General features: G+C 71.9%; 37 protein-coding genes, 1 tRNA gene and 1 riboswitch (1 of these 39 only partly in view). Of the genes, 31 read left to right on the top strand and 7 right to left on the bottom strand.

What is annotated here, in order from left to right; genetic code table 11:
• The 4 genes from ACZ37P_RS03950 to ACZ37P_RS03935 all read right to left on the bottom strand — a co-directional run.
• Window positions 1-2,524 carry the 5' portion of an SUKH-4 family immunity protein gene (locus tag ACZ37P_RS03950; protein WP_467344740.1) on the bottom strand. It extends 233 nt beyond the left edge of the window, so the window shows 2,524 of its 2,757 coding nt (coding positions 1-2,524); it begins with the start codon at window positions 2,522-2,524; its stop codon lies beyond the left edge, outside the window.
• An 8-nt stretch (window positions 2,525-2,532) separates the two neighbouring features.
• A complete protein-coding gene (locus ACZ37P_RS03945) occupies window positions 2,533-3,546 on the bottom strand; it encodes an HNH endonuclease (RefSeq protein ID WP_355346841.1) in 1,014 nt (337 codons plus the stop codon).
• A 107-nt stretch (window positions 3,547-3,653) separates the two neighbouring features.
• A complete protein-coding gene (locus ACZ37P_RS03940) occupies window positions 3,654-4,457 on the bottom strand; it encodes a hypothetical protein (RefSeq protein WP_391162305.1) in 804 nt (267 codons plus the stop codon).
• 176 nt (window positions 4,458-4,633) lie between these two features.
• Window positions 4,634-5,395 (bottom strand): hypothetical protein, encoded by a 762-nt coding sequence (locus ACZ37P_RS03935; protein WP_355346847.1) that lies wholly within the window; start codon window positions 5,393-5,395, stop codon window positions 4,634-4,636.
• A 426-nt stretch (window positions 5,396-5,821) separates the two neighbouring features.
• On the opposite strand from ACZ37P_RS03935, the gene ACZ37P_RS03930 reads away from it, so the two are divergent.
• From ACZ37P_RS03930 to ACZ37P_RS03900, 7 genes are all read left to right on the top strand, one after another.
• Window positions 5,822-6,331, top strand: a complete 510-nt coding sequence (locus tag ACZ37P_RS03930; protein WP_355346850.1) for a YwqJ-related putative deaminase — start codon at window positions 5,822-5,824, stop codon at window positions 6,329-6,331.
• Entirely contained in the window at window positions 6,328-6,825 is a 498-nt protein-coding gene (locus ACZ37P_RS03925; RefSeq protein WP_355346853.1) for an SUKH-3 domain-containing protein, read from the top strand. Before ACZ37P_RS03930 ends, ACZ37P_RS03925 begins: the two co-directional genes overlap by 4 nt.
• A gap of 440 nt (window positions 6,826-7,265) precedes the next feature.
• Window positions 7,266-8,054, top strand: coding sequence for an ABC transporter ATP-binding protein (locus tag ACZ37P_RS03920; RefSeq protein ID WP_188285264.1), 789 nt, complete (start codon window positions 7,266-7,268; stop codon window positions 8,052-8,054).
• A complete protein-coding gene (locus ACZ37P_RS03915) occupies window positions 8,051-10,618 on the top strand; it encodes an ABC transporter permease (protein ID WP_467344737.1) in 2,568 nt (855 codons plus the stop codon). The genes ACZ37P_RS03920 and ACZ37P_RS03915 overlap by 4 nt, the downstream gene beginning before the upstream one ends.
• Window positions 10,619-10,880: 262 nt before the next feature.
• Entirely contained in the window at window positions 10,881-14,420 is a 3,540-nt protein-coding gene (mfd, locus tag ACZ37P_RS03910; RefSeq protein ID WP_355346860.1) for a transcription-repair coupling factor, read from the top strand.
• A gap of 121 nt (window positions 14,421-14,541) precedes the next feature.
• Complete coding sequence (locus ACZ37P_RS03905) at window positions 14,542-15,636, top strand: glycoside hydrolase family 19 protein (protein WP_355346863.1); 1,095 nt, start codon at window positions 14,542-14,544, stop codon at window positions 15,634-15,636.
• A 125-nt stretch (window positions 15,637-15,761) separates the two neighbouring features.
• Complete coding sequence (locus ACZ37P_RS03900) at window positions 15,762-16,670, top strand: TolB family protein (RefSeq protein ID WP_467344733.1); 909 nt, start codon at window positions 15,762-15,764, stop codon at window positions 16,668-16,670.
• Window positions 16,671-16,695: 25 nt separating this feature from the next.
• Here the strand turns inward: ACZ37P_RS03900 and ACZ37P_RS03895 are convergent, their stop codons facing one another.
• Window positions 16,696-18,369, bottom strand: a complete 1,674-nt coding sequence (locus tag ACZ37P_RS03895; RefSeq protein ID WP_467344732.1) for a DUF2079 domain-containing protein — start codon at window positions 18,367-18,369, stop codon at window positions 16,696-16,698.
• A gap of 260 nt (window positions 18,370-18,629) precedes the next feature.
• Here ACZ37P_RS03895 and ACZ37P_RS03890 point away from each other — a divergent pair, with 260 nt between their 5' ends.
• The 18 genes from ACZ37P_RS03890 (at window position 18,630) to ACZ37P_RS03805 (ending at window position 45,333) form a co-directional block, all read left to right on the top strand.
• Window positions 18,630-19,202, top strand: a complete 573-nt coding sequence (locus tag ACZ37P_RS03890) for a hypothetical protein (RefSeq protein ID WP_467344730.1) — start codon at window positions 18,630-18,632, stop codon at window positions 19,200-19,202.
• 279 nt (window positions 19,203-19,481) lie between these two features.
• A complete protein-coding gene (locus ACZ37P_RS03885; RefSeq protein WP_467344728.1) occupies window positions 19,482-30,374 on the top strand; it encodes a LamG-like jellyroll fold domain-containing protein in 10,893 nt (3,630 codons plus the stop codon).
• Window positions 30,375-30,385: 11 nt separating this feature from the next.
• Complete coding sequence (locus ACZ37P_RS03880) at window positions 30,386-30,634, top strand: hypothetical protein (protein ID WP_467344726.1); 249 nt, start codon at window positions 30,386-30,388, stop codon at window positions 30,632-30,634.
• Between the two features lie 416 nt (window positions 30,635-31,050).
• Window positions 31,051-31,731 carry a hypothetical protein gene (locus ACZ37P_RS03875; RefSeq protein WP_467344725.1) on the top strand — a complete coding sequence of 227 codons (681 nt, stop codon included), beginning with the start codon at window positions 31,051-31,053 and terminating at the stop codon, window positions 31,729-31,731.
• An 11-nt stretch (window positions 31,732-31,742) separates the two neighbouring features.
• Complete coding sequence (locus ACZ37P_RS03870; protein WP_391162296.1) at window positions 31,743-32,108, top strand: hypothetical protein; 366 nt, start codon at window positions 31,743-31,745, stop codon at window positions 32,106-32,108.
• 193 nt (window positions 32,109-32,301) lie between these two features.
• Entirely contained in the window at window positions 32,302-32,826 is a 525-nt protein-coding gene (locus tag ACZ37P_RS03865; RefSeq protein ID WP_467344724.1) for a hypothetical protein, read from the top strand.
• A 98-nt stretch (window positions 32,827-32,924) separates the two neighbouring features.
• Window positions 32,925-33,707, top strand: coding sequence for an HNH endonuclease family protein (locus ACZ37P_RS03860; RefSeq protein WP_355346890.1), 783 nt, complete (start codon window positions 32,925-32,927; stop codon window positions 33,705-33,707).
• A gap of 466 nt (window positions 33,708-34,173) precedes the next feature.
• Complete coding sequence (locus tag ACZ37P_RS03855; protein ID WP_401310687.1) at window positions 34,174-34,935, top strand: glycoside hydrolase domain-containing protein; 762 nt, start codon at window positions 34,174-34,176, stop codon at window positions 34,933-34,935.
• A gap of 181 nt (window positions 34,936-35,116) precedes the next feature.
• The gene (locus ACZ37P_RS03850) at window positions 35,117-35,785 is read left to right on the top strand and encodes a SurA N-terminal domain-containing protein (RefSeq protein WP_355346893.1); all 669 of its coding nucleotides are present in this window, start codon (window positions 35,117-35,119) and stop codon (window positions 35,783-35,785) included.
• 72 nt (window positions 35,786-35,857) lie between these two features.
• Window positions 35,858-36,931, top strand: coding sequence for a nucleoside triphosphate pyrophosphohydrolase (locus tag ACZ37P_RS03845; RefSeq protein ID WP_467344723.1), 1,074 nt, complete (start codon window positions 35,858-35,860; stop codon window positions 36,929-36,931).
• A 5-nt stretch (window positions 36,932-36,936) separates the two neighbouring features.
• Window positions 36,937-37,647 carry an endonuclease V gene (locus ACZ37P_RS03840; protein WP_467344722.1) on the top strand — a complete coding sequence of 237 codons (711 nt, stop codon included), beginning with the start codon at window positions 36,937-36,939 and terminating at the stop codon, window positions 37,645-37,647.
• Window positions 37,648-37,739: 92 nt separating this feature from the next.
• The gene (locus ACZ37P_RS03835; protein WP_402710792.1) at window positions 37,740-39,041 is read left to right on the top strand and encodes a cytochrome P450 family protein; all 1,302 of its coding nucleotides are present in this window, start codon (window positions 37,740-37,742) and stop codon (window positions 39,039-39,041) included.
• 297 nt (window positions 39,042-39,338) lie between these two features.
• Entirely contained in the window at window positions 39,339-40,391 is a 1,053-nt protein-coding gene (locus tag ACZ37P_RS03830) for a transglycosylase family protein (protein ID WP_355346905.1), read from the top strand.
• 305 nt (window positions 40,392-40,696) lie between these two features.
• Window positions 40,697-40,880, top strand: a riboswitch (cyclic di-AMP (ydaO/yuaA leader).
• 3 nt (window positions 40,881-40,883) lie between these two features.
• Complete coding sequence (locus ACZ37P_RS03825; protein ID WP_401716118.1) at window positions 40,884-41,606, top strand: transglycosylase family protein; 723 nt, start codon at window positions 40,884-40,886, stop codon at window positions 41,604-41,606.
• A gap of 168 nt (window positions 41,607-41,774) precedes the next feature.
• Window positions 41,775-43,055, top strand: a complete 1,281-nt coding sequence (gene eno, locus ACZ37P_RS03820; protein WP_355346911.1) for a phosphopyruvate hydratase — start codon at window positions 41,775-41,777, stop codon at window positions 43,053-43,055.
• A 138-nt stretch (window positions 43,056-43,193) separates the two neighbouring features.
• Complete coding sequence (locus tag ACZ37P_RS03815) at window positions 43,194-43,688, top strand: FtsB family cell division protein (RefSeq protein WP_355346914.1); 495 nt, start codon at window positions 43,194-43,196, stop codon at window positions 43,686-43,688.
• A 41-nt stretch (window positions 43,689-43,729) separates the two neighbouring features.
• Window positions 43,730-44,326, top strand: coding sequence for a DUF501 domain-containing protein (locus ACZ37P_RS03810; protein ID WP_467344721.1), 597 nt, complete (start codon window positions 43,730-43,732; stop codon window positions 44,324-44,326).
• A complete protein-coding gene (locus ACZ37P_RS03805) occupies window positions 44,323-45,333 on the top strand; it encodes a Ppx/GppA phosphatase family protein (RefSeq protein ID WP_355346920.1) in 1,011 nt (336 codons plus the stop codon). The genes ACZ37P_RS03810 and ACZ37P_RS03805 overlap by 4 nt, the downstream gene beginning before the upstream one ends.
• On the opposite strand, the gene ACZ37P_RS03800 is transcribed toward ACZ37P_RS03805, so the two are convergent.
• On the bottom strand, window positions 45,330-46,091 hold the full coding sequence (locus ACZ37P_RS03800) for a class I SAM-dependent methyltransferase (RefSeq protein WP_467344718.1): 762 nt from the start codon (window positions 46,089-46,091) through the stop codon (window positions 45,330-45,332). The two genes, ACZ37P_RS03805 and ACZ37P_RS03800, sit on opposite strands and share 4 nt — an antisense overlap.
• Before the next feature lie 432 nt (window positions 46,092-46,523).
• On the opposite strand from ACZ37P_RS03800, the gene ACZ37P_RS03795 reads away from it, so the two are divergent.
• The 4 genes from ACZ37P_RS03795 to ACZ37P_RS03780 all read left to right on the top strand — a co-directional run bounded on the left by ACZ37P_RS03795 (window position 46,524) and on the right by ACZ37P_RS03780 (window position 53,023).
• Window positions 46,524-49,265 carry an NACHT domain-containing protein gene (locus tag ACZ37P_RS03795; protein WP_355346926.1) on the top strand — a complete coding sequence of 914 codons (2,742 nt, stop codon included), beginning with the start codon at window positions 46,524-46,526 and terminating at the stop codon, window positions 49,263-49,265.
• Between the two features lie 333 nt (window positions 49,266-49,598).
• Window positions 49,599-50,987, top strand: coding sequence for an NAD(P)/FAD-dependent oxidoreductase (locus ACZ37P_RS03790; RefSeq protein ID WP_355346929.1), 1,389 nt, complete (start codon window positions 49,599-49,601; stop codon window positions 50,985-50,987).
• A gap of 310 nt (window positions 50,988-51,297) precedes the next feature.
• A complete protein-coding gene (locus tag ACZ37P_RS03785) occupies window positions 51,298-52,617 on the top strand; it encodes a class I SAM-dependent methyltransferase (protein WP_467344716.1) in 1,320 nt (439 codons plus the stop codon).
• A gap of 320 nt (window positions 52,618-52,937) precedes the next feature.
• Window positions 52,938-53,023: transfer RNA gene (locus tag ACZ37P_RS03780), tRNA-Leu, on the top strand.
• A gap of 400 nt (window positions 53,024-53,423) precedes the next feature.
• Here the strand turns inward: ACZ37P_RS03780 and ACZ37P_RS03775 are convergent.
• Complete coding sequence (locus ACZ37P_RS03775) at window positions 53,424-54,293, bottom strand: bifunctional DNA primase/polymerase (RefSeq protein ID WP_355346935.1); 870 nt, start codon at window positions 54,291-54,293, stop codon at window positions 53,424-53,426.
• A 231-nt stretch (window positions 54,294-54,524) separates the two neighbouring features.
• On the opposite strand from ACZ37P_RS03775, the gene ACZ37P_RS03770 reads away from it, so the two are divergent.
• Both ACZ37P_RS03770 and ACZ37P_RS03765 read left to right on the top strand, forming a co-directional pair.
• Complete coding sequence (locus tag ACZ37P_RS03770) at window positions 54,525-56,504, top strand: tetratricopeptide repeat protein (protein WP_467344714.1); 1,980 nt, start codon at window positions 54,525-54,527, stop codon at window positions 56,502-56,504.
• Between the two features lie 106 nt (window positions 56,505-56,610).
• Window positions 56,611-57,513, top strand: a complete 903-nt coding sequence (locus ACZ37P_RS03765; protein ID WP_467344712.1) for a Bax inhibitor-1/YccA family protein — start codon at window positions 56,611-56,613, stop codon at window positions 57,511-57,513.
• The last annotated feature ends 158 nt before the right edge of the window (window positions 57,514-57,671 follow it).

The raw sequence follows: 57,671 nt of genomic DNA, 5'->3' as shown, positions 1-57,671 counted from the left end.
CCGGACCGGCCTCCAACGGCACCGCCACGATGTGCGCGGTGCCGTACTGCACACAGAGCTGACGGCCGAAGTCATTGCCCATCACCAGATACGAGCCCGCGTCCGACGCCGCCTGCACGCCGCGCTGCTGGGCCAGCTCCGCCAGCGTCGGCACCGGCTGGCCCGGCTGGGCCTGCGCCCAGAAGAACGGGCCGAAGTCCACCGGCAGCCCGGCCCACACCAGGGTCTGCGCCACGATGTCGGGCACGCCCTGCCGGGACACCGCCCGCTGGTCGAAGCGGAACAAGCCCTGCGGCCCGAAGGCCGACGCCAGTTCCTGGCCGATCACGTCGAGCGGCACCGGCGGCACCCGCAGCACACTGTGCGGGTCGGGCATCGGGACCCGCTGCGGCTGCGGGCGCGCGGGCGCGCCCGCCACCTGGTGCAGCTCGCCCTGGTGCGTCAGCAGATGCTGGACGCCCTGCTGGCGGCTGGCGTGGTCCCTGCCGTACGGCGCGGTGTGGCTGATCCGCACCTGCGGCCAGGTCTCGCGGATCATCCGCGTGCAGTAACCGCCGGGCAGATCGCACGACTCCAGCTCGGTGTGCAGTTCGAGCACCTGCTCGGGCCGCACGCCCATCGAGCGCAGCTCGTGCAGGATCTGCCACTCCGGGTGCGGAGTGCCGGGCGCCGAACGCCGGATGAGCTGCTGCTCGCTGCCGTCCTGGCCGCGGTAGCGGAGCACCGCCATGTAGCCGGGGCCGACCGTGGGCACCGCCGTCGGCTGCGGGTAGCCGTAGCCGTAGCCGGGCGGCGGGGGCGGGGCCATGCCGCCGCCACCGGGCGGGGGCGGCGGACCCATGGGCGCGCCGCCGGGACCCGCGAGCATCGTCGCCGCGTAGTGCGGGTCGTTGCCGCCGGTCCGGCCGGGCGCGCCGGGGCCCGCGCCGGGCGCCTGGGGTCCGGGCGGACCCGAAGGCCCTGCCAGCATCGTGGCCGCGTAGTGCGGGTCGTTGTTCCCCGCGGGCGGCGGGGGCGGCGACATGCCGGGGCCGGGCGGCGGCGGGGGCGGTCCCGTCGGACCGGTGGGTCCGGGAGGTCCGGGCGGGCCGCCGGGGCCCGCGAGCATGGTCGCCGCGTAGTGCGGGTCGTTGCCGCCGGGACGACCGGCGGCGGGCGGCGGCGGTCCCTGCGGTCCCTGCGGGCTCTGACCACCCGGCGGATTCTGCGGTACGAGCTGCGTCGGGAGGTAACCGCCCGCCGGAGCGGCGGCTCCCGGTGGGGGCGGCGGCGCGTCCGGGCTGCGGACCGGACCGCCCGAGGGCGGCGGCACATGGCCGCGGGCGGCCTTCGCCGTCTCCAGGTCGGCGATGTCGGCGGCACCGCGACCGGGGCCACCGGGCGGAGGCACGGATCCGGCGCCGAGGCCGCCGGGCGGCGGCAGCGGCACCGCGGGTCCGCCGGGCGGCGGGAATTCCGAACCCCCCACGGTGTGCGGCACGCCGGGCCTGGCGGGCGGCACGGGAGCCTGCGGCTCCACGGGCGGGGCGATCCGGGTCTTGGGCAACCCGCTGCCGCTCGGCAGCAGTTCGGTGCGGGCCTGCTCGGCCTCGGGGTCCTGCGCGAGGTCCACCTGGTCGGAGCCGCTGATCGGCGGCGCGAAGACGGTCGCGGGCACCGGGACCGACTGGCCCTCGCCGCTGTCGCTGGTCGTCTTGCCCGCCCAACTGCCGCCGGGCACGGCCGGTTCCGCGGGCGCCGAGGGCGTCGCGGGCGCGTCGGCCGCCGGGGCCGGGCGCCGGTAGTCGATCCCGCCGGACGCGGCCGGTGCGACGGGAGCGCTGTCAGCGGGCGCGGGGGAGGGCGTCGAGGCACCGGACGACCCGGAGGAGGCGGGCCGCCGGTAGTCGATACCGCCGGAGCCGGAGCCGGAGCCGGAGCCGGGCGCGGAGCCCGTACCGTCGCCCGGTCCCGAGGCGGGTCCCGAGGCGGGTCCCGAGGCGGGACCCGAGGCCGCCGCCAGGCCGTACCCGCCGTCGGCGTCGGCCGCCGGGGCACGGTCGGCCGGGGCGCCGTCGGATCCGGGGGCGGCGGCGTGCCACGCGGGAGCGTCGGCGCCCGCGCCTGCGGCGATACCGGCACCGTTGGTCCGGCTCGACCGGCGGTTGTCGGGGATGCCCATCTTGTCGGCCGCGTCCTGGAGCCACTGCGGCGGGCTCAACAGGAAGGACGTGGCCTCCAGGTCGATGCGTTGCGGCGGGTCGGGCACCGCGTCGTTCGGCACCGGGCCGTACTCCTCCTCGTAACGCCTGATGAGTTCGCCGACGGGCAGGCCGGGCCACAAGGTGGCCTCGCCGCTGTCCTTGGCTATGACGACGCGGACGTCGCCGCCGTCGCCCGCGGACGGGCCGCCCTCGCGCGGCTCCGACCAGACGACGAAGCCGAGGTCGAATTCGCGGACCCGGATCTCCCGGGCCTCGTACGCGGGGACGTCGCCGTTGATCCAGCGCTCCGCCCGCTCCTGGGCCTGCGCGAAAGTGACCATGTCCGGCCTCATCCCTCCACCGGGACGGCGCTGGCGAAGCCCCCGTCCACCATCAGGTTCGCGACGGTCTCCAATTCCGGCGGATTGCCCGCGAGCCGGAGCAGGAACGCGTCGAGTGACTCACCGCAGGGCAGCAGCAGTTCGGCGACCCGGTCGGCGGGGGCGGCCCAGCGGTCGCCGTCGCGGACGTCGTCGTACGCGCAGAACCAGACCGAGCCGGTCCGCTCGCCCTTGACCTTGACCGCGAGCAGGCCGCCCTGGAGGTAGGAGATCGCCAGAAAGTCCTTGGTCAGGTGGTCGCGCAGGCACTTGTTCACGTACACCAGGTCGTTGACCGCGGCGTCGTCGCGGACGGTGAAGAACGGCTGGTCGATCAGCAGGCCGAGGTCCGGGTCGAGCGCGACGCCGCTCGGGGCGCAGCCGCCCGCCGCCTTCAGGAAGGTGCGGTAGCCGCCGGGCAGCCGGTAGCCCAGCTCCTCCTCGACGTCACGGACCTGCGACTCGGTGACCGCGACCGGGTCCTTCGGCAGTCCGAAGTGCACCGGGCGGGTCTCCTGGAGCGGCCGGGTGCCGCGCTTGGCGTGGTCGGCGGAGGAGGCGGCGAGGCCCCCGTGGTGCCGCAGCAGCGCCTTGACCTCGACCGGTATCAGCTCCATCCGGCGGGTCCCGATGACGTGGTGCCAGGTCCAGCCGTGCGGGGTCGCGACGGGGGAGAGGCTGCCCCACAGCTCGTGGCCCGAGGCGTGCAGCGCCGCGTTCGCCGACACGTAGTCGGTCAGCCGCAGCTCGTCTATCCCGAAGCCCTCGGGGGGCTCGGCGATCTCCGCCACCGCCCGCGCGTACGGCGCGAAGTCCGGAATCCCGTTGTCGTCCACCCAGACACCCTGGGGATGGCGGGCGGCGCGTACGGGGTCGGGAAAATGCACGACCTGTCCGGCGTAGGCCGCGTTCGGCGGCGGCACGATACGTCCCCCGGCCCGCGGACCGGGAGGTGCGCCCAGCCCTTGCCGACCTGTCGTCATGGCGGTTGCCCCCTGCTGCGTCTGGCTGATGACCACAGCCTAGGGCCTCACCACCAGGGCAGAGCCAGGGCCTGTGGATAACTTGCCTGATCCGCCCGCCGCCGGGCTCAGTCGCCGGTCGCCGCCGCCCGCAGCTTCTCCGCCTGCTTCAGCGCGATCGCCGCCCGCAGCGTCGCCGTCTTGTGGTCGGCGCGCACCGTCTCGTACGCGGCCGTGGCGCCGCCGGACCTGACCACGGTGACCAGGACGACGCCCGCCGCGCCGCGCGCGGTGTCGGCGATCGTGTACGCCACCTCCTGGTCGCCCAGCGCGGGCCGGCCCGCGGGCGGCGCCACCGGGCGGACGGTGTAGGAGGTGACCCCGCCGTCGCGGGTGGCCTTGAAACCGCGGCAGGTCTTCAGCGCCGTGGTCAGCTCGTCCAGCACGGTCTCGGCGGTGCCGGGAGCGTAGGAGGCGATCACCTCCAGGCTGATCGCCTTCGCGTTCTTGTCCTTGTCCGCGGTGTCGGTGACCATCGCGCCGGTGTACACCTGCCGCGTGTGCTTGGGCCGGCTGCTCCACTGGTCGGCGACCGGCTGGCAGGCCGCGTTGTCGACCGTCGTGGCCGGACCGAGGAGCTGCGTCTTGCTGCCCGCGGGCAGCACCTGGACGTGGGGGACGTCGGAGGACGTGAGCAGCGCGGAGGTGAGCTTGGCCGTCGACACCGCGCCGGACGCGCGGACCGGGCCCGGCTCCTTCTTCGCCTTGTCGTCGCCGCCCCCGCCGCCCCCGCAGGCCGCGGTGAGCGCGAGCACCGGCACCAGGGCGGCGGCCGCCAGCACGGCGGTCCGCGTGTGCGGGCCGCCGCGTCGCAGGTCAGCGGCCGACTCCCGGCTACCGGTCAGTAGGCGACTGCGTGCACGTATCGGCATCTGGTGTTCCCCTGTGTTGTGTCCGTCCCCGGGATCGCACGGGCGACGGTCCGTTGCCGCGCGACTTTACGGCACCAGGGGCGCGATTTCGCCTGTGGGGCCGCTCACAAAGAGGCGCGCGAAAGCGGCCCCGGGGCGTGCCCCGAGACGGTCCCCGCAGGCCCTTCAGCGGACGGTCACTTCGCCTGCGCCGCCTTCAGCTTCTCGCTCTGCTTGCGCGCGACGTCGATGGGCAGGGTGCCCGCGCCGCCCGCCGACTTCACCGACAGGTACGCGGTGATGGTGTCGCCGGTCCGCACCACGCTCACCAGGGCCGCGCCGGACTTCTTGTCCGCGGTGTCGGCCATCACATAGGAGACGGCCTCGTCGCCGGTCGGCACCGCGGGGCCCTTGGCGATGGTGAACGGCGTCTTGGTGCCGGTGTTGTCCGTCGCGGTGAAGCTCTTGCAGGTGCCCAACGCCGTCTTCACCGACTCGATGACCTTCTCGGCGTCACCGGGCGCGTGACTGGCGACCAGCATCTGGTTGATCGCGTCGGGGGTGGCGCTCGACGTCGTCTTCGCGAAGGCCGCGCCGACGAACGCCTTGCGCGGGATCTTCGGCTTGCTGCTGGTGATGTCGGCGAGCGGCTGGCAGGCGGGCTTGTCCGCGGTGAGCGTGGAGGTGTCGGCGGAGTCGTCGGTCTGCGAGACCTGGATCGTCCAGCCGGGCACGTCGGCCTCGGCGATCAGCGCCTTGGTGAGCTGCGCCTTGGTGAGCGCCGAACCGTCCGACGGACTGTCGGCGCCGCTCGTCGGAGCGGAGGCCGAGGCGGAGCCCGTGGCCTTGCCGCCCTTGCCGTCGGCGTCCTTGGAGCCGTCGGACGAGCCGGAGCAGGCCGCGGCGAGGACGAGGGCGGGGAGCACGGCGGCGGCCAGGCGGAGCCGGGTCTTGCGCATGGGGGGTCACGTTCCCTGATCGGCGGCAGCGGGTCCGCGGGCGCGGACCGACTGCCGATACTCCCGCCATGTCGGGCGCGCGTCCATGCCGCGCCGAAGCTGTGTCGCGGCTGTGCGTGCCTGACGCCCCCGCGGTGCGCGCCCCCGCCGCCGACATGTGTTCGGGAAGCGCCCGCCGGGGACCGGCCGTCACCCTGCGTCGACCGTCCGCGCCCGTACGACGATCGCCCGCGACCGTATGGCGGCCGGTTTTGTGCACATGCTGTGCCCGTGCTGCCGACGCTCCGTCACACGACGGTGACATGGCCCACACACGATGGGCGCGGTGCCGCGTCCGGCTTCCCGTCGCATGGCCTGTTTGGCACTCTGAACGACATACGGGGGATCGCCCGCCCAGGCGGGCGGATGGAGGGACGCACACAGATCATGACAAGTCAGACCCAGGCGGCGGGGGCCGCCGATCCGCGCTTGAGCTGGAGCGGTTCGGACGATCCGGTGGGCCCGCCGGTGCTGCGGCACCGCAGGGACGGCATCATGCCCGCGGTCGCCGCGGCGCTGCTGATCCGCGACGACGTGCTGACCTGCACCGGTGCCAAAGGTGAGCAACCGCCCGTACTGCACCCGATCGTTCAGGACTTCCTGGACGCGCTGCCGGTCGCGCAGCGGGAACGGTTCGCCGGGCGCTGTCCCGAACCGGTGCTCATTTCACGCCACTTGACGGCAGTCGAGGCAAACCGGGGCAAGCGTGCGTCCCGCAAGCCGCTCACCCAGGGTGAGGCCCGCAAGGCGCTGCGCGGGGCGAAGCTCACCTCGCGGCGCATCCGGGAGGACGGCGACCCGACGCACGGCGCGTACGCCCCGCCCTGCCGCTCGTGCGCGCCGCTGCTGTCGCACCTGGGGGTCAAGCCGGTGGATCCGGCGGCCGAAGGAGTATGAGCATCCCGATGGCGGGCACCACCCGTTTCCCGGTCGGCGTCGACGCCGCGCTGCGCGCCGCGGGCTGGCGGCCGGGGCGCTGGGACATCAAGCAGGCCGAGTTCTGGGCGGACCGGCTGCGGGCGTACGAGTCGCCGGGCGGCCACCGGCACGCCGTCTTCCCCGCCGCGGTCGAGGCGTGGGCGGAGTTCGGCGGCCTGCTGATCCCCGGCGCCTCGGGTCCCGGCCGGCAGATCGCCCCCACGGCCATCGCCGTCGACCCGCTGCGCGGCCTGCACCTGGCGCGGACCTTCGGCGATCTCGGCCGCGCCCTGGAGACCGACATCAGCCCGCTCGGCGAGGAGCCCGCGTCCGGCGCGCTGCTCGCCATCGACGCCGAGGGCCGCGTCTACACCGTCGACCACACCGGCGACTGGTACGTGGGCCCCGACATCGACCGCGCGCTGACCGCCCTGATCGGCGGCGTACGCCCGGTGCGCCTCACGATGCACTGACCTTCGGCGGGTTGAGCCGCGATGCACTGACCTTCGCCGGGTTGAGCCGCGAAAGACCGGCTCACGGCGAACCCGTCCACGACGGACCGCCCGCGTCCGCGGCCGTGGACGCGGGTGTTCCCCCGGCCATGACGACCCCTCAACTCCCGTACGTGTAAAGGACACCTTCGCGCGGTCGCGGCGACGTCCCCGACACGGGGATGAGCCTCAGGTAGCAGACCCCTAGGGGGAGGTACCTACTTTTGGTGGCCATCGGTTCGTACCGGCGGATGACGATCCCGGGCCGTCCGTTCCATACGGTCATGAGGCGGGGTGGGGACAGCCCCACCCACAAGACGGAGACCTCCCCCATCGTGCCGGGGGACGCCGCTCCGACAAGCTGAGCACACCGGCTCAACAGGGCCTGGTCAGGGCCCGCATCGACCTCACAGGAGATTCACGTGACAACGGCAGTGACGATTCCCAAGTCCGGGGGCAGCGGAGAGCGTCCGGCCGTTGCCGCAGCAGGCCGAGCGGTGACGAAGGCGTACGGCAGCGGCGAGACGCGCGTCCTGGCGCTCGACGCGGTGGACGTCGACATCGCGCGCGGCCGGTTCACCGCGATCATGGGCCCCTCGGGCTCCGGCAAGTCCACGCTGATGCACTGCCTGGCCGGGCTGGACACCGTGTCCGAGGGCCGGATCTGGATCGGCGACACCGAGATCACCACCCTCAAGGACAAGAAGCTCACCCAGCTCCGCCGGGACAAGATCGGCTTCATCTTCCAGTCCTTCAACCTGCTGCCGACGCTCAACGCGGCGGAGAACATCACGCTGCCCATGGACATCGCGGGCCGCAAGGTGGACCGCGACTGGTTCGACCGGGTGGTGGAGACCGTCGGTCTCGCCGGGCGCCTCAAGCACCGCCCCACGCAGCTCTCCGGCGGCCAGCAGCAGCGCGTCGCGGTCGCCCGCGCCCTCGCCGCCCGCCCCGAGATCATCTTCGGTGACGAGCCGACCGGAAACCTCGACTCCCGCGCCGGCGCCGAAGTCCTCGGCTTCCTGCGCAAGTCGGTGGACGAGCTGGGCCAGACCATCGTGATGGTCACCCACGACCCGGTCGCCGCCTCCTACTCCGACCGCGTGCTGTACCTGGCGGACGGCCGGATCGTCGACGAGATGCAGAACCCGACCGCCGACGGCGTCCTGGAGCGCATGAAGTCCTTCGACGGTCGCGGGAGGACCTCGTGACCGTCCTGAAGACATCAGTGCGCAACTTCCTCGCGCACAAGGGACGCATGGCGCTGTCCGCCGTCGCCGTCCTGCTCTCGGTGGCGTTCGTGTGCGGCACGCTCGTGTTCACCGACACCATGACCGCCACCTTCGACAAGCTCTTCGGCTCCACCGCCTCCGACGTCACCATCAGCGCCAAGAAGGTCGACGACGCGCAGGAGACCGGACGGCCCGACACCGTGCCCGCCTCGCTCCAGCAGACCCTGCTCAAGGTGCCGGGCGTCGCCAAGTCCTACCCCGACGTCACCAGCGACCAGGTGACGGTCGCCGACGCGAACAACAAGAGCATCAGCCCGACCAGCGGCGCCCCGACCATCGTCAGCAACTGGGACCCGTCCGAGACCAAGGCCGTCGAGCTGTCCTCGGGCAACACCCCGCGCGGGCCCACCGACGCGGTGATCGACGCCGACACCGCCGACAAGCACCACCTGAAGATCGGCGATACGCTGCGCGTCATCGCCGCCCCCGGCGACTTCCACGTCACGATCTCCGGCATCGTCACCTTCAAGACCACCAACCCCGGCGCGGCCGTCATCTACATCGAGACCGCCACCGCCCAGGCCAAGCTGCTCGGTGACAGCCACGCGTACACCGGCTACGGCCTGACCGCGGCCAAGGGCGTCACCGACGACCGCCTCAAGGCGGACGTCACGACGGCCATCGGCGCGGGCAAGTACACCGTCGACACCGCCGCCGAGACCAAGAAGAAGGACAAGGACGACGTCGGCAGCTTCCTGAACTTCATGAAGTACGCGATGCTCGGCTTCGCGGGCATCTCGGTCCTGGTCGGCATCTTCCTGATCGTCAACACCTTCTCCATGCTGGTCGCCCAGCGCACCCGCGAGATCGGCCTGATGCGGGCCCTCGGCTCCAGCCGCAAGCAGGTCAACCGGTCGGTGCTGGTCGAGGCGGTGCTGCTCGGCGTCGTCGGCTCGGTGCTCGGCATCGGCGGCGGCATCGGCCTGGCCATCGCCCTGATGAAGCTCATGGGCCAGGCGGGCATGAAGCTCGACACCTCCGAGCTGACCATCAAGGCCACCACCCCGATCGTCGGCCTGGCCATCGGCGTCATCGTCACCGTGATCTCCGCCTACATCCCGGCCCGCAGGGCCGGACGGATCTCCCCGATGGCGGCGCTGCGCGACGCGGGCACCCCCACCGACGCGAAGTCCGGCCGGATCCGCGCCGCGATCGGCGTCCTGGTCTGCGCGATCGGCGCCGTGGCGCTGGTCGGCGCGGGACAGTCGGACAAGGCGTCCTCCGGCGGCGGACTGCTGGGCCTGGGCGTGCTGTTCAGCCTGGTCGGCTTCGTGATCATCGGCCCGCTGCTGGCCGGTGTGATCGTACGAGCGGTCAGCGCGGTCATCCTGCGGTTCTTCGGACCGATGGGCCGCCTCGCGGAGCGCAACGCGCTGCGCAACCCGCGCCGTACCGGTGCCACCGCCTCCGCGCTGATGATCGGCCTCGCGCTGGTCGCCGGCATGTCGGTGGTCGGCTCGTCCATGGTGGCCTCCGCCGACGACCAGCTCGACAAGTCGGTCGGCGCGGACTTCATCCTCCAGCCCGACGGCGGCCAGCCGCTGACCCCCGCCCTGGTGGCGGCGATCAAGTCGGCCTCCCACATGGAGCACTTCACCGAGTACGCGGGCGTCAACGCCAAGGTCACGCTGCCCGACGGCAAGACGGTCACCAAGCAGTTCAGCGCGGTCAGCCCGACCTACGCCGACGACCTGCGGCTCAAGACCGTCAAGGGCAATCTGAAGGACGCGTACGCGAAGAACGGCATGTCCGTCAACGAGGCGTACGCCAAGGACCACCACATCAAGATCGGTGACGAGCTGCCGGTGACGATGATCGGCGGCACGCCGACCAAGCTCCGTGTCAACGTCATCACCAGCGACGACACCACGGTCGATCACGGCGCCTGGTACACCAACCTGGCCACCGCCAAGCAGTACCTCCCGGCGGACAAGCAGCCGCTCGACCAGATCATGTTCGCCAAGGCCGTCGACGGCCAGGCCAAGGAGGCGGGCGCCTCGCTCACCGCGGCCGTCAAGGACTACCCGCAGCTCAAGGTCCGCGACCAGTCCGACTTCAAGGACCTCATCCACAAGCAGGTCAACCAGCTCCTGTACATGATCTACGGGCTGCTCGGCCTCGCGATCATCGTCGCCATCCTGGGCGTGGTGAACACCCTCGCCCTGTCGGTGGTCGAGCGCACCCGGGAGATCGGCCTGATGCGGGCGATCGGCACCTCCCGGCGCCAGCTGCGCCGGATGATCCGCCTCGAATCGGTGGTCATCGCGCTCTTCGGCGCGCTGGTCGGCCTCGGTCTCGGCCTGGGCTGGGGCACCACGGGACAGAAGGTGCTGGCCTCCCAGGGCCTCGGCGTCCTCCAGATCCCGTGGACGACGATCATCCTGGTCTTCATCGGCTCCGCGGTCGTCGGCCTGCTGGCCGCGCTGCTCCCGGCCTTCCGGGCCGGGCGGATGAATGTACTGAACGCGATCGCCACGGACTGACGCCGCCGGTCACACCGGCCGGTGGCGCAGGTCACCACAGACGCGGCCCCGGAAGCGCAACCCCCCGCGCTCCGGGGCCGCCCGCGCGTCCCGCACCCCGGTCCGCCCCCCGCCGGGCGTCCCCGCCCACGGGCTCCGCGGCCCCGCGCCTCACGCGATGGCCTGTGGCTGTCGGCGGTACGTCGTACGCTGGAGGTACCCCCGGCCCGTGACACGTGTCGGGTGCTTCGCGTTGCCTCTGCCCCGGGACGGAAAACCCCTCATGAGTCTGAACGGTCTGGTCGACGTCGTCGTCGAGGACGCCGCCCTCGCGGAAGCGGTGGAGGCCGCCGCCTCCGGCGCCCGGCCGATGGTGGACCTGGTGGGGCCGCCCGCCGCGCGTCCGCTGGCCATCGCGGCGCTCGCGGCCCGCGCGCACCGCACCGTACTGGCGGTCACGGCGACCGGCCGCGAGGCGGAGGACCTGGCCGCCGCGCTGCGCACCCTGCTGCCGCCGGACGCCGTCGCCGAGTACCCGGCGTGGGAGACGCTGCCGCACGAGCGGCTGTCCCCGCGCAGCGACACCGTCGGCCGCCGCCTGGCCGTCCTGCGCCGCCTGGCGCACCCGCGGGCCGACGACGCGGCGACCGGACCCGTACAGGTCGTGGTCGCCCCCATCAGGTCCGTGCTGCAACCGCAGGTCAAGGGCCTGGGCGACCTGGAGCCCGTCGCCTTGCGGACCGGGCAGAGCGCCGACCTGGGCACCGTCACCGAGGGCCTGGCGGCAGCCGCGTACTCCCGCGTCGAGCTGGTCGAGAAGCGCGGCGAATTCGCGGTGCGCGGCGGCATCCTCGACGTCTTCCCGCCGACCGAGGAGCACCCGCTGCGGGTGGAGTTCTGGGGCGACGACGTCGAGGAGATCCGCTACTTCAAGGTCGCCGACCAGCGCTCCCTCGAAGTCGCCGAGCACGGCCTGTGGGCGCCGCCCTGCCGCGAGCTGCTCCTCACCGACCAGGTGAAGGAGCGGGCCGCGGCGCTGTCGGTCGCCCACCCCGAGCTGCACGAGCTGCTGGACAAGATCGCCGAGGGCATCGCGGTGGAGGGCATGGAGTCCCTGGCCCCGGTGCTGGTCGACGACATGGAGCTGCTGCTCGACGTGCTCCCGGCGGGCAGCATGGCCGTGGTGTGCGACCCGGAGCGGGTCCGTACCCGCGCCGCCGACCTGGTGGCGACCTCCCGCGAATTCCTGGAGGCGTCCTGGGCGGCGTCGGCCGGCGGCGGCGAGGCGCCGATCGACCTGGGCGCGGCCTCGCTGTGGTCGATCGCCGACGTCCGCGACCGGGCCCGCGAGCTGGGCGTCCCCTGGTGGTCGGTGAGCCCCTTCGCGGCCGACGAGGCCGACGACCTGGCCGCCGACACCCTCAAGCTGGGCATGCACGCGCCCGAGCTGTACCGCGGCGACACCGCACGCGCGCTCGCCGACACCAAGGGCTGGCTGGCCGACGGCTGGCGCACCGTCTACGTCACCGAGGGCCAGGGCCCGGCCGCCCGCGTGGTGGAGGTGCTGGGCGGCGAGGGCATCGCGGCCCGCCTCGACATCGAGCTGGCCGACCTCGCGGCGTCCGTGGTCCACGTGGCAACCGGCTCCATCGAGCACGGCTTCATCGACCCGGCGCTCAAGCTCGCGGTGCTCACCGAGACCGACCTGTCGGGGCAGCGCTCGTCCACCAAGGACATGGGCCGGATGCCGTCCCGGCGGCGCAAGACCATCGACCCGCTCACCCTCCAGGCGGGCGACTACATCGTGCACGAGCAGCACGGCGTCGGCCGCTATGTGGAGATGGTGCAGCGCACCGTGCAGGGCGCCACCCGCGAGTACCTGCTGGTCGAGTACGCGCCCGCCAAGCGCGGCCAGCCGGGCGACCGGCTCTTCGTCCCCACCGACCAGCTCGAACAGGTCACCAAGTACGTCGGCGGCGAGGCCCCCTCGCTGCACCGGCTCGGCGGCGCGGACTGGACGAAGACCAAGGCGCGGGCGAAGAAGGCGGTCAAGGAGATCGCCGCCGACCTGATCAAGCTGTACTCGGCGCGGATGGCCGCCCCCGGCTACACCTTCGGGCCCGACACCCCCTGGCAGCGCGAGCTGGAGGACGCCTTCCCGTACGCGGAGACGCCCGACCAGCTCACCACCATCGCCGAGGTCAAGGAGGACATGGAGAAGTCCGTCCCCATGGACCGGCTGATCTGCGGCGACGTCGGCTACGGCAAGACCGAGATCGCCGTGAGGGCGGCCTTCAAGGCCGTGCAGGACGGCAAGCAGGTCGCCGTGCTGGTGCCGACCACGCTGCTGGTGCAGCAGCACATGGGCACCTTCGCCGAGCGGTACGCGCAGTTCCCGGTCAAGGTGCGGGCGCTGTCGCGGTTCCAGACCGACAGCGAGGCCAAGGCCACCATCGAGGGGCTGCGGGACGGCACCGTGGACCTGGTGATCGGCACCCACCGGCTCTTCTCCTCCGAGACGAAGTTCAAGGACCTGGGCCTGGTCATCGTCGACGAGGAGCAGCGCTTCGGCGTCGAGCACAAGGAGCAGCTCAAGAAGCTGCGGGCCAACGTGGACGTGCTGACCATGTCCGCCACCCCGATCCCGCGCACCCTGGAGATGGCGGTCACCGGCATCCGCGAGATGTCCACCATCACCACCCCGCCGGAGGAGCGGCACCCGGTGCTGACCTTCGTCGGCCCGTACGAGGAGCGGCAGATCGGCGCCGCGATCCGGCGTGAACTGCTGCGCGAGGGCCAGGTCTTCTACATCCACAACCGGGTGGAGTCGATCGACCGGGCGGCGGCGCGGCTGCGCGCCATCGTGCCGGAGGCGCGGATCGCCACCGCGCACGGGCAGATGGGGGAGTCTCAGCTCGAACAGGTCGTGGTCGACTTCTGGGAGAAGCGGTTCGACGTGCTGGTGTCCACCACGATCGTGGAGTCGGGCATCGACATCGCCAACGCCAACACCCTGATCGTGGAGCGCGGCGACACCTTCGGGCTCAGCCAGCTCCACCAGTTGCGCGGGCGCGTCGGCCGCTCGCGCGAACGCGGCTACGCGTATTTCCTGTACCCGCCGGAGAAGCCGCTGACCGAGACCGCGCACGAGCGGCTCGCCACCATCGCCCAGCACACCGAGATGGGCGCGGGCATGTACGTCGCCATGAAGGACCTGGAGATCCGCGGCGCGGGCAATCTGCTGGGCGGCGAGCAGTCCGGGCACATCGCGGGCGTCGGATTCGACCTGTACGTACGGATGGTGGGCGAGGCCGTCGCCGACTACCGCTCGGCGCTGGAGAGCGGCGGCGAGCCGGAGGAGACGCTGCTCGACGTCAAGATCGAACTGCCGGTGGACGCGCACGTCCCGCACGACTACGCGCCGGGCGAGCGGCTGCGGCTCCAGGCGTACCGGGCCATCGCGGCGGCCAACACGGCCGAGGACATCGCGGCGGTCCGCGAGGAGCTGACCGACCGCTACGGCAAGCTGCCGGAGCCGGTGGAGAATCTGCTGCTGGTGGCGGGGCTGCGGATGCTGGCCCGCAAGGTCGGCGTCAGCGACATCACCCTCCAGGGCGTCAACGTCCGCTTCGGCCCGGTGGAGTTGCGCGAGTCGCAGGAGCTGCGGCTGAACCGGCTCTACCCGCGCACGGTGCTCAAGCACGCGACGAAGCAGATCCTCGTCCCGCGTCCGACGACGGCGCGGATCGGCGGCAAGCCGGTGGTGGGCCGCGAACTGCTGGAGTGGACGGCGGAGTTCCTGACGACGGTGCTGGACAACTAGGGCTGTTCCAGCCGGTTTCCCACCGCCCGGCGGACGTTCAATGGTCTGGACCTTGACAGGTCCAGACCATTCCGCTTGAGTCTGTCCCGACCCCACTCGAACCCCCACAAGGAGTGGTCACGTGTCGAGACAACGGCTCATAGCGTTCCTCACCGCACTCGCGGTCGCGATAGGAATCGCCATCCTCGTACCGCTGGCGTCCACCGCCTCCGCCGCGGGCTGCTCCACCGCGTGGAACTCGTCGTCGGTGTACACCGGCGGCATGGGCGCGTCGTACAACAGCCACAACTGGCTGGCGAAGTGGTGGACCCAGGGCGAGACGCCCGGCGCCGCCGACGTCTGGTCGGACCAGGGCGCCTGTACCGGCGGTTCGGGCGGCACCGGCGGCACCACGGGCGGCACCGGCGGGACCTGCAACTACCCGGCGTGGGTCCAGGGCCACAACTACGTCGCCGGTGACATCGTCAAGTACAGCAACGGCAACTACTACAAGGCCTCCCACGACAACCCGGGCTACGACCCCACCATCAGCACCTGGTACTGGGACCCGTTCGGCTGCAACGGCGGCGGTACGACCACCCCGCCCGGCAACCCGAGCGGATTCGTCGTCACCGAGGCCCAGTTCAACCAGATGTTCCCGAACCGGAACTCCTTCTACACCTACAGCGGCCTGACCGCAGCGCTCAGCGCGTACCCCGGTTTCGCGAACACCGGCAGCGACACGGTGAAGAAGCAGGAGGCCGCGGCCTTCCTCGCCAACGTCAGCCATGAGACCGGCGGCCTCGTCTACATCGTCGAGCAGAACACCGCGAACTACTCGCACTACTGCGACACGAGCCAGTCCTACGGCTGCCCGGCCGGACAGTCCGCGTACTACGGCCGCGGGCCGATCCAGTTGAGCTGGAACTTCAATTACAAGGCCGCGGGCGACGCGCTCGGCATCGACCTGTTGCACAACCCCAACCTGGTGCAGACCGACTCGGCCGTCGCCTGGAAGACCGGCCTGTGGTACTGGAACACCCAGACCGGCCCCGGCACCATGACCCCGCACAACGCCATGGTCAACGGCGCCGGATTCGGTGAGACCATCCGCAGCATCAACGGCAGCATCGAGTGCAACGGCGGCAACCCCGCGCAGGTGCAGAGCCGGGTCAACTCCTACCAGAGCTTCGTCTCGATCCTCGGAGTCCCGGCGGGCAACAACCTGAGCTGCTGACCCGGCGTCGTCCCACGGACGCACGCAAGGCCGTACGCGGGTAAGGCCGTACGCGCCAGCCTGTACGCACGCTTCATCCGACGCGCCCCGCTCACCACGAGCGGGGCGCGTTAGTGTGAGCGGCTGTGACGATCACCGGAGCGGGGACGAACGTACGGCCGCTGGCGGCGGGACAGCGCGCGCGGCTGCTGGTCGGGGACATCGACGGCGGCGAGCCGCGCCTGGTGTACGAGATGGCGGACAGCGCACTGGAGGCGCCGAACTGGTCGCCGGACGGCCGCTGGCTGGTCTTCAACCAGGACGGGCTGCTGCTGCGGATCGCCCCCGACGGCGGGGCGCCCGAGGTCATCGACACCGGCGGCATCACGGACGCCAACAACGACCATGTGCTCTCGCCGGACGGCGGCACGGTCTATCTGTCGGCGGGCGACGGGCACATCCACGCCGTGCCGTTCGAGGGCGGACCCGCGCGCCGGGTCACCAACGACCGCGGCCCCGGACCCTTCCGGCACTTCCTGCACGGCGTCTCGCCCGACGGCCGCACGCTGGCGTACGTGGGCGTCGAGCCGTACGGCGGCGACGAGTGGGGCTACCGCAACATCTTCACCGTCCCCGCGGCCGGCGGCCCCGACACCCGGCTGACGGACTCTCCCGCTCCCGCGGACGGCCCGGAGTTCAGCCCAGACGGCGCCTGGATCTACTTCAACTCCGAGCACGGCGCGACCGTCCCCGGCCACGCCCAGCTCTTCCGGATGCGGCCGGACGGCACCGAGTTGACGCGGCTCACCTCGGACGCCCGCGTCAACTGGTTCCCGCACCTGTCACCCGATGGACGACACGTCCTCTACATCAGCTTCCCGCCCGGCACCGAGGGGCACCCGGCCGACCGCGACGTCGTCCTGCGCGTCATGGACCCGGACGGCGGCGCCCCGCGTGACGTCCTGGCCTTCCCCGGCGGCCAGGGCAGCCTCAACGTCAACAGCTGGGCCCCGGACAGCCGCCGCTTCGCCTACGTCGACTACCCGACGGCCTGAGCCGGTCCCGCTGCGCCCGGCCCGCCTAGCCGTTCGGCGGACTCGTCCGGTGCATGATCACATAGCCCTCGGCGTTGACGATCTGCTGATATTCGGCGTTCGGGTGGAGCTGCTTGGCGTAGGTGAGCGGATCGGGCACCCAGCCGGAGGAGTTGTCGATCACGATGTAGTCCGGGCTGATGCCCTGCGTGTCGCCGACCCAGTACACCGTGGTCCGGTGGACGAGACGGCTGATCGGCCCGACGTTCGCCTCCACCGAGGAGCCGCTGGGCACCGTTTCGAGCAGCTTCTCCACGGCCTTGGTGTGCGCGTCGACCTTGTAGGTGTCGGAGTGGCTGAGCGAGGCCAGCGGCATCGTCAAGGTGAGCGCCAGCGCGGCGCCCGCCGCCGCCGCGGGCAGCCCCGAGGCGTACGAGCGCAGCCAGGGCCGCGGGCTCCTGCGGGAGAGCGCCGCCGCGTCCACGAGGGCGAGGAAGACCACCGGCATCAGCACCGCGCTGTAGTGCCAGTCGGTGCCCCAGTAGTGGTCGTCGTGCGAGATGAACCGCCAGCCGATGGTCGGCAGCGCGGCCAGCAGCAGCGGCGAACGCAGCGCCAGCAGGCCGGTGGTCGGCAGCAGAATCCACAGCAGGGTGTGCACGGCGGTGCCGAACGGGATGTGCCCCGGCATCGGCGCCCCGTTGCCGTTCAGCTTGTTCCAGTAGTCGTATCCGCCCGCGCTGTTGAACGCCGGGATGATCACCGCGAAGGCGAGCGCGGAGGCCAGCACCCCGAGGCTGACCAGCCCCAGCGCGTACGGCCCGTACCGCATGCCGTCGCTGAGCCGCGACGGCTCCTCGGCCCGCGTCCCGCTCCCGTCGGCCTCCGGGGCCTCGCCGCCGTCGGCGCGCGGCGCCGGGACGACGTCCTCGCCCCGCGCGGCCCCGGACCCGCCGACGGCCCCGGACCCGCCGACCGACCCCGCCCCTGCCGACGCCCCGGACATGGCCTCGGACCCGGCGTCCGGCTCGGTCTCCTTGCGGGTGCGCAGCCACACGATCGCGCCGATCGCGGCGGCCGTGACGCCCATGTCCTCCTTGACGAAGATCAGCGGGAGCGCCCACCACATCGCCGGCGCCCACTTCCTGCGCAGCACCGCCTCCAGCGAGAACGCCAGCAGCGGCATCGCGAAGGCGATCTCGTGGAAGTCGAACTCGACCGCCCGCTGCACGCCCCACGACAGCCCGTACGCCACGCCGACGGCCAGTCCGCGCCCGCGGCCCAGCAGATGGGCGGCGCCCCGGGTCACGGGCACGATCGACAGCGCGAACAGCAGCGCCTGCGCGACCAGCAGCGTCACCGGGCTCGGGAACACCCGGTAGAAGGGGGCGATCAGGGCGGTGATCGGACTGAAGTGGTCACCGAGGATGTTGAAGCCGGGGCCCTTGAGGTCGGCGACCGGCGCGTGGAAGTGCGCGTAGGAGCCGACCGCCTGCTCGAAGATGCCCAGGTCCCACGACATCGTGAGCATCCGCCGGTAGCGGGTGACCGACAGCGCGAGGAACGCCGCGAAGAAGACCGTGGCCAGCAGATACGGGTCGACGCGCGGCCCGATGCCGCCGAGCCCGAAGCCGGTCGTCGGCGCGTCGTCGACCGTGGTGCCGCCGGGCGCGGCGGCTCTGGTGTCCTGCGCCGGTATGACGGCCTCGGCCCTGTCCATCGTCGGTCCTCCCGCGGAAGCTGGGTCGGGGTCTGCCGGAAAAGATACGGGACGCGGCTGTGCCGGGGGCACTCCTGAACCCGCCATCCCCACTCACCTCCGCCACTCGCGTCCCGGCACCACGGGCCCGCCGCTCCCGGCGGACCGGCGCGGCCCCGCGGTGTCCGTCCCGTATACACCGTTATGCGGTGCTTCACCGCGAGAAAGATACCCCTCGGCCGCCGCTGTCCCGGCGGCCCGCGCCGCATATGCTGCCCGCCGTGAAAACGTGGACGAACGCGCATCGGCTCTGGATACTCCTCGCGGGCGCCGCGGCCGTGGCGGTGGCCGCCACCGTGACCGCCCTGGTCCTGACGTCCTCCGGCCCCGGCAAGGAGCGGGCCCTGCCGCCGGCCCGGGCGCGTACGTACACCGACCAGCAGGCGTGTCTGCTCACCGGGGAGCGCGGTCTGGCGGACCCGGCGGCGGCGCCGGTGTGGGCGGGGATGCGGGACGCCTCGGCCGCGACGCACGCGAAGGTCAGCTATCTGGCGATGGCGGGGGAGCAGAGCGCGGCGGCGGCCGGGCCCTATCTGGCGACCCTGGCCGACCGCAAGTGCACGGTCGTCCTGACGGTCGGCGCGGCCCCCGACGGCGCGGTCCCGGCGGCGGGACCGAAGTTCCCCGGCACGCGTTTCGTCGTCGTGGGGGAGAAGGCCGTGGGGAAGAAGGCGGGCGGTACGGGCGGTACGGCTGACGCGCCCGGTGCGAATGTCACCGCCGTGCCCGGGGGCTCCGCCGCGAGCACGCGCAAGGCGGTCGAGGCCGCCGTGACCGACGCGCTGCGTCACTGAGGCGTCGCTGAGGCGTCGCTGAGACGTCGTCGAGGGGGTCCGCCGGGAGGCCCGCGCGGGCTTGACCTCTCTTGCCCAAAAGCAGGGCGAAAGGCGGACCAAACCCCTCCATCGTAAAGATCGTTCCCGGAACGAACCGGGACAGGGGTCACAAGTCGCCGCGCTTGATGATGTACAGGCAAAGAGTGTCCCCGGATCGTCCCCACGATCTATCCGCGGGTGAGGAAAACGGTCACGATCGGCAAGTTTTCTGTGTCGATCCTGTCAGGAGCCTGTGCCGTGCGCGCATCCTTCGCCCGTCGTTCGTCCCGGAGAACAACCCTCCGTCGCCGGTGGCTGCGTGCCACCGCGATGCTGTCGCTGATCGCGCTGGCACTGGTGCTGACCACGGAGCAGGCGGCGGCGGACGGGGCGACCCTGCCCGCGCTGTCGATGCCCAGCCTCGCCTCGCTCACCGCGTGGCTGAAGCACCCGCACTGGGGGCGCGTGCCGCAGCAGGAGAGCGGCACCGCCGCCGGGCACAGCCACCGGGCGACCGCGGACTCCACCCGCGCGCACGTCGGCGCGGGGCACAGGCCCGGCAAGGCGCCCGGCGAACTCGACGCCTACCACCCGTTCCGCAAGGCGTCCACGTCCGGCCGCAGCGGTGTCGTCGGCGGCTACTCCGCCCGCACCAGCAAGCGGAACGCGGCGAAGTCGACCGACACCGTCACGGTGTTCGACAACGCGGACGGCACGCACACCCGCCGCGTGTCGCAGACGCCGGTCAACTACCGGGACGCGCACGGCGTCTGGCAGCCGATCGACACCAGCGTGCACCGCCGGGCCGACGGCCGCCTCCACGAGGCGGCCAACTCCCTCGGCGTCGACTTCGCGCCGCGCTCCTCCGCGCCGGACCTCGCCACCTTGCGCACCGACGCCGCGCACTCCGTCGCGTACGGCCTGTCCGGCGCGGCCGACGTCACCGCCGCCGTGTCGGGCGACCAGGTCACGTACCCGGACGCCCTGCCGCGCACCGACCTGGTCGTCGCCCCGTCCGCGACCGGCGTCAAGGAAGCCGTCGTCCTGCACGCGGCGAGCGCCGCCAACTCCTGGCTCTTCCCGCTCAGGCTCCAGGGCCTGACCCCCGTCCAGGTCAAGGACGGCTCGGTCGAACTGCGCGACGCCGCGGGCAAGGTGACCGCCCGGATACCGCGCGCCTACGCCTACGACTCCAAGGTCGACCGCCGCTCCGGCGAGCCGACGACGACCTACGCGGTCGACTACCGGCTGGTCGCCGACCACGGCGGCACCGCCCTGAAGGTCACCCTCGACCCGGCGTGGCTGCACGACCCCGCGCGGGTCTTCCCCGTCACCGTCGACCCCAGCATCGTCGACGGCTGGACCACCACCTACGCCGAGTCCGGCAACCCCGCGGGCGACCACTCCTTCGAGCAGACCGTCAAGATCGGCTCGTACGACTCCGGCACGCACTCCGCCAACACCTTCGTCAACCACTGGTACGGCGGCTGGGACGGCTCCAAGGTCACCGTGACCGCCGCGTCGCTGCACCTGTTCGAGACCTGGGCCTCCACCTGCACCGCCGAGCGCTTCGACGTCGCGCTGATCACCGCGCCGTGGACCCCGACCGGCGTCACCACCTACCCCGGCCCCTCGCACGGCGCGTCCATCGGCAACCTCACGCCCAGCGTCCCCATCGCCTGCGCCAACACCGCCGCCGACCCCACCAAGGGCAACGCGGTGGAGGTGCCGCTCACCACCGCCTCCATCCAGGGCTGGATGAACGGCACCACCCCCGACTACGGCCTCGCGGTCTACGCGGCCACCACCGACGCCCTGCACTGGAAGCAGTTCGGCTCCTTCGCCGACGCGGGCAAGGGCCCGTACATCGACGTCACGTACACCGGCACCACCCCGCCGCAGGTCTACCAGCAGTACCCCAACGACAACGAGGTGGAGTACACCACCACCCCCCAACTGACCGCCTGGTCCGGCGGCGCCAACTCGCAGGCGAACACCACCACCAAGTACGACTTCCAGATCTACGACAACACCAACACCAAGGTCGTCGACTCCGGACTGCTCACCACCGGCTCCTGGACGGTCCCGGCGGGCAAGCTCAAGTGGGGCCAGAGCTACTCCTGGACGGTGCAGTCGCAGGACGCGGGGCTGTACTCCGGCGCCACCTGGTACCAGATGGCGATCCAGGTCCCGCAGCCGCTGATCACCTCGGGGCTGTCCCAGAACAGCAGCGACCACGGCTACGACCCGTCGATCGGCAACTACACCACCTCCGACACCGACGCGACCGTCTCCACCGTCGGCCCGAGCCTCGACGTCGACCGCGACTACAACTCCCGTGACCCGCGCTGGACCGGGGCGTTCGGCGCGGGCTGGTCGAGCATCTTCGACGCCCGCGCCACCGAGCAGTACAACCCGGCGGGCGCCGTCGTCTCCAGCGTCGTCACCTACCCGGACGGCTCCCAGGTCGGCTTCGGCAAGAACGGCGACGGCAGCTACTCGCCGCCCGCGGGCCGCTTCGCCACCTTCAAGGCCGTCACCGGCGGCTACACGCTGACCGACAAGAACGCCACCGTCTACGCCTTCACCCAGTCGCTGGGCTCCGGCGCGTACGGCATCACCTCGGTCACCGACGCCAACGGCCGCGCCGTCACCTTCACCTGGACCAGCGGCCACGTCACCACCATGACCTCGGTGACCTCCGCCCGCGCCCTGCACCTGACCTGGCAGACACCCACCGGCGCGAGCGCCGCGCACGTCGCCACCGTCGTCACCGACCCGGTCACCGCGGCCGACCCGAACTCCGCGCAGACCTGGACGTACGGCTACACCAACGACCAGCTCACGAAGGTCTGTTCGCCGATCTCCAGCACGCAGTGCACCGCGTACAACTACACCGCGGGATCGCAGTACCAGAATGCCGCGCTCGACCTCGACCCGCGGGCGGTGTGGCCGATGTCCGAGGCGTCGGGCACCGTCGGCAAGGACGCGGTCCTCGCCAACCAGGGCACCAAGAACCTCGCGTACAGCGGCGTCACCTACGGCCAGGCGGGCCCGCTCACCGGGTCGGCCGCCACCGCCATCGGGTTCAACGGCACCAGCTCGTACGCCACCCTCCCGTTCGACATGGGCAACAACACCGACTCCGGCGCCCTGTCGCTGTGGTTCAAGACCTCCGCCGGGCCCGGCGTGCTCTACTCCTACGCCTCGCAGCCGGTCACCGCGGGCGACTCGCCCGGCGGCTACACCCCGGCCGCCTACGTCGGCACCGACGGCAAACTGAAGGCCGAATTCTGGTACAGCGGCGGCATCGCGCCGATCAGCACCACCGCCTCGGTCGCCGACGGCAAGTGGCACCACATGGTGCTGTCCGCCGCGGGCAACAGCCAGACCCTCTTCCTGGACGGCGCCAAGGTCGGCTCGGTGTCCGGCTCGATCTCCATCCAGCCCGGCATCGCCTTCGGCAAGAACCAGCCGTACAACACCCTGGGCGCGGGCTTCCTCGGCGGGGCCTGGCCCGACCAGCCGCACTCCAGCACCACCGACAAGACCGGCTACGCCACGTACTTCAACGGCGCGATCGCCGACGCCGCCTGGTACGACCGCCCGCTGGTCGCCGCCGACGCGAGCGCGCTGCGCACCTACGGCACCCACGCCGCGAGCCTGCTGAGCACGGTCACCCGGCCGTCCGCCAAGACGTACCACGCCATGACGTACGACCCGGCGACCACGGCGCTGACCCAGCTCACCGACGAGAACGGCGGCGTCTGGAAGCTCGGCGCGCCGACCGTCACCGGCTCCAGCCAGACCTACCGCGGCGCGGTGCTCGGCGGCGCGCCCGCCACGTACTTCCGGCTGGGCGAACCCGCGGGCGCCACCACGGCGCTGGACGAGACGCGCGGCGGGACCGGTACGTACAACGCGGTGACGCTCGGCGCGACCGGGCCGTTCAGCGACCAGAAGGCCGCCACGTTCAACGGGACCAGCTCCTGGGTGAAGGTGCCCGACACCGTGACCGGGGACACCGCGGCCTCCGCCGAACTGTGGTTCAGCACCACCCACGGCGGCGCGATCCTGCTCAACACGCAGAGCGCCGCGATCGGTTCGACCGTCTCCTCCACGACACCGCAACTGTGGATCGGCAGCGACGGCAAGCTCTACGGCGGCTTCTACACCACGTCCGGCTCGGTGCAGATGGGCACCACGGGCACCGTCACCGACGGCAAATGGCACCATGTGCTGCTCAGCGCCGGAGCCACCAGCCAGACCCTGTACCTCGACGGCGCGCAGGCCGCGACCAAGACGGCCACGGCCGCGCTGTCCAACAGCGCCAGGACCACCGCCTACATCGGCGCGGGCACCACCGGCTCCGGCTGGACCGGCCTGACCAACGGCACCGTCGCCTACTTCAACGGCACGCTCGCCGACGTCGCCACCTACCGCACCGCGCTGACCGCGCAGGACGCCGAGAGCCACTTCCAGGCGGGCAAGAACTCCACCGGCCTGCTGCCGGTGGAGACCGTCAAGGTCACCTCCCCGGCGAACAAGGTGACGACGTACACCTACGACGTCGTCAACAACGAACGCCAGCTCACCGAGACCGACGGCCTCGGCAACAGGACCAGCTTCGGCTACGACACCGGCGGCTACGAGCACACGGTCACCGACCCCAACGGCGCGATGACCGTCACCGGCCACGACGTCCGCGGCAACGTCGTCTCCTCGACCACCTGCCAGAATCAGGCGGCCAAGGTCTGCTCCACCGAGTACTACACGTACTTCCCCGACGACACGACGGAACAGCTCACCACCGCCGACCCGCGCAACGACGTGCTGCTCACCGAGCGGGACGGCCGCTCCTCCTCGGCGACCGACCCCACGTACCTGACGTCGTACACCTACGACGCGTTCGGCGACGAGACCGCGGTGACCGGACCGCCGGTCGCGGGCTTCCCCAACGGGCGCGCCTCGTCCACCGTGTTCAGCGACGGCACCGCCACCTATCCCGCCGCCGACAGCGGGAACGTGCCCAAGGGCCTGCCGGTGCGGTCGGTCTCGCCCGGCGGCGCGGTCAACTCCGTGTCCTACTTCCACAACGGCGACGTGGCCTCCTCCACCGACGCGGTGGGCCTGGTCACCAGCTACACCTACGACGGCCTCGGGCAGGTGCTCACCAAGAAGGCCGTCTCCGACACCTACCCCGCAGGTCTGACCACGTCCTACACGTACGACAAGGCCGGGCAGATCACCGAGGAGGACGACCCGCAGCTCACCGACCGGGTCACCGGCGCCACCCACGCGGCGGCCACCACCACGGTCTTCGACGCCGACGGCGACATCACCTCGCAGACGGTCAAGGACCTCAGCGGCGGCGACGCGCCCCGGACCGAGACCCAGACCTACGACGCGTACGACCACGTCCTCACCCAGACCGACGCCAACGCCAACGCGGGCGGCACCAACGGCGGGACGACGACGTACACGTACGACACGTCGGGCAACAAGACGCAGGAAGTGTCCAAGTCGGGCACGGTCACCAACTACACGTACGACGACAACGGGCACCTGCTGACCCAGACGCTCCAGTACACCGGCGACCCGGTCAGCCCGCAGGCCGCCACCACGCTGACGGAGTCCTCGCGGGCGTACGACCCGGCGGGCCGGCTGGCGTCGGTGACCGACTCGATGGGCGCCACGACGTCGTACACCTACACCGACAACGGCCTGGCGGTCACCGCGAGCAAGAAGAGCGCCGACGGCACGGCCTCGACGGTGCTCCAGACCACCACGTACGACGCGGCCGGGAACCAGTTGTCGCAGACCACCGACAACGGGCAGACGGTCGTCAACTTCACGGTGGACGCGGCCTCCAGGACCACGAGCACCACCGTGGACCCGACCGGCGTCGACCGGGTGACCAGCGTGTCCTTCACCCCGGACGACCAGGTCGCCACCCAGAACGAGCACGACTCCTCGGGCTTCGACCGCACCACCTCCTCCACCTACGACGCGGCGGGCAACACCCTGACCGAGACGCTGCACGGCGACGCCTCGGGACACCCCTCCGCCTGGTGGAAGCTCGACCAGACCACCGGCTCCACCGTCACCGACACCTCGGGCAGCGGCTACACCGGCGCCGCCTCGGGCGTCACCTGGGGCGGCGACGCGGCGACCTTCGCGGGCACCTCGGGCCAGCAGATCGCCACCAACGGCCCGGTGCTCAACACCGCCGGGTCCTACACGGTCTCCGCCTGGGTCAACATGGCGTCGCTGCCGACCCACAACGCGACGATCGTCGCCCAGGGCGGCACCACGGCCAGCGCCTTCTACCTCCAGTACAACTACGCGCACACCAGCGCGCCGCTGTGGAGCATGGAGCAGACCAGCGCCGACACGGCCGCGCCGACCTTCCCGTCCGCGTACTCCACCGCCGTGCCCAAGACCAACACCTGGACGCACGTGGTCGGCGTGTACAACGTCGCCAACGGCGCCAGCCAGATCTACGTCAACGGCGCGCTGTCCGGCAGCGGCACCAACACCGCGCCGTGGTCCGCGAACGGCCCGCTGACCATCGGCGCGGGCAAGTACAACGGGGCGCCGACCGACTTCCTGCCCGGCGCGGTCTCCAACGTGCAGGTCTACCCGCGCGCGCTGACCGGCACCGAGGTCAACACGCTGTACGGCAACGGCCGTACCGGCGGCACCGTCGGTTCCTCCACCGAGCAGACCACCCGCTACACGTACGACAAGCGCGGGCTGCCGAAGTCGATGACCGACGCGGACAACTTCACCACCGACTACTCCTACGACGAGGCGGGGAATCTGGCGGTCACCACCGCACCCGCCGTCCAGGTCGAGACCGGCGGCGGCCAGCCGGTCACCCAACGGCCGGTCACCACCAGCGGATTCGACACCTTCGGCGAGGCCGTCGAAGAGGTCGATCCGACCGGCAACCAGACCACCACGGTCTACGACGCCAACGGCAACAAGGTCTCCGAGACCCTGCCGCCGTACACCCCGGCGGGCGCGTCCGCCCCGCTGGCGGCCACGTCGACCTGGTCGTACGACTCCGACGGCAACCAGATCTCCTCCACCACTCCGGGCGGGAAGACCACCGGCTTCCTGTACGACCAGCTCGGCGACCTCGCGCAGGTCACCGAGCCGGACGGCACCAAGCTGCACACCACGTACGACACCAACGGCGACCAACTGTCGGTGACGGACGGCACCGGGGCCGTCACCCAGGCCACCTGGGACTACCTCGGCCGGCAGGTCACCGCGACCACGCTGGAGCGCTTCCCCTCCAACCGGGTGCTGACCACCACCAACTCGTACGCGGTGACCACCGGGAATCCGTACGGCGCGAATCTGGCGTCGACCACGACGCCCGCCGGGGTCACCACCACCTACGGGTACGACCGGGCCAGCGAGGTCACCTCGGTCACCGACGGCGCGGGCAACACCACCAAGTACACGTACGACTTCATGGGGAACCGGCAGAAGACGATCCAGCCGGACAACACCTGGACCGAGACCGACTTCGACGTCGCGGGCAACCCGACGCTGAGCACCCAGTACGACGCCGCCAACACGCAGCTCAGGCAGACCCACCAGGTCTACGACGGCGTCGGCAACCTCACCGCCTCCACGGACGCGAACGGCAACACCAGCCACTTCACGTACGACGCGGCGGGCACCGTCACCCAGGAAATCCAGCCGGTCACCGCGACCACCTCGATCACCACGTCCTTCGGGTACGACGCGGCGGGCAACAGGACCCGGTTCACCGACGGCCGCAACAACTCCTGGCTGTACGGATACACCCCGTGGGGCCAGCAGGAGACGGTGAAGCAGCCGGCCACCGCCCAGTACGGCTCGGCGGCCGACTCCACGACCACCAACGTCTACGACCTCGACGGGCAGTTGGTCTCCAGCACGCTGCCCGGCGGCGTCACCCACACGATGACGTACGACCAGCTCGGCAATCTGAAGACCGCCTCGGGACAGGGCGCCGACGCCGCCACCGCGACCCGCAGCTTCACCTACGACCACGACAACCAGGTGACCGCCGCCGACACCGCGGAGGCGGGCACCACCGGCGCCAAGGACCACCAGGCCGCCACCCACGAGACGTTCAGCTACGACGACCGCGGCGACCTGACGTCGGCGGGCGGCTCCGGCGGCTCGTCCAACTTCACCTACAACGACGACGGTTCACCGCTGACCCGCTCGGACGCGGCCGGCACCACCTCCTACGGCTACGACACCGCGGGCCGGCTGTCCACGCTCAACGACGCGGCCTCCGGCACCGCGCTCACCTACGGCTACAACACGCTGAACCAGACCGCGTCGGTCAAGTACGGCGCGAGCGGCCAGACCCGCACCTTCACGTACAACACCGCGCACGACCTCACCGGCGACACCCTGACGCAGGGCGCCAGCACACTGTCGGCCATCACCTACGGCTACGACAGGAACGGCAACCTGACGTCGAAGAACACCGTCGGGGTCGCGGGCGCCTCCAACAACGTCTACACCTACGACCAGGCCGACCGCCTCAGCTCGTGGAACAACGGCACGGCCACCACGAACTACTCCTACGACGACTCCGGCAACCGCACCCGCGTCGGCGCCGACGTCTACACCTACGACGCCCGCGACCAGCTCACCTCGGACGGCGTCCACAGCTACGCGTACTCCGCGCGCGGCACCATGACCTCGGACACCTCCACCGCCAACGGCCAAGTGGCCTACTCCACCGACGCGTACAACAACCAGATCACCGCGGGCACGCACTCGTACACGCTCGACGCGTCGGGCCGGAACATCACCGACGCCAACTCGGCCGACCAGTCCTCGCGCGCCTTCCAGTACTCGGGCGCCGACAACACCATCGCCGCGGACGGCAACTACAGCTATACGTACGATCCCGGCGGCTCACTGATCGGCATCAACGGCGGCACCGCGCCGGGCACCGGCCAACTGGCCCTGACCGACAGCCACGACGACGTCATCGGGAACTTCGCGCCGGGGGCGACCACCCTGGCCGGTTCCACGACGTACGACCCGATGGGCAAGGTCACCGCCAACAACGGGCTCATCGGCCACCTCGGCTTCCAGTCCGGCTGGACGGAGGCCGACACCGGCAAGGTCGGCACCGCGTCACGCTGGTACAACCCGGCGACCGGCACCTTCATGAACAAGGACTCCGCGTCCGTCAACCCGGTGCCGAACGAGGCGGCGGCCAACCCCTTCGCGTACGTCGGCGACAACCCGCTCGACGGCACGGACCCCTCGGGCAACTGGGGCCTGGGCAGCGTCTGGCACGCGGCGAGCCACGCCGTCAGCCACGCGGTGAGCAGCACCTACCACGCGGCCACCTCGTACGCCTCCAGCAGTTGGAGCTCCTTCAACTTCTACGCCTCGTACGCCTATTACCACTACACGCCGCCGATCGTGCACAAGGTCGTGCACGCCGCCAAGCGCGTGGTGAAGAGGGTCGTCCACCACGTGCGGGACGTCTACCGCGCCACCGTCCGCTACACCCGCCGCGTCTACCACTACGCGGCGCGCAAGGTGAAACGCGTCGTCCACGCCGCCGTGCACGCCGTCCACTCGGCCTACCACGCGGTCAAGAAGGTCGCGAAACGCGTGGTCCACGCGGTGAAGAAGACCGCCAAGGCGGTGGCGAAGGCATCCAGAACCGCGTATCACGCCACTGTCAAGGCCGTGAAAACCGCGGCCACCTACGCCAAGCACCATGCGGCGGCCATCACGTCCTTCGTGGTCTCCACCGCCGTCTTCATGGGCTGCGAGGCGGTCACGGCGGGCGTCGGCTCCATCGGCTGCGCGGCGGTCGCGGGCGCGGCCGGGTCACTGGTCGAGCAGGGCTTCAAGTGCGCCGAGGCGGGCGGCGCGGCGTGCAGCGCGGGCGCCTTCGCGACCTCCGCCGTGACGGGCGCCGTCGCGGGCGCGATCGGCGGGGCGCTCGGGTCGCTGGGCGGCAAGGTGCTCAGCAAGTTCGCCCCCAAGGCGATGGAGGCCGTCGGCGGGCTGTTCGGCAAGGGCGCCACCGAGGCCGAGGAGGCGGCGGCGGGCGACGCCACCCAGACCGCGGCGCGCCAGGGCGAGTCGGGCGCCGCCAAGTCGGCCACCGACAGCGGGACCTGCCACAGCTTCACGGCCGGCTCCCGTGTCCTCATGGCGGGCGGCGGCACCAAGGACATCGACCGGATCAAGGTGGGCGACTCCGTCGTCAACTCGGTGCCGGGTGCCTCCGGCACGCAGAGCCACAAGGTCACCGCGGTGATCGTGACGACGACGGACCACGATTTCGTGGATGTCGGGGTGAAGCCGGTCGCGGCCAACGCCGTGACGTCCGCCGCGAAGAAGGTGGTCCGGCGCGCGGCCCTCGGCCTCGCGGCCTCCGCGGCGGTCCTGGGCGCCCTGGGCGCGACCCACCACGCGGCCGACTCCCACCCGGCCACGGCCCCGGTGGCGGCGGTCTCCCCGGCCGCCCCGACGCCGGTGAACGGCCACCTCACCACCACCTTCCACCACCCCTTCTACGACGAGACCCAGTCCGCCTTCGTCGAGGCCAAGGACCTCCACCAGGGCGACCTCCTCCAAACCCCCACCGGCACCGCCCAGATCACCACCGTCCGCCTCTTCCACGCCCACACCACCACATACGACCTGACCATCGGCGACCTCCACACCTACTACGTGGAGGCCGGCGCCACGCCGGTCCTGGTCCACAACTGCGAAACTGAGAAGCTTGGTCCTAATACCTATTCATGGGAGCACAAGGAATCGGAAAGCCTTTTTGAGGCAGAGGTGGACCATAATGGCACTATGACGATGCTCGCCGAGGTGACAAAAAAGAGCCCTGTGAGGGGTGTTGAAGTGTTCAACAGGGCACTTCGCCACTTTGGTGATCGAGTCACTTCCATCAATGGTAATCTTATCGAGGAGAATCGAGCCACCTTTAATAAGCTCACGGGTGGAGGCATGCCAGCGGAAGAAGCGATCCTTCACACGTGGACAGGGAAAGTCGCTACGAGAAGCGGCTTCAGTGTGCTGCGATCTCTTAAACTTATCGGCGAACCAGGGGCCTACTCCAAGGTCGAGCCAATCTTTACGAGACCCTAAGGGGTGCAAGGGTGTCCACCGATGACTGGGTCGCAGAGGCAGTCCGCATGCAGCGGGGAGGGGCGTCGATTATTGACATCGCCGACTTTCTGCGAGCATTCGGGGAAAATGGCGGAAGGAAAATTAACGCGGCATCCGCTCTCGGTAAAGAGTATGACTGGTCAGTAAAAATGAAGCTTGAATTGCTGAGCTGGACCGAAGGTGGCGTCACGGACCAAGAGCTAATTTCCCTTGTTCCGTCTTGGTTTCCTGGCGATTGATTTAATCTCAATTGTCCCACTAGGTGGGACATGCTGTGCGTGGGTCGGGCGATGATTATCATCCGACCGTGGAATTACCGCAGTCAGGCGACGAGTTCGCGCAGCGACCAGCGGGTCCCGCCCACCGAGGGTGCAGACAGGCCAGTTCCATCTCGTTGGAGCGGTCAGAGCACTAGCGCGACTCCGTTGCCTGCTTGCGGTCCTGGGGGATTTCACAGGTTGCATCAACCGCGAGGTGTGAACGTGACAGTGGAGGTGAACCCGTGAGCGCGGTGGATGCGGCGACCGTCAAGCGGGTTGCCAAGGACTGGGCGGCTCGGTACCCAGGGTTCGATGTCAGATGGTGATCGTGTGACGGGCGCTCAAGGACGGAATTCTTCGTCGGTGCCGGGAGGACCGGGTAGGTGGGCGGAACGGTGAGTCGGTCGGACGGGTTGAGTCACGAAGGGCTGTCGGCGCAGGTCGCGGCCATGGGGCGGGGGCAGCGCTGCCAGGCGGCGTATTTCGCCCTGCGGCGACTGCGGGGGCCGTTGGTCGGTATGGCGATGCCCGAGGAGTGGGGAGTGGACCCGGCGGCGCTCGGGGAACTGCTCCGGGCCGGGGCGGACGTGGCGGACGGCGGGAGCGGTGCGGAGTTCGCCCGGGCGGTCGCCGCGTTGACCGCCGCCCCGCTGTTCGAGTCGGAGATCGAGCCGGAGTTCGCGGAGAGCTTCCAACTGGAAGCTCTCAACGGCTGGTTGATGCTCGCGGACGCTCTCGGTGAGATGAGCGAGGCCGACACCGAGCGGATCATCGACATCGCCCGCGCGATGGCCGTCTACCTTGACGACTACATGGCCGGCTCGCTCACCGAGGTCGCCGGTCAAGAGACCCGCGAGCGCTGGCTCGCTGATGTCGACGAGTCCCTGCGTGTTTACGGGCTGGGGTATTTCGGCACCCGGAACCTCGCCGTCGAGGCCGAGTGTCACGACGCCGTTCTCGCCGCCCCGGCCGGTGCGGATCTCCTGACGTCCGCCGTACGCCAGCGACTTGAGGAATCCTGCGACGCGTACAGCGAGCAACTTGCCGCTGTACTCCGAGGCTTCGCGGCGCAATGACACGTGGCGTCGTGACCGTGGAGACGTGGGACCCGTCCTACCGGAACTCGAAGGTCCCTCTGTCGGACCTCGCAACGGTGGTCGGCGCGGTTCCGCCGGGCACGTCGATGGGTCTGACGTTGGACGACGGTGAGGACGACTGCGTCATCGTGACCGTGGAGCCGGAGTTCTCCACGGTCACGTTGTTCCGGGACCGGACGTTCTACAACCTTCAGACGTCCGACGACTCCGCAGACACGGTGATCACTGTCGCAGGGGAGGAGATCACCTGGCCGAAGGGCTGTCTCCTACCTCCCACGACGGGCCCCGAGGTCCTCCTGGAGGCCAGTGACCGACAGACGGTGTGGGAGCGGTACACATGGGTCGAACAGGGCTGACGGAGACGGTCGCCAGTGAAGTGGTCGTCCCGGCGGCATCGGAGCTGCGAGCGGGAGACGTGTGTATGGTCTCCATTCCTCCGACGCGTCTCTACGTCGGCCATGACGAGGAGTACGACCCGCCGCGCGATCTGGGGTGAAGTCCCGTGCCCACGGCGGGAATCTATCGAGTGAAGGTCGGGGGGCGGAGGCGGTGACGGGGGAGTTCGCGCGGAGCGCGACGCGGGAGCAGGCGGCGGTGTTCGGGGCGGCCTGTGCCGAGCGGGCGGCGGCGATCTTGTTCTGGGTGGTGGCCGGGGACGGGCGTACGGCGGATCTGGAGGCGTACGCAAAGGAGTTGGAGGCGCTGTGGACGCCCGGGACGCTGACGGAGGGGCGCGGGCGCATCGAGGGGATGCGGGAACTGGTCGAGGGCGACGGGGCGTCGGGGGCGCGGGCGTTCGCGTATCAGGCGGCGGTGGCGCTGCACACGGCCATGGGCGCGGAGCCGGTCCTCGGGTGCTCGTCGGTCCTGCGCGACATGGCGTTCCGGCTCGGGCGGCGCTGCGGCGCCGATCTGCTGACCGGGGAGGACGAGACGCAGCGGCGGGACATCGCCGACCTGACGTCAGGGGCGGCGGACGGCGCGATCCGCGAGAGGTCACGGGAGGCGGGGCGGCGCTGGCTGGCCCTGGCGGCCGGTCAATTCGGCGGGCGGCCTGGGGAGATGGGGAGATGAGGACGACGTAAGTGGGGCACGCCGGGGCAGGCGTGATTGTGTAGGGGCAGGGGGGCGGTGCCGTTGCGTCCCCGGACGACGACCTCCGAGGTGCGTACATGGACAGACGGATATCCCGGCGCCTCGCCTGCGCCGCGACCCTGCTCGCGGTGATCGGCGTAGCGGGGTGCAAGGACACGACGCTCGGCGCCGACCCGACGGGCAGCGCGAACCCGTCGGGAGCGGCGGGCCCCGCGGCCGGCAACGGGCGGGCGGTGAGCCCGCTGGACAACCCGGACGGGACGAAGGCCGGTCTGGCCGCGATCACCTCGGACGCCGACAAGAAGAAGGCGCGCGACCTGATCGCCAAGGTGAAGACCAAGGGCCGCGGCCCCAAGACGGGTTACTCGCGGGCGCAGTTCGGCGCCGCGTGGATGGACTCCGCGCCCTCCGTCCCCTTCGCGCACAACGGCTGCGACACGCGTAACGACCTGCTGAAGCGGGACGGCGACGACGTCCACTACAAGGGCACGTCCAAGTGCGTGATCGCGACGATGACGCTCAACGACCCGTACACCGGCCGGGTCATCAAGTGGACCAAGACCAAGGCCACCACCGTCCAGATCGACCACGTGATGCCGCTGTCGTACGACTGGCAGATGGGCGCGGCGCACTGGAGCAAGGACAAGCGGGAGTCGATCGCCAACGACCCGCTCAACCTCATCCCGGTCGACGGCCCGTCCAACGGCTCGAAGAGCGACTCGGGACCGGCGTCCTGGCTGCCGCCGAACAAGCAGATCCGGTGCTCGTACGCGGTCCGGGTCGCACAGGTCTCGATCAAGTACCAACTGCCGGTGACCAGCGCGGACAAGGACACGATGCTCGCGCAGTGCGGAGGGTGACGCCGGGGGGCCGCGGTGTGATTGTCAACGGCGCGCGGCCCCGCCATACTTTGCTGGCCGCGCGCACCGCGATCACTCCGATCGCCTCTGGTGGATCGCGCCGCCCGAGCCCCCAGAGGACCCCGTGTCGAACAGCCGTCGCCTGCCCAAGCCGATGCGGTACCGCGTCATCGCGACAGTCGCCGCAGTGATCGTCGTCGGGGGCGGCGGCGCACTCGCCGTGGGCGCCACGTCCGGCGGCGGAACGGGCGGGTCGGCGGCGGCCGGCCAGGCCGCCAACCGGTCCGCCGACGCGAACGCCCCGCAGGGCGCGACGAGCACCCTCAACGCACCGAACGGCGCCAAGAACACGGCCCCGAAGGGCTCCCCGGCCGGCACCCCGAGCGGCAGCCCCTCCGCGTCGCACGCCCCGGCCGCCGCCCAGACGGCCAAGCCCGGCAACCCGGTCGCCTCGGTCCCCGGCTCCCTGCCGTCCGTACCCCGCCAGACCCGCCGTCCGGCCGCGCCGTTCAGCGGCTTCGTCCGCACCTTCACCGGCCTCGCCTTCGACACCTGCACCGCGCCCAGCGCGAGCAAGATGGCGTCCTGGAAGAGCGGTTCGCCCTACGGCGCCGCCGCGGTCTACATCGGCGGCGCCAACCGCGGCTGCGCACAACCCCAGTTGACGTCCTCGTGGGTGACGACCGTCAGCGCGGCGGGCTGGAAGCTCATCCCGATCTACGTCGGCGCGCAGCCGCCCTGCCAGACCGGCAACAGCCCCGAACGGCTCACGGCGGCCAACGCGGCCACGCTCGGCGCGCGCGACGGCGCCGACGCGGTGACGAAGGCCGCGGCCCTCGGTATGCGCCCGGCCAGCGCGCTCTACCTCGACATGGAGCCGTACGCCGTCTCCGACACCTCGTGCAACAACGCCGTCCTCACCTACGTCCAGGCGTGGAACCGGGCGCTGCACACCGGCGGTTACCTGGCGGGCTTCTACGGCTTCAGCTCGTCCAGCGCCGCTGCCGTGGCGGCGGCCAAGGCGACCATGGACGACATGCCGGACGCCTTCTGGTACGCCAAGTACGACGGCGTCAACAGCACCACCTCCGGCTTCCCGTTCGCCGCGAATCTGTGGACCGGGCACCGGCGCGGACACCAGTTCCTGGTCAACTCCAAGGAGACCTACGGCGGCGTCACGCTGACCGTGGACCGCGACGCCTGGGACGGCCCGGTCGCCGTCGTCTGACGGCGGGGCGGTGAGGGTGGCGGGGACAAAGGCGGCAGGGCCCACCGGGTGCGCGGCGGCCCGGCCGCGAGGCGTACTCTCCCCCGCGAGGAGAGCCGTTTGCGCCGAGTGCTGGAAATCGGCGGGCCCCGGTCCATATCCTCGTACTCGATCATCGCTTCAGTACCGCTAGGTCGTTCCCATGCCGGGAGGCACCATGGTCCGCCGCCGCACCGCCGTCTCGATCGCCGCAGCCGCGCTGCTGGCGGCATCGCCCGCCCTCACCGCGTGCGGTTCGGGACCCGCGCACCCGGGGGCCGCGGCGGTGGTCGGGGACCAGAAGATCTCGATCGCCACGCTCCAGCACGAGGTCGACCAGGTGCGCGACGCGCAGAGCAAGTCGCCGCAGGCGGCGCAGCTCATCGGGCAGAGCGGCAAGCTGCCGCAGCAGACGCTGAGCATGCTGGTGCAGAACAAGGTGATCGACAAGGCCGTGTCCGACGCCGGGCTCTCGGTCAGCACCGCCGAGGTGCAGCAGTCGCACGCGCAGGCGTTGCAGCAGTTCGGCGGCGACGAGAGCCAGTTCGAGGCGGCGCTGCTCCAGCAGTACGACATCGTGCCGTCCGGCATCGACACCTTCCTGCGGACCAACATCGCCGTCGGCAAGCTGATCCAGAGCCTCGGCTTCCAGCCCGGCAGCGACACCGGGAACGCGGCGGCCATCGCCGTCATCTCCAAGACCGCGAAGTCGCTCGGCGTGGACGTCAACCCGCGCTACGGCACCTGGGACGCCAAGAAGGCCATCGTCGGCGCCACCAACGAGCCGTGGGTCGTGACCAAGACGGCGACCCCGGCGGACCCGAGCGCGTAAGCGGACCCGGCCGCGCGGTCCGTGCAGCGGCCGCCCGCAGGGCATGTCGGTGGTCCGGGGTACGTTCGAGGGGTGAACGACGTAGACGACGCGAACGCGCCCGGGCGGCTGGTGCTGCTCACGACCAGCCACCGGGTCGCGCCGGGACAGCTCTCCTGGCCCGCCTGGCAGACGCTGCGCGAGGCCGACCTCGTGGTGTGCGCCGACCCCGAGCATCCGCAGCTCCCGTATCTGCGCGAGGCGGGGGTACGGGTCGAGCTGGCGACGCCCGGCGGGCGCGAGCTGGTGGACGCGACGGCGGGCGGCCGTACGGTCGTCTATCTGCCGCCCGGCGGCGGCGCGGGCGACCCGGCCGTCACCGACGAACTGGCCAGGCTCGGCGGCTCGGGACGGGTCGCCATGCCCGACCTGGAGCTGCTGCCCGGCTCGTACGACCTGCCCGGCGCCCGGCTGCTCGACCTCGTCCAGGTGATGGACCGGATCAGGGCCGAGTGCCCGTGGAGCAGCCTGCGGACGCACGAGGACCTGGCGAAGTACGGCATCGAGGAGATGTACGAGCTGGTCGAGGCGATCGAGGAGGGGGACCGCGCGGCGGTGCGCGAGGAGCTGGGCGACGTCCTGCTCCAGGTCGTCTTCCACGCGGCCATCGCGGAGGGCGACCCCGAGGAGCCGTTCGGCATCGACGACGTGGCCGGGGGACTGGTGGACAAGCTCGTCCACCGGCACCCGCACATCTTCGGCGACGAGGTCGCCGAGACCCCCGAGCAGGTGCGGGCGAACTGGATCCGCCTCAAGGGCGTCGAGAAGTCCCGCGACTCGGTCACCGACGGCGTGCCCCTCGCCTCGCCCGCCCTCGCCCTGGCCGCCAAGCTCGCGGGCCGCGCCCGGGAGGCCGACCTCCCGCTCCCGGCCGACGACACCCCGGCCGACGGCACCCCCGCCCCCGGCGCCCCCGCCCCCGGCGCCCCCGCCACCGACGAGACCGCCCTCGGTGACCACCTCCTCGCCGAGGCCGCCGCCGCCCAGGCCGCGGGCCTCGACCCGGAAGCCGCCCTGCGCCACGCGGCCCGCCGCTACCGCGACGCGATCCGTACGGCGGAGCGGACCCGGACCGCCGAGCCACCCCGTACGACCGAGGCGGGCTAGCCCCGATGCGCGTCGACGTGCCGCACGCGTGGCCGGCCGACGAGGCGGAGGCGCTGGCGCTCCAGGACCGGCTGCGCCCGCTGGCCGACCACCGCGGCCCCGGACCGGCCGCGCCCCGCCTGGTCGCCGGGCTCGACGTCGCCTACGCCGGCGACGGACGCGGCACCGGGGACCTCGTCGCGGCGGCCGTGGCGGTCATCGACACCGCGACGCTCGACGTGGTCGAGCGCGCCACGGCCACCGCGACCACGACCTTCCCGTATGTGCCCGGACTCTTCGCCTTCCGCGAACTGCCCGTCCTCGTCGAGGCGTTGCGCACCCTGCGGGCCACCCCCGACCTGCTGCTCTGCGACGGCCACGGCCTGTCCCACCCGCGCCGCTTCGGCCTCGCCTGCCACCTGGGTGTGCTCACCGGGCTGCCGACCGCCGGAGTCGCCAAGACCCCGTTCGTCGGCCGCTACGACCCCGACGCCCTCGCCCCGGAGCGCGGCGCGTACGCCGACCTCCTCGACGGCGGCGAAACCGTCGGCCGCGCCCTGCGCACCCGGACCGGCGTCAAGCCCGTCTACGTCTCCACCGGCCACGGCATCGACCTCGCCACCGCCTGCGCCCACACCCTGACCCTCGCCCCCGCCTACCGCCTCCCCGAAACCACCCGCCAGTCCGACCGCCTGAGCCGCGTCGCCCTGGCGTCCACAACCTCAGAGAGCCTCTGACGCCCCCGCCCCCGTAACGGCCAGGCCCCCGCCCCCGCAACGGCCAGGTCCCGGTGAGCCGGGAACGCGGCCGGGCCGGATAGCGTCGGCGCATGACCGACCCCACCACCGACTCGCCCACCGGCCCCACCCCCGCCCCCACCGACCCGGCCGACGGCGGACCCACCCTCTTCACGTGGGAATTCGCCACCGACCCCTACCCCGCCTACGCCTGGCTGCGGGAGCACGCGCCGGTGCGGCGGACGACGTTGCCCAGCGGGGTGGAGGCGTGGCTGGTGACGCGGTACGCGGACGCGCGGGAGGCGCTGGCGGAGGGGCGGCTGAGCAAGAATCCGGTGCATCACGCGGAGTCGGCGGGGGCGAAGGGGAAGACCGGGATTCCGGGGGAGCGCAGCGCGGATCTGATGACGCATCTGCTGAACATCGATCCGCCGGACCACACGCGGCTGCGCCGCCTGGTGTCGAAGGCGTTCACCCCGCGCAGGGTCGCGGAGTTCGGGCCGCGGGTGCAGGAGCTGACGGACCGTTTCATCGACGGCTTCGCGGCGAGCGGCGAGGCGGACCTCATCCACGACTTCGCCTTCCCGCTGCCGATCTACGCGATCTGCGACCTGCTGGGCGTGCCGCCGCAGGACCAGGACGACTTCCGGGACTGGGCGGGGATGATGATCCGGCACGGCGGCGGCCCGCGCGGCGGAGTGGCGCGGTCGGTGAAGCGGATGCGCGCGTATCTGGTCGAGCTGATCCACCGTAAGAGAGAAGACCCGGGCGAGGACCTGATCTCCGGTCTGATCCGGGCGAGCGACCACGGCGAGCACCTGACGGAGAACGAGGCCGCCGCCATGGCCTTCATCCTGCTCTTCGCCGGTTTTGAGACGACTGTGAACCTCATCGGCAACGGGGTGCACACCTTGCTCCGCCACCCGGAGCAGCGCGCCCGCCTCCAGGAGTCGCTGGCCGCGGGCGAGACCGGCCTGCTGGAGACCGCCGTGGAGGAACTGCTGCGCTACGACGGCCCGGTGGAGCTGGCCACCTGGCGCTACGCGACCGGCGACCTGAGCCTCGGCGGTCAGTCGATCGCGGCGGGCGACCCCGTACTGGTGGTACTCGCGGCGGCCGATCGCGACCCCGCGCGCTTCAACGCGCCCGATACCGTCGATCTGGCCCGGCGTGACAATCCCCACCTCGGTTACGGCCACGGCATCCACTACTGCCTGGGCGCGCCGCTGGCCCGGCTGGAAGCCAGGACGGCGCTCGCGTCCCTCCTCACCCGCCTCCCCGACCTGCGGCTCGCGGCGGATCCGGCCGAATTGCGCTGGCGCGGCGGACTGATCATGCGCGGACTGCGTACGCTGCCGGTGTCGTTCACCGCCGAGGCCGCGCAACAGAAGTGACGGCGCGTCACGGTCGTGATCGCGACGTGATGATCGCTACACCGACTTGTGATCCGTTGGCCAACACCGCTACGTTCTGCGGTCAACGCGAGAAGCGCGGTCGCTCGTACGGGCACGGTGCGTACGGACGGCCACCTCTCGCGGACGGCTCGCGCCAGACGCGGCGGACGTCACGGAAGCGGAAGCGGAAACAGCAGCAACAGCACCAGCAACGTCGGCGGGCCCCGGCCCGCTCCCCGCCGCCGTCACGTCACGCACCGCGCTCCGGCGCGTAAGGCTTACGAGAAAGGCGACCGCATGCTCTCGTCCGGGAACGGCCGGCACCGCCGACCGCGACAGGCCCCGGCGGCCATGGTGACCGTCGCGGCGACCGGCGCGGGGATCGCACTCCCGCTCCTCGGCGCGGGGGCCGCGCACGCCGCGGACTCCAGCACGTGGGACAAAGTCGCGATATGCGAGACCGGCGGCCTGTGGAGCGCCGACCCGAGCAACGGCTTCTACGGCGGCCTGGCGATCACCCAGGACACCTGGAACGCCTACGGCGGCCAGGCGTACGCGCCACGCCCCGACCTCGCGTCCAGGACGGAACAGATCGCCGTCGCCGAGCGGATGCTCGCCGACCTCGGGCCGAACGCCTGGCCCGGCTGCGAGGACGGTACGGGGCTGCTGGACGCCGTGACGCCGCCCGTGGCGGGCGGCACGCCCGCGGCCACCCCCACCACCCCGGCGCCGTCCGCCTCGACCCCGCCCTCCGGCGACGCCACGACCGGCGGCTCCGGCGGCACCGGGGGCTCGAACACCGACCCGTCGCTGCCGACGATCATCCCGACCGCGCCGGGGACGGACACGCCCACCGGGCCCGCCGACGGCTCGACGGTCACCCCGGTGACGCCCACGGCGCCCACCGCCCCCGTCACCCCCACGTCGCCCGGTGACGGCTCGCGGACCACTCCGGGCTCGCCCACCGCCGACGCGCCCGCGACGCCCGGCACGGGCCGCCACGCGAAGCCGTACGTGCCCACCGACGCCGAGCTGGCCGCGGCCGACCAGGCGACCCGTACGGAGCTGACCGCCGTCACGGACGCGGACGCGGGCGCGGACAGCGGTACGGACACCGGCAAGGGCTCGGACGACGGCAGCACCGGAGCCACCGGCGCCAGCGACACCGGACACAGCGCCGACGGCGGCCACGACTACACCGTCGCGTACGGCGACTCGCTCGCCGGTATCGCCTCCAGCCACCACGTCCAGGGCGGCTGGAGCGGTCTCTACGACGCCAACCGGCAGGTGATCGGCCAGGACCCGAACCTCATCAAACCGGGTCAGATCCTGACACTTGACCTCGGCTGAGGGCTCCGCGTCTTCCTGACCGTCCGTCACGGCCGCGGGGGCAAACCGGACGAACCGTACGACGTCCTCCGCGGCCCGTGTGACAAGCCTCTCGCCCGCCCCTGTGACCGCCCGCTCGCAGAGCGCTGAAACCGGCCCCTGTGACCTGCGATTCTCTGAACCCGCCCTGGGGGCGGGAGCGGTGCGGGGGCGGAACGCGGATGTTTGTCCTTTCCGGCGCCTGTGCTTAGCGTCGTCATCGCTCGCCACAGCGGGCCCCGCCGGTCAGGAACGCCGAGTCCTGCCGCCGACCGACGGGAACAGTCGACGCGAAAGCGCCGTAGGCAGGAGCGGGGGACCCAAGGTCTTTCGCCGGTCACGTTCGTACGGCACGCAGCCTGCGGAACGCACCGGCTCGGGGTTAAGCACGGAATCCGCGGTCGCGGATCCGGCCGGGCAACTCACGCCCGAACCCGACAGCTCACCTCGCAGGCGTCGGTGAGGACACGAACCATGGCTAAGCACCGCCGTACGTCCAAGCTCGTCCGCATCGCCGCGCTCGCCGGTGTCACCGGCACCGCGATCGCCGTACCGCTCCTCGGAGCCACCTCCGCCTCCGCCGCCTCCGTCTCCACGTGGGACGCCGTCGCCCAGTGCGAGTCCGGCGGCAACTGGTCCATCAACACCGGCAACGGCTACTACGGTGGCCTCCAGTTCTCGCAGTCGAGCTGGGAGGCCGCGGGCGGCACCCAGTACGCCGCGCGCGCCGACCTGGCCACCAAGGACCAGCAGATCGCCACCGCCGAGAAGCTGCTCGCCATGCAGGGCCCGGGTGCCTGGGCCTGCGCCGGCGCCGGCAACCTGACCTCGGGCGGCTCCGCGGCGAACGTCGACACCTCGTCGCCGTCCTCCTCCTCGTCGTCGTCTTCCAGCTCTTCCAGCTCCTCCGGCTCCAGCAGCTCGGACTCCTCGAACACCGGCTCCTCCGACAGCTCCTCGCAGCCGTCGCAGCAGCAGAGCACCCCGGCCCCGGCCGAGACCTCCGCGCCGGTCACCCACCACAAGAGCCACGGCAAGGGCAACGGCGAGTACACCGTCGTCTCCGGCGACTCGCTCTCCAAGATCGCCACCGCGCACCACGTCTCCGGCGGCTGGCAGCACCTGTTCGACCTGAACAAGGACATCGTGCAGGACGCCAACCTGATCTACCCGGGCCAGCACCTGCACCTGGGCTGAGACCACGGGATGTGATCCCCGGCCGGGCACGTACTCTCCCCCGAGCGTGCCCGGCCGGGGCCTTTTTCCGTCTCAGGGTCCGGGCTCGGTACCGGGCGCGACACCGAAGACGGTTAGGCTCAGGTCGAAAAAGACAGAGACATCTCAGAAGGACTGAAGGAGACACTCGTGCCGTCCATCGACGTCGTCGTAGCCCGGGAAATCCTCGACTCGCGAGGCAACCCCACCGTCGAGGTCGAGGTCGGCCTCGACGACGGCAGCACCGGCCGCGCGGCGGTCCCGTCCGGCGCCTCCACCGGCGCATTCGAGGCCCTCGAACTCCGCGACGGCGACAAGAACCGCTACCAGGGCAAGGGCGTCGAAAAGGCCGTCCTCGCCGTCATCGAGCAGATCGGCCCGGAGCTGGTCGGCTACGACGCCACCGAGCAGCGGCTGATCGACCAGGCGATGTTCGACCTGGACGCCACGCCCGACAAGTCCTCGCTCGGCGCCAACGCGATCCTCGGCGTCTCGCTCGCCGTGGCGCACGCCGCCTCCGAGGCGTCCGACCTGCCGCTCTTCCGCTACCTGGGCGGCCCGAACGCGCATGTGCTGCCCGTGCCGATGATGAACATCCTCAACGGCGGCTCGCACGCGGACTCCAACGTCGACATCCAGGAGTTCATGATCGCCCCCGTCGGCGCGGAGTCCTTCTCCGAGGCGCTGCGCTGGGGCGCCGAGGTCTACCACACGCTCAAGGGCGTGCTGAAGACCAAGGGCCTGTCCACCGGCCTCGGCGACGAGGGCGGTTTCGCGCCGAATCTCGGCTCGAACCGCGAGGCGCTCGACCTGATCATCGAGGCCATCAAGCAGGCCGGGTACGCGCCCGGCCAGGACATCGCGCTCGCGCTGGACGTCGCCGCCTCCGAGTTCTACAAGGACGGCAAGTACCAGTTCGAGGGCAAGGAGCGCTCGGCCGCCGAGATGACCGAGTACTACGAGGACCTGGTCGCCTCCTACCCGCTGGTCTCCATCGAGGACCCGCTGTTCGAGGACGACTGGGCGGGCTGGAAGGTCCTCACCGAGAAGCTCGGCAGCAAGGTGCAGATCGTCGGCGACGACCTGTTCGTCACCAACCCCGAGCGCCTGCAGAAGGGCATCGACAACGACACGGCGAACGCGCTGCTGGTGAAGGTCAACCAGATCGGCTCGCTCACCGAGACGCTGGACGCCGTCGAGCTGGCCCAGCGCAACGGCTACAAGTGCATGATGTCGCACCGCTCCGGCGAGACCGAGGACGTCACCATCGCCGACCTGGCCGTCGCCACCAACTGCGGCCAGATCAAGACCGGCGCCCCGGCCCGCTCCGAGCGCGTCGCCAAGTACAACCAGCTCCTGCGGATCGAGGAGATCCTGGACGACGCCGCCGTGTACGCGGGTCGCTCGGCGTTCCCCCGCTTCAAGCACTGAGCCGTCCGTTTCCGGGCCCCGGCCTCCGTACGTCCCCGCACCCGGTCCCGTACCGTGGGCGGGGACGTACTGGCGTGCGCGCCCGTACGGCAGCGTGTGGACGCGACGGCGTGCGAGGACGGCGAGGGGAGACACGACGTGGGGGCGGATCGGTTCTCCACCTCGGCCCGGCTGAAGGCCATCGGCCAGGAGGCGCAGGCCCGGGTGTACCGGGCGGCGGCCAAGCGGCGCCCGCCGCGGCGCAACAAGCTCACCGGCCGCGCGGCGCTGCTCGCCCTGGTGCTGTGCGCCCTGGTCGTGGCGCTCGCCTACCCGACACGGCAGTACATCGCCCAGCGCTCCGACATCGCCGACCAGCGCCGCGAGGCCCAGAAGGCCCGCCAGCGGGTCGAGGAGCTCCGCGAGGAGAAGGCGCGCTGGCAGGACCCGCAGTACGTACGGACGCAGGCCCGCGAGCACCTGCACTTCGTCCTGCCCGGCGAGACCGGCTACAACGTGGCGGCGCCGGCCCCGACCGGGGACGCCGCCGCCGACCACCGGACGACGAACGAGGCCGCCGCACACCGCCCCTGGTACGACAATCTGTGGGACAGCCTCGACCACGCCGACGCCGCCGCCGCGCCCCGGCACTGACCCCTCGCTCCCCGCGTACCGCCCCCGACCTAGAACGGCCCATGACGAAGCACCCCGAGCCCACCGCCCCCACCCCGCCCACCGACGCGGACGTCGCCGCGTTCACGGCGCAGCTCGGCCGCCCGCCGCGCGGCCTGCGCGCGATCGCGCACCGCTGCCCCTGCGGCAACCCGGACGTGGTCGAGACCCAGCCCCGGCTGGAGGACGGCACGCCCTTCCCGACGCTGTACTACCTGACCTGTCCGCGCGCCGCGTCCGCGATCGGCACGCTGGAGGCCGACGGCGTGATGAAGACGATGACCGCCCGGCTCGCCGAGGACGAGGAGTTGGCCGCGGCCTACCGCGCGGCCCACGAGGACTACATCGCGCGGCGCGACGCCATCGAGGTCCTGGAGGGCTTCCCCAGCGCGGGCGGCATGCCGGACCGCGTCAAGTGCCTGCACGTGCTCGTCGGCCACTCCCTGGCCGCGGGCCCCGGCGTGAACCCGCTCGGCGACGAGGCCATCGCCATGCTGCCCGAGTGGTGGGCGAAGGGCCCGTGCGTCGCCCCCGCGACGGAGACCGGACCCGCGACCGGGACCGGAACCGGAACCGCGACGGGGACCGGGACCGCCCCCGAGACGGAGGAGTCCGCGTGACGACCGGTACGGCGACCGACGGGCCGCGGGGCACGACCGTCCGCGTGGCGGCCGTCGACTGCGGGACGAATTCGATCCGGCTGCTGGTCGCCGACGTCGACCCCGCGACCGGCGCGCTGACCGACCTCGACCGCAGGATGCGGATCGTCCGGCTCGGCCAGGGCGTGGACCGCACGGGGCGGCTGGCCCCCGAGGCGCTGGAGCGGACCTTCGCGGCCTGCCGCGAGTACGCGGAGGTGATCGCGGAGCACGGCGTCAGCGCGGACCGCGTCCGCTTCGTGGCGACCTCCGCGTCCCGCGACGCGGAGAACCGGGACGACTTCGTGCGCGGAGTCGTCTCCCTCCTCGGCGTCGAGCCCGAGGTGATCAGCGGCGACCAGGAGGCCGCCTACTCCTTCACCGGCGCCACCCGCGGCCTGACCGGTGCCGAGGCCCTGGACACGCCGTATCTGGTGGTCGACATCGGCGGCGGCTCCACCGAGTTCGTCCTCGGCGACGGCACGGTCACCGCCGCCCGCTCGGTCGACATCGGCTGCGTCCGCCTGACCGAACGGCACCTGGTGGCGGACGGCGCGGTCGTCGACCCGCCGACCGGCGACCGGGTGGCCGCGATCCGCGCCGACATCGACGCCGCCCTGGACGAGGCGGCCCGCGCCGTCCCCCTCGACCGGGCCCGTACGCTCGTGGGGCTGGCCGGGTCGGTCACCACCGTCGCGGGCATCGCGCTCGGCCTGGCCGCGTACGACTCCGCCGCGATCCACCACTCCCGTATCACCGTCGAGCAGGTCGCGGAGATCACCGCGCGGCTGCTGGCCGCCACCCACGCCGAGCGCGCCGCGATCCCCGTGATGCACGAGGGCCGCGTGGACGTGATCGGCGCGGGCGCGCTGGTGCTGCTGCGGATCATGGAGCGCACGGGCGCGAAGGAGGTCGTGGTCAGCGAACACGACATCCTGGACGGGATCGCGTACGCCGTGGCGGAGTCGGCGGGTCGGGACAGGCCCTAGCCGTCCCTGCGGAACAGGGCCGTCCAGAGGAAGGGCTCCCCGAAGTGCGGGGAGTCCTTCGGCTCGGCGCGCATGCGGCGCAGTTCGACCTCGGTCAGGCCGGAGAAGATCCAGCGCAGCGACTCGGGGGTGTAGCCGAGGCCGCCGTGCAGCCGCGCGTCCCGGTAGAAGTCCGCGTCGGGCAGTTCCGAGCCCATCGCCCCCGCGGCGAAGCAGGTGAGCGCGAGATGGCCGCCGGGGGCGAGCACGCGGTCGAGCAGCGCCAGATAGCTGATCCTGCGGTGCGGCGGCAGATGGTGGAAGCAGCCGGAGTCGCAGACCAGGTCGTACGGCCCGCTCAACGCGCGCGCGCCCATGCCCATGCCGTCGCCGCCCTCGCTCAGCGCGAAGGCGTCCCCTTCGTGGAAGCGGATTCCCTCCACCCCGGCCGCGCGCGCCCGCTCCCGCGCCCATCGCACGGCGGCCGGTGACAGGTCGACGGCGTCCACCTCGAAGCCGCGCCGCGCCAGCAGCACCGCGTTGCGCCCCGGCCCGCACCCCAGGTCCAACGCCCGTCCCGGCCGCACCACCTCCCGGTCCAGGCAGGACACCAGGTTCTCGTCCGGCTTGTCCACGAAGAACGGCACTCCGCGTTCCCGGTCCCCGTAGAACCCGTCCCACCACCCGGCGGCCCCTGCCGTCCACCGGTCCGCGTCCCCGGCGAACAGCCCGTCCAGCAGCCTCAGTACGTCCTCCACCGACCTGATGTCCCGCTCCACGCCAGCCCCCTCTTCTCCGGTCTTCTCCGGCGTTTCCGACAGGGAGAACGCTAGGCCCATCGGGCATGAAAGCCCAGGTCAGAGCCTTTGTGGCGACCCCTTCACGCGCCGCCTGCGGGCCTGGTCCGACCCGGCCGGGGGAGTCCGCCGGGGGGCCGCCCGCACGTCCCCGGCGGCCCCGCGGAAGCCCGGCGAAGGGCCTCCCGGGGCGAGCGCCGGCACACTTTCTCAGCTGAATTCCGTCCGCGCGGCTGCCGCCGCCGTCTCGATGACCGTCACGATGTCCTTCCCCTTCTTCTCTGTGTACGTGACGAGTTGAGCCGGAGCCCGGACACCGCCTCCAGCACGCGGGAAGATGCTGGACAGGGTTGGACAGGGTTGGACGGGCTCGGGCAGGGCTGGACAGGGTTGGGCAGACCGGAACGGCGGGGTATGGATCAGTCGGAGGACCTGTCGGCGGCGGCCGACTTCGCGGTGTGGCTGGCACGATTACGGGCCCACGCGGGCGACCCGTCGCTGGCCGTCCTGGCCCGGCTGACCGGCGCCGTACCGCGCGGCCGCCCCGTACCGAAGTCCACGCTGGGCCGGGCGTTGCAGGGCGAGAGCCTGCCCTCGGTCGATGACGCCGTCTCGATCGCGGTGGCCTGCGTCCTCCACGAGGGCGGCGGCCGGGAGCGCGCGGAGGCCGTCCGGCGCGAGTGCCGCGAGCGGTGGGTGCGGGCCAAGTCGGCCGAGCGGGAAGCGACGTTGACGGCGAAGGCCGCGGCGGACGGGGAGCCGGCGCCGTCGGCCGCGGCCGTACGCACCGCGGCCGAGCAGGCGTTCCTCGCCAAGTACCACCCGTGCGTGGAGACGTTGCTGGACACGATGGAGCTGTTCGGTGTGACACTGCGCCGTTCGGACTTCCGCTACCGGATGAGCACGTCGTACATCAGCCTCACCGTCCAGGGCGAGGGCAGCGCCCAGCGCGTGCAGGAGGCGATCCACGCCGCCAAGCGGGTGCTGATCAGGGGAGACGCCGGTTCCGGCAAGACCACGCTGCTCAAGTGGCTTGCCGTGGGAGCCATTCGGGGCGATCTGCCGGAGCCGATGGGCCGGTGGAACGGCGCGACGCCGTTCTTCCTCCCGCTGCGGCACTTCGCCGAACGGCCGCTGCCCGCCCCCGAGGACTTCCTGACCTACGCCGCCAGGACGCTCGCCGACGTCGCGCCGGACGGCTTCGTCCGGGACGCGCTGGACTCCGCGCACAGCCTGGTGCTGATCGACGGTGTGGACGAACTGCCCGCGAGCCGCCGCGACGAAGTCCGCGACTGGCTGCGCGAGTTGACCAGCGGATACCCGGACTGCCGGTATGTCGTCACCTCGCGGCAGGCGGCCGTGACCGAACGCTGGCTCGCCCCGATGGGCTTCGCCTCCTTCGAGCTGGCCCCGATGAGTCCGTCGGACCAGAACCAGTTCATCGAGCACTGGCACACCACCATGCGGTCCACCGCCGAGGACGCGGAGGAACGGGCGCGCCTGACGACGTACGAGCACGCTCTCGTGCGCAGCCTGTCCGAGCGGCGCGAGCTGCGCAGACTCGGCGGGAACCCGCTGCTGTGCGCCCTGCTCTGCGCGCTGCACTGGGACCGGGACATGCAGCTTCCCGACGACCGGGTCAAGGTGTACGACGCGGCGCTGGAGATGCTGCTGGTCCGCCGCGACCAGCAGCGGAACATCGCGGTGGAGGGCCCGCGGCTGCGCAGCGGAGTCCAGGAGATGCTGCTGCGCAGGCTCGCGTACTGGATGATCCGCAACGACCTGACCGAGATCTCCTTCGCCCAGCTCACCGGGCGGGTGGCCGCGTACCTCGCGGACTCGGCGCAGTACCCCGAGGAATCCGCCGCCGTGGCCCGCCAACTGCTGGAGCGGTCGGGGCTGTTGCGCGCCCCGGCGCACGACTCGGTGGACTTCGTGCACCGCACCTTCCAGGAGTACCTGGCGGCGGACCAGTTGCTCAACGACGGCGATCTGGCCCTGCTGATCAAGCACGCGCACGAGGACCAGTGGCAGGACGTCGTGGTGATGGTGTCCGGGCGGGCGCGGGACTCCGAGCGCGATCACCTGATCAAGTCCCTGTTGAAACGGGCCCGTCGGGACAAGGCCCACCGGCTGCGGCTGACCGTTCTCGCCGTGGACTGCGTCGGCGACGGCACCGCGATCGACCCGCGCGTCGTCGACGAGGCGAGACGGCGGGCGGCGGAGCTGATCCCCCCGCAGAATCCGGCGCAGGCCGCGGCGCTGGCGAACCTCGGCGAGGTGGTGCTCGATCAGATGCCCGGCCCCCGGCCCGAGTTGGCGCCCGGCGTGGTGCGGGCGATCCTGGAGACCTGCCGCCTGGTCGGCGGGCCCTCCGCCATGCGGCTGCTGGCCCGTTTCGCCGCGGTCCCCGACCTGGAGACCGAGCGGCGGCTGGTCGGCATGTGGCCCGACTTCGACACGGCGGAGTTCGCCCATGTCGTGCTCTCCGAACTGTCCTGGCTCGGGCCGCTGACGGTGGGGCCGCACGAGCTGCCCCATCTCCACCGGCTGACCGGCGTCACGGACCTCACGGTCGACGGCGCCGCCGACAGCTACGCGGTCGTCCGGCGGCTGCGGAATCTGCGCTCACTGCGTCTGGTCGACCCCGAGCCGGGCCTGTCCGGCCTCGAGTTGCCCCCCGCCCTGCTGGTGCTGTCCCTCGACGGTTCCGTCCGGCACGACCGGTTCCCGGCGCCGACGGCGCCGGGCGTCCAGGAGCTGTGGTTCGACGACTGCGCCTGTCCCGACTGCGGCCTGAGCGCGTGGCGCATGGCGGGGCTGTGGCCCGCCGAAGCGCGGCGCGCGGTATGGCTGCTGTCGGTGCGGGCCGCCCCGGCCACGCTCGATCCGCGGCTGCTGGCGGAGCGCTTTCCGGGGCTGTCCGTCCTCGCGGTCAGGTCCGACATGGTGTTCGGCGTCGGCGAGGTCGCGGACTACCTCAAACGGCTCCGCGAGTGCTTCCCCGCGCTGACCGAATTCCGGCTCTACTCCCACGGCGACGACGGGCTCGACCAGCAGCTTCAGGAGGCCGGCTTCCTGCACTGGACCCATACGATGGAGGCCGCGCCGGGGACCCGGACGACCCACGTCTTCACCCGCACGGGGGCCGGATGACCCGGCCGGAGGACCCTCCTCCGGAAAAGCTTTGTGAAACTCTTCACATGAAGTTCCCGCCCCGCGGCCCAAATTTTCCAAGGTGACCGCGTGTCAAACCCCCTGAATCCTTGGCGGGAGAGTGTTTCGGCGGTGTGACGGGCGTCGGAACGACGGATGAGCGGTGATCGATCAGCGCTGCTCAGAGGCGGTGGCCGAAGCGGGCGGTGCGGAGGAGTCCGCGCAGGTCAGATAGGCCCTGGTCATGAAGCCGGGCAGGATAGCACAGGGTGTCCAGTACCTTGTGAAGGGGCTCACGAGCACCCCCCTGGGACGTGCTGAATACTTGTCGCCATGAGCACCACGGAGCGTCCACGGATCCTCGTAGTAGGCGGCGGTTACGTCGGCCTGTACGCGGCGCGTCGCATCATGAAGAAGATGCGGTACGGCGAGGCGACCGTCACAGTCGTCGACCCGCGCTCGTACATGACGTACCAGCCCTTCCTTCCTGAGACTGCCGCCGGCAGCATCTCCCCGCGGCATGTCGTCGTCCCGCTGCGACGCGTCCTGCCCGGGGCCGAGGTGCTCACCGGCCGGGTCGTCGACATCGACCAGGACCGCAAGGTCGCCTCGGTCGAGCCGCTCGTGGGCGAGTCCTACGAGCTGCCGTTCGACTACCTGATCATCGCGCTCGGCGCGGTCTCCCGTACCTTCCCGATTCCCGGCCTGGCCGAGAACGGTATCGGGATGAAGGGCGTGGAGGAGGCGATCGGCCTGCGCAACCACGTCCTGGAGCAGCTCGACAAGGCCGACTCCACGACCGACGAGGACATCCGCCGCAAGGCGCTGACCTTCGTGTTCGTCGGCGGCGGCTTCGCGGGTGCGGAGACCATCGGCGAGGTCGAGGACATGGCCCGCGACGCGGCCAAGTACTACCCGAACGTGAAGCGCGAGGACATGCGCTTCATCCTGGTGGACGCGGCGGACAAGATCCTCCCCGAGGTCGGCCCGCAGCTCGGCACGTGGGGCCTGGAGCACCTGCGCGAGCGCGGCATCGAGGTCTACCTCAGCACGTCGATGAAGTCCTGCGTCGACAAGCACGTGGTGCTCGCCAACGGCCTGGAGGTCGACGCCTCCACCATCGTGTGGACGGCCGGTGTGAAGCCCAACCCGGCGCTCGCCCGCTTCGGTCTGCCGCTGGGCCCGCGCGGTCACGTGGACACCGCCCCCACCCTCCAGGTGCAGGGCAGCGACTACATCTGGGCCGCGGGCGACAACGCCCAGATCCCCGACCTCGCCGCGGGCGAGGGCGCCTGGTGCCCGCCGAACGCCCAGCACGCCCTGCGCCAGGCGAAGGTGCTCGGCGACAACGTGGTCTCCGGGATGCGCGGCTTCCCGCAGCAGGAGTACAAGCACGCGAACAAGGGCGCCGTCGCCGGTCTCGGCCTGCACAAGGGCGTCGCGATGATCGTCTTCGGCAAGGCCAAGATCAAGGTCAAGGGCCGGCTGGCCTGGTACATGCACCGTGGCTACCACGGCATGGCCGTGCCGACCTGGAACCGCAAGATCCGGGTCTTCGCCGACTGGACGCTCGGCATGTTCCTCAAGCGTGAGGTCGTCTCGCTCGGCGCGATCGAGAACCCGCGCGAGGAGTTCTACGAGGCCGCCCGCCCCGCTCCGGTTCCGGCCGCGGCGGTGCCGGCTCCCGCCGAGAAGACGGCGGAACCCGCCAAGGCGTCCTGACGCGCCGCGGCGCGCGCGCCGCACCCGCTGCACCGTCCGAAGGGCGCCCGCCATCCGTGGTGCGGGCGCCCTTCGGCGTACCCGGCGCCGTTTCCGGGACCTGCCCGCGCGGCCTGCCCCCGAGCCGCCGGACGCCCCGCCGAGAGCCGGTCGGCGGCGCCTCGCCGCCCGTCCCGCGCACCCGCGCGGCGTCCTCCGCTTCCGCCGCGCGGCGCCCGCGCCGCCCCCGGTGAGCGGCCCGGAAAAAATGCATGTATCCGCAACGTAGATTCGTCAGCGGAGACTGTCTTTCAGTCGTACGCTCGGAAGCATGGCTGACGCGGCTCACAGAATCGTCGAACTCGCCGACCACGCCCTCTCGACTCCGTTCCCGTTGCGCGTGCGCGCCTGGGACGGCAGCGAGGCCGGGCCGCCCGGCGCCCCCGTCCTCGTCATCCGGCGCCGCCGCGCGCTGCGCCGACTGCTGTGGAAGCCCGGCGAGCTGGGCCTGGCCCGCGCCTATGTCTCCGGCGACCTCGACGTCGACGGCGACTTCTACGAGGCGCTCGGCCTGCTGTCCGGGCTGTTCTGGGAGCGCGAGGAAGGGCCCGCGCAGAGTACGGCCGCCACCGTGCGCCGTACCGCGGGCGTCCTGCGCGACCCGGCGAACTACCGCGTCGCCCGCGCGGCCCTCGCGCTGGCCGGGCCCGGGCTGCCGCCCCCGCCGCCGCCCGAGGAGGTCCGCCGCCGTACCGGGATCGCCCACAGCAGGCCGCGCGACAAGGCGGCCATCGCCCACCACTACGACGTGGGCAACGACTTCTACTCGCTGGTCCTCGGCCCCTCGATGGTCTACTCCTGCGCGGTGTGGGAGGGCGAGAAGACCACGCTGGAGGAGGCGCAGTCCGCCAAACTCGACCTGGTCTGCCGCAAGCTGGGCCTCCGGCCGGGGATGCGGCTGCTGGACGTCGGCTGCGGCTGGGGGTCGATGGTCCTGCACGCCGTCGAGCACTACGGCGTCCACGCGACGGGCGTCACGCTCTCCGCCGAGCAGGCCGCCTTCGCCCGCAAGCGGATCGCCGAGGCCGGGCTCACCGACCGTATCGACATCCGCGTCCAGGACTACCGGGACGTCAAGGACGGCCCCTACGACGCGATCTCGTCCATCGGCATGGCCGAGCACGTCGGCAGCGAGCGCTACCGCGAGTACGCGCAGGCGCTGTACGGACTGCTGCGGCCGGGCGGGCGGCTGCTCAACCACCAGATCGCGCGCCGCCCGCTGCGCGACGAGGAGTCGTACCGCATCGACGAGTTCATCGACCGGTACGTCTTCCCCGACGGGGAGCTGGCGCCGGTCGGGTCGACGGTGGCCCGGCTGGAGGAGGCCGGGTTCGAGGTGCGGGACGTCGAGGCGCTGCGCGAGCACTACGGGCGCACGCTGCGCGCCTGGGTGCGCAATCTGGAGGACGCCTGGGGCGCCGCCGCGCGGGCCACGTCGGCCGGGCGCGCCCGGGTCTGGCGGCTCTACATGGCGGCCTCCGCACTGGCCTTCGAGCGCAACCGGATCGGGGTCAACCAGGTCCTCGCGGTGCGCACCGCCCCCGACGGCGACCCCGGCATGCCCGCGACCCGCACGGCGTGGCTGAGCTGAGCCCGGTTGCGTTGAGCCCGGTTGGGCCCGAGCCCGTTGCGCCGAGCCGGCTGGGTTTGTGCTGTGCTGGGTTTGGGTGGTGCTGAGGCGAGTTGAGCGGGGCCCGGTTGAGCGCGGAGGGCGAGATCCGGTCGCGGAGAGCGATTTCGCGTCACTTGTGCGTGGCGACTGATACTGCTGTGAACGGTGCCTGTTCAGCCCAAGAACCCTGGAACTCGTACTAACACCCCGTCAGTAACCCCTAAAATAAGACAACATGGCCGGTTGGGCGCCCTGTTCGGGATCTCCAACCCCGATACGCTTTTCACTGCGCCTCGCCGGCCCGGATGGTGGAACGCAGACACGGCGAGCTTAAACCTCGCTGCCCCTCGGGGGCGTGCCGGTTCAAGTCCGGCTCCGGGCACCACCGCCCTCACCGGCGGTGACCCCGCTCCACCCAGAGGACCGCCCGGTGGGCACCGTGCCAGCACGGTGCCCCCACGCCCCCGGAGCCGACGGGCGGTGCCCCCTTCCGCGTGAGGCGGGCCTCAGCGGATGCGGCCGCGGCGGCCGGTGACGGCCAGGGCTATGGCGATGACTATGGCGGCGATGACCGCGGCGACGATCAGGATGTGCAGCATGCGGGCCCCCATGGTGTGAGCTGGTGTACACGTCATGCCCGGGAAGGCCGGTGCGTACCCCGGTCGCGGGCAGCCGGTCGGCAGCCGTACGACTCGACCAGTGCGAGGTCCGCACCCCGCGCCGGGGTGCCGGAGGGCGCATGGAGCCGCCGGGGTGTCGGGGCGTCGGGGTGCCTCGTTCCGGGGTTACGGGTGCGGGGAGGTACGCGGGCGGGCCGCCGAGGCCACCGTTGCCGCCGCCTCGCGCTCGCTCAGCCCGGTGTGCACCGCCGCCGTCACCAGCGCCGGTGCCAGCGCTTCGCCGAGACCGGCGTCGTACGCCCGGCACGCGGCCCAGAACAACCGGCCGTTGCGCTCTCCTTCGTGTGAATCCAGGACGAAGCGGACGAGCGCGGCGGCACGTTTCTCCGCGGGGTGGCGCGGCGCGGAGGCATCGCGGGGCGGCGCGACCGGCGGTGGCGGCGCGGCGAGCAGCAGCAGCGCGGACGGCGCGGGCGCCAGCGGATGGCCCGCGGTGCCGGGCGCCAGCAGATAGCGGCCCGCGACCGTACGCGAGCCGGGGCCGACCACGTAACCGCCCTCGCCGCGCACGTCGATGCCCGGCGCCAGGCGGCCCGCCGAGTTGGGGACCTGCGTCGGCGCGGTCAGCCACAGGTGGCGTCCGCCGCTGGGGGTGAGCACCGTGACCGTGTCGGGCACGGCGAAGCCGTGGGCGGCGGCCAGGGCGGTGAGCGCCGCGACGCCGTCGGCGCCGTGCTTGACGTCCAGGTCGAGGCCGATCAGATGGTGCGGCGCCCGGCCGCAGGCGATCCCGTACCCCGTCGCCCAGGGCGCGGCGGCGAACAGGGAGCGAATCCGGGCCGGGTCGGTGCTCGCGTCGTACACACCGTGTCCCGGACGCCCGCACGCGCCCCGGCAGTCACTCGTACGGGGCTCGTCGCGGTGCGGTGAGCGGATGGCGGGCAGTTTGGTCCGGGACAGCGGGATCACCGGCAGGCCGCGCGCCGCGGTGAGCAGGGCGGCGTGCAGCGCGCGGGTGTGGTCGGGGCGTGGCATGGCCTGCTCCCTGACGTTCGAACGTGTGTTCGTCTGCACCCTCAAGTAATACCGCGCGCGGCGCCCACCGTCCACTGCGCGAGCCGGTGTGGCGGTGCGTTCCGCGTCACGCCCGTGACACCCCGGTGACCGTGTTCGACACGCGCGGGTACTACGGTCGGGCGCGGACAGGTCGTAGCTGTCCGAGTCCGGCCCCAGGCGGGCCGGCGCCGCGACGGAGGGGCGGGAGAGATGGACGAACTGCACGCGGGGGACGCCGAGTTGTGCGCGGGCGGCGGTGACGAACGGCTGGCGGCCGAGGGCGAGACGGCACTGGCCCGGCTGATCATGGACGGCGGCGACCTGCCGCACGCGGCGAGCCATCTGGGCAACGCCGTCGCCATCGACCCGCTGCTCCCCGAGACCCACGAGGCGCTCACCGAACTCGCCACCCGCGCGGGCGGCCCGCGCGCCGCGCTCGACCTCTTCCCGCTCGACCACCCCTACATCGGCGCCGTCGTCTGCCGGGCGCACCTCCAGGCCGCCTGCGGCGAGTGGGCCGAGGCGGTCGGCCTGATCGCCGCCGCCGTACGCGCCGAGTACGACCGGCCGTGGTCGCACGTCGCCTGGCTCACCCAGGACCGGCTGCCCGAACTGCTGCCGCCGCAGGTCATGACGCAGGCGCTGGCCCGCGCGGTCGGCGGCGCGCTGCCCGACCCCGTGCCCGAGCACGCCCGCGACGCGCTGCGGCCCTTCTACGACCTGACCCGCGCGGTGGTCGAACGCCACCCGGACGAGGCGCAGCTCGCCGCCATCGGCTCGGGACTCGCCCGCCGCTTCGAGGACCACGACCGCGCCATCGCCTGGGCCCGGCAGGCGGGCCGGGTCCAGCCGGGACACGTGCCCAGCGTCATGCTCGGCTACGCGTTGCGCGCCGCGGGCCGCCCCGACGAGGCGCTGCGGGTCTGGGAGGAGGAGATGGCCAGGGACGACTCCGACCTCTCCTTGATGGTCGACATCGCCGAGCTGTACGCGGTCACCGGCCGCGCCGAGCAGGGCCTGGCGTGGGCCGAGCGGGCCGTCACCGCGGACCCGCGGCACCCGCAGGCCGCCCCGGCCGTGCACGGCGTCCGCTACGCCGCCGACGGCGACCCGGCCCATCTCGTCGCCCTCACCGACCACCTGCGCGAGCACCCCGACCACCCCTACGCGGGCACCGTCCTGGCCCGGCACAGCGAGTGGCAGCCGTGGCTCGGCGTGGTCGACAGCGCCACCGAGGCGACCGTCAACGTCCTGCACCAGATCCTGGAGAGCCCCGACGCGCAGGCGATCCGGTCCGGCGGCGGCGCGAAGCTGTCCGCCTCCGCGGTCGAACCGCCGAGCGCCGCCCTCGCCTTCGCCCTCGCGCTGCCCGGCGGCACGCTCGTCAACGACGCGGCGGGCGACCCCGACCCCCGGCAGCCGACCGCCGAGGTCGCCGTCCGGATCTGGCGGTACGAGGGCCTGGCCGCGCTGCCCACCGTCGCGCCGCCGTCGCCCGAGGCCGCGGGGCTGGTCCAGGACACCGCCTCGGTGAGCTGGCCGCACCTGCCCGCCGCGTACGACCACGCGGTGCGGCTGGCCGGGCTCGGCCTCGACGATCTGCTCGGCGTCCTCGCCCACCCGCCGCAGCCGCCGGACGACGACCAGGGCCGCTTCCTGCGCGACCACCGCCCCGAGCTGTGGATTCGCGCCGTGCAGACCTTCGCCTGCCTGGGCGTGGCCCACCACCGCGCCGACGAGCCGTGGGAGGACTCCCGGCGCCGCGCGGTCCTGCTCGACCTGCTGCACGGCCCCGAGGACTGGGTCAACGAGACGGCGGCCTTCGCCATGGTGGCCACCGCCTGGGGCGACCCGGCCGTCCGCGCCGACGTCGGCCTGCGCCTGACCGAACGGATGCTGGACGCGGCGAAGGCGTACCAGACCCGTGAGGTGACCGTCCTCGGCTCGCTGTGCCGCCTGGTGCTGCTCTGCCCCTGGCTGGACGACACCTATACGAGCCTCGCCCGTGACCTGCTGGCCGCCGTCCGCCGCTCGGACGCACACGCCGAGCAAGGCGAACGAGCCGAACGAGCCGAACACAGTGAACAGGGCGAGCGAGGCGAACAAGCGGAAGCCGTGCGGGAAACGGCCGCGGAAACCGCCGCCGCGGGTCCGCCCCGCCGCGGACTCTTCCGGCGCCGACGTGACTGAGGGTCCGTCCTGGGGGAAGATCCTCCTCCAGGCGTAGCTCGGCTTTTTGCCAAGCCATTACTCTTGACGCAAGCGGAGCCGCAGCACGCGGTCTTGGAGGAGTGAAATGAGGAGCAGCAACCCGGTCTTCTCCCGGCGGGGATTCACCCGCGGGGACTCGTACGCCGGATTCGGTGCGCAGGGCGCCCAGGGTGCCCGGCAGCAGGGCGGAAACCCTTACGGGCAGCCAGCGGGGAACCCGTATGCCGCCCAGCCCCAACAGGGCGGGAACCCGTACGCGGCCGACGGGCAGCCCCTCACCCCCGAGCAGATGGAGGAGATGTACGCCGGTCCCGCCGCGGGTCCGGCGCAGACCGGCCGGATGACGATCGACGACGTCGTCATGCGGACCGCGATGACGCTCGGCGTGGTCGTGCTCGGCGCGATCCTCGGCTGGTTCGCGCTGCCCGACAGCTACGGCCTGGCCATCGGCGCGGCGCTGATCGCGTTCGTGCTGGCGATGGTCCAGTCGTTCAAGCGCACCCCGATGCCGGCCCTGATCCTGGGGTACGCGATCTTCGAGGGCGTCTTCCTCGGCGTGATCAGCAACATGTACAACGAGCGGTGGCAGGGCGCGCCCGTCCAGGCCGTGCTCGGCACCATGGCGGTCTTCGCGGGCATGCTGTTCGCGTACAAGACCCGGCTGATCCGGGTCACCGCCCGCTACGCGCGGATCGGCATGGCCATCGCGGTCGGCTTCCTGCTGGCGATGGTGGTCAACCTGCTGTTCTACGCCTTCGGCAGCGGCGACGGCCTGGGCCTGACCACCGGCCCGCTGGGCATCGTCTTCTGCCTGCTGGGCATCGGCCTCGGCGCCTTCTTCCTCTCCCTGGACTTCAAGCAGGTCGAGGACGGCATCCGCTTCGGCGCCCCGCAGAACGAGTCGTGGTTCGCGGCCTTCGGCCTGACCGTCTCGCTGGTCTGGATCTACCTGGAGATCCTGCGGCTGCTCTCGATCCTGCGCGACTAGCGCACACGGTCCGCGTCATCGCGACGGGGGGGGGGGGGGGGGGGGTGTGCGGGGGGGGGGGGGGGGGGGGGGGGGGGGGGGGGCGCCGATCGCGTCCCCGCTGGCACGTTGGTCACCGCGGTGATCGCGCGCCCCGCCGCCGTGACCGCCCACGACGC

The organism is Streptomyces sp. NPDC024632, assembly GCF_055559175.1.
This window is presented reverse-complemented; position numbering and strand designations above follow the sequence as displayed.

Excerpts from the sequence above, each read along its gene's own strand:
- ACZ37P_RS03945 (WP_355346841.1), bottom strand. The coding sequence starts at position 3,546 with ATGACGACAGGTCGGCAAGGGCTGGGCGCACCTCCCGGTCCGCGGGCC.
- ACZ37P_RS03940 (WP_391162305.1), bottom strand. The coding sequence starts at position 4,457 with ATGCCGATACGTGCACGCAGTCGCCTACTGACCGGTAGCCGGGAGTCG.
- ACZ37P_RS03935 (WP_355346847.1), bottom strand. The coding sequence starts at position 5,395 with ATGCGCAAGACCCGGCTCCGCCTGGCCGCCGCCGTGCTCCCCGCCCTC.
- ACZ37P_RS03930 (WP_355346850.1), top strand. The coding sequence starts at position 5,822 with ATGACAAGTCAGACCCAGGCGGCGGGGGCCGCCGATCCGCGCTTGAGC.
- ACZ37P_RS03925 (WP_355346853.1), top strand. The coding sequence starts at position 6,328 with ATGAGCATCCCGATGGCGGGCACCACCCGTTTCCCGGTCGGCGTCGAC.
- mfd (WP_355346860.1), top strand. The coding sequence starts at position 10,881 with ATGAGTCTGAACGGTCTGGTCGACGTCGTCGTCGAGGACGCCGCCCTC.
- ACZ37P_RS03895 (WP_467344732.1), bottom strand. The coding sequence starts at position 18,369 with ATGGACAGGGCCGAGGCCGTCATACCGGCGCAGGACACCAGAGCCGCC.
- ACZ37P_RS03860 (WP_355346890.1), top strand. The coding sequence starts at position 32,925 with ATGGACAGACGGATATCCCGGCGCCTCGCCTGCGCCGCGACCCTGCTC.
- ACZ37P_RS03850 (WP_355346893.1), top strand. The coding sequence starts at position 35,117 with ATGCCGGGAGGCACCATGGTCCGCCGCCGCACCGCCGTCTCGATCGCC.
- ACZ37P_RS03840 (WP_467344722.1), top strand. The coding sequence starts at position 36,937 with ATGCGCGTCGACGTGCCGCACGCGTGGCCGGCCGACGAGGCGGAGGCG.
- ACZ37P_RS03835 (WP_402710792.1), top strand. The coding sequence starts at position 37,740 with ATGACCGACCCCACCACCGACTCGCCCACCGGCCCCACCCCCGCCCCC.
- ACZ37P_RS03830 (WP_355346905.1), top strand. The coding sequence starts at position 39,339 with ATGCTCTCGTCCGGGAACGGCCGGCACCGCCGACCGCGACAGGCCCCG.
- ACZ37P_RS03825 (WP_401716118.1), top strand. The coding sequence starts at position 40,884 with ATGGCTAAGCACCGCCGTACGTCCAAGCTCGTCCGCATCGCCGCGCTC.
- ACZ37P_RS03810 (WP_467344721.1), top strand. The coding sequence starts at position 43,730 with ATGACGAAGCACCCCGAGCCCACCGCCCCCACCCCGCCCACCGACGCG.
- ACZ37P_RS03795 (WP_355346926.1), top strand. The coding sequence starts at position 46,524 with ATGGATCAGTCGGAGGACCTGTCGGCGGCGGCCGACTTCGCGGTGTGG.
- ACZ37P_RS03790 (WP_355346929.1), top strand. The coding sequence starts at position 49,599 with ATGAGCACCACGGAGCGTCCACGGATCCTCGTAGTAGGCGGCGGTTAC.
- ACZ37P_RS03785 (WP_467344716.1), top strand. The coding sequence starts at position 51,298 with ATGGCTGACGCGGCTCACAGAATCGTCGAACTCGCCGACCACGCCCTC.
- ACZ37P_RS03775 (WP_355346935.1), bottom strand. The coding sequence starts at position 54,293 with ATGCCACGCCCCGACCACACCCGCGCGCTGCACGCCGCCCTGCTCACC.
- ACZ37P_RS03770 (WP_467344714.1), top strand. The coding sequence starts at position 54,525 with ATGGACGAACTGCACGCGGGGGACGCCGAGTTGTGCGCGGGCGGCGGT.
- ACZ37P_RS03765 (WP_467344712.1), top strand. The coding sequence starts at position 56,611 with ATGAGGAGCAGCAACCCGGTCTTCTCCCGGCGGGGATTCACCCGCGGG.